This window comes from Eubacterium sp. 14-2 (genome assembly GCF_000403845.2).
In the GTDB taxonomy this organism is placed as follows: domain Bacteria; phylum Bacillota; class Clostridia; order Lachnospirales; family Lachnospiraceae; genus Petralouisia.
This window is the reverse complement of record NZ_KE159567.1, coordinates 166,423-222,606: the sequence shown is the minus strand read 5'-3', so window position 1 is coordinate 222,606 and position 56,184 is coordinate 166,423. Positions and strand designations below refer to the sequence as shown.

Here is a 56,184-nt window from a genome sequence, read left to right as displayed (position 1 = left end):
GACTGCTGCGCCTGGCAGAGAAGAAAGCATAATTCTTCTCAGAGAATTGCCAAGTGTAGTACCATAGCCTCTTTCCAGTGGTTCTACGACAAATCGGCCGTACTTCTTGTCTTCTGAAATTTGAGCAATTTCAATTTTCGGTTTTTCAAAATCGAACACTACAAAGTCCCTCCTTTTCGGGTATCGTTGCTTGTTAATGATTATTTAGAATACAACTCGACGATAAGCATTTCGTTTACCGGAACGTCAATTGCCTCTCTGTTCGGTAATTCTTTCACGGTACCCTTCAGGTTTTCCTGGTCGGCCTCTAACCACTCCGGTACCAGTCTTCCGGATGTTACTTCCAGAATATCCTTGTACCTCTGAGAACCTTTGCATTTTTCTTTGATTTCGATTGTGTCACCTGCTTTTATCAGATAAGAAGGAATGTTTACCTGTTTTCCATTTACCAGAATGTGTTTGTGGTCCACAATCTGTCTCGCTTCTTTTCTGGTTCTTGCCAGACCGAGACGGAATACCACGTTGTCCAGTCTGCTTTCCAGCATAATCATCAGGTTTTCACCTGTCATGCCTTTCATCTTATCTGCTTTCAGATAATAGTTATGGAACGGTTTTTCCAATACTCCGTAAATGAATTTTGCTTTCTGTTTTTCTCTTAACTGAAGTCCGTACTCAGATATTTTCTTATTTGCTCTTTTCAGCTGTCTGTTGGACTTCTTATCTATTCCTAAATAAATCGGATCTAATCCAAGGGATCTGCATCTTTTCAGAACCGGAACTCTGTTTATTGCCATCTTAACTTATACCTCCTAATCAGACTCTTCTACGTTTGGGCGGACGACATCCGTTATGAGGTACAGGAGTAACATCTTTGATGCTTGTTACTTCAAGACCACATGCCTGAAGCGCACGGATTGCTGCTTCTCTTCCGGAACCAGGTCCTTTTACCATAACGTCTACTGTTTTCAAACCATGTATAAGAGCTGCTTTTGTTGCTGTTTCTGCTGCCATCTGTGCAGCATACGGAGTAGATTTCCTTGAACCTCTAAAACCAAGACCGCCTGCACTTGCCCATGATAAAGCATTTCCTTCAGCATCTGTAATCGTTACAATTGTATTGTTAAAAGATGACTGAATGTGCGCCTGTCCACGTTCAACGTTTTTCTTTACGCGCTTTTTTGTCACTTTTTTTGCAGTGTTTTTCGCCATATCTAAACTAACCTACTTTCTCTCTGTTTTATTATCATGTTATAAAGGCAGTTACCCTGTACTGCCCTGGATGTTCTGTCTGCCTTCGCCATCTCCGGAAACGGTTTTCCCACTAAATTCAGGCTGCGTTCACACCCTGCTTTTATTCAGTGTTCAATGCCTATTTTTTCTTGTTGGCAACAGTACGCTTCGGACCCTTTCTGGTTCTTGCATTGGTCTTTGTTTTCTGACCGCGAACCGGAAGGCCTTTCCTGTGACGGATACCGCGATAACATCCGATTTCCTGTAATCTCTTGATGTTCAGGGCGATTTCTCTTCTCAAATCACCTTCTACCATCTGAGTCCGGTCAATCACTTCACTGATTCTCTTTACTTCCTCGTCAGTTAAATCTCTGACGCGGGTATCCGGATTCACTTTTGCTTCTGCAAGAATACGGTTGGAACTTACTCTCCCGATTCCGTAAATATAAGTCAATCCGATTTCAACACGTTTTTCTCTTGGTAAATCTACACCTGCGATACGAGCCATGTATGTCGTACACCTCCATAATTTTCTTTTCTTACTGGCACCTGCCAGCATACTCTTCCGGCTGACTGCCGGCTGACTGCCGCTGCTTTCTGTATCACAAACTGGCTGTCCGTAACGATTGCAGGCATATCTGCAACAAAATATGCCTTATACACGAAAAACAAACATATACAGCTACGGTTGCTCGTCCTGAAATGAGTGTATATCTTTGTTCTCTGCGGAATATTCAGTTCTGCACATCCTCCGGACTCCCTCGGTATCAAAAAATCCGGAAACAGCCGTACACGCTGCTTATTATGAACAGTGAGAACAACTTATCCTGGTGTCTCACTGCAGCCGCACATAAATAAGATAGTTATCTGTCATCCCTGTCTCTGTTTGTGTTTCGGATTCTCACAGATAATCCGGATACTTCCTTTTCTTCTGATGACTTTGCACTTTTCGCAAATAGGTTTTACGGATGATCTTACCTTCACAGCAATTCCTCCTTTCTTCTGCCCATACAGGCAATTCCTGCATTTTTCTCTTAAGAAAAATAACTCGCTCCAAAAGCGTCCGTCTGATATTATATCATCTGAACGTGGAAAAATCAAGGGGTTTGGCATCTTTTCTTTCGGAACAAAGCGGACAGATCCGCAGGGGCTCCCTGAATCCCTCATTCATGAGGGACCTGAAGGGTTTGCTGCGCCGCGTGCGGTCGCTTTATCGACATCTTCTATTCGCACCAGCGCGCATAATTGTTTTCCACCGCAGTGCGATAATTATTTTATCTTATAGGAAATCCAACGGAATTTCCTATAAGATAAAAACAAAGACACGGGCACCCTTTTACGGGTACCCGCGCCTTTCATCTGCCAGACCTTACTTTCAGACTATTTTACTGTAATTTTACAGGTGGCTTTCTTTCCGCTGGATGTCTTCACAGTAATCGTTGCTTTTCCTTTCTTTACTGCTGTTACCGTTCCGAATTTGTCTACTTTTGCCACCTTTTTGTTGGAACTGGTCCATTTCAGGGTATCGGTAGAGCTGGAAGGCTTCAGGGTTGTTTTTAAAGAAAGGGTTTTTTTCACTTTTAATGTGGCTTTCTTCTTATTTAAAGTCACTTTTGTGGCTTTTTTGGCTTTGGATACCACATTCACCTTAACCGTTGCCTTTTTGCTTCCGGCTTTTACGGTAACAGTGGCTTTACCGGTTTTCTTTGCGCTGATTTTTCCATTCTTTACAGTTGCAACTTTTTTGTTGGAAGTAGACCAGGATGTCCTGTCTGTGGTATCGGAAGGAGTTACCGTTGCTTTTACATTAACGCTCTTTCCCTTTACCATATAAATCTGTTTTGTGTTTAATGTTACTTTTGAAGCCGGAACTTTCACAGTCACCGTACAGGTTGCTGTTTTATCTCCTGCTTTTGCTGTAACAGTTGCTGTTCCCTTTGAAACTGCTGTTACAGTCCCATCAGATACGGTTGCTACTTTTTCATTGGATGAACTCCAGATAACTGTTTTATCTGCTGCATTTTCCGGTGCTACGGTTGCTGTTAAAACCGCAGTTTTTCCTTTGTTCAGAGAAATCTCTGTCTGGCTTAAGGTGATACCGCTGACTGCTGCCGGTGTGTTTGTGCCGGTGTCTCCGCCGGGCTGTTCCGGTTTAGGCTGTTCCGGCGCTGGCTGCTCGGGAGCTGGCTGTTCCGGCGTTGGCTGCTCAGGACCAGGCTGTTCCGGTGTGGGATCCTCTGTCTGACCTTCTGTTACTTTTACAGTAAAAGTCTGCTGTTTCCAGCTTTCTGTCTGAGCCTCATCTGACTGAACTTCTTCTGCTTCTTCTTTTACTGCTACCGTAACGTTGATCTCACCCACTGCGACTGCAGTAACCGTTGCTTTTGTTGTATTATTTTCTTCCACAGTTACCGTTGCAACATCTTCCGCCTTCGGTGCTTCCGGTTCCCCTTCTTCATCCGGTTTTTCCGGATCTTCTTTTGCAGGAAGTGATGAACTCCATTCCAGTTCTGTTCCCTCTGCAATGCCGCTTACCATAATTTCTGCAGTTTTGTTCTCTTTTAGATCCAGATTTACGTTTCCTTCTTCCACACCCTCTAATTTGAAATTAACGGTAATCTCACAGGTGAGCGGTGTACTTTCTCCCTCCTGCTCCTGTGCTGCTTCCGCTTCTGCTTTTTCTTTTACCGTTGCGGTGATTGTTGCTTTTCCTGCAACACCTGCTTTTACTTTTACAGTTGTTTCTGTTGCTTCCGCTTCTACTGTTGTTTCAGCAGTGGCTTCTTCGGCCTCTTCCTGTTTTTCTTCGGCACCTTCTGTTACAAAATCAATAACGCCCTTGTTGTCGCTTGTCCAGGTAACTGTACTTCCTGCTTCCAGCCCTGTTATTTTCAGCGCTCCTTCGTCCCCGCTGGTCATTATTGTTGGATTATCCTCTGCGAATGCAGGTGTTGCAGTTTCTTCACTCTCCTCCTGGGCATGCACCATGGACAGGCCTTCATACTCTGCCGGCACAAAGGAAAGGCTTCCTGCTGCCAATGCCGCTGAAAGCAGAACTGCCATGTGCTTCTTTGACAAAAACTTTTTCTTCATTTCGTTTCCTCCTTGTTTTTCATGGATTAATGTAACGTTTTATTGACAAAGGTTACATTTTGCCCCAATGATTTGATCAGACCTGTTCTCTGTCTCACCTGCTGATCCATGAAATTGGAACAATGCAAAAGGAACCGATTCACAGCCTGTACAAGGAGGAAAACTTATGAGTAAAACCCAGCCCATCCGCCAGACCAGTCAGCTGGCAGAAGTAAAAAAATACTATCTTACGGAGCACCCGAATCCGCGCAATTATGCCCTGATTATTCTTGGCCTGAACACTGCCCTGCGCATTGGCGATATTTTGAAAATCACCTGGGACATGGTATACGATTTCAACACGAATCGGTATCGTTCTCATTTACATCTGACAGAACAGAAAACAAAAAAAGAAACCATGATTGCCCTGAACCGCACCGCTGTCACTGCCCTGGAAATGCTGCGGCAGAATCAGTACCCCATATGCCAGAACACCTGTCTGTTTGCAGGCCAGAAAGACAAATCTTCTCACATCAGCCGCCAGCAGGCTTACCGTATTATAAAAAAAGCAGCTGATTATGCCAATCTCCCGGAGCATATCAGCTGCCACTCTCTGCGGAAAACCTTCGGTTACCATGCCTGGAAAAACGGAACCCCGCCGGCGCTTCTGATGGCTATCTTCAATCATTCTTCCTATCAGATTACAAAACGTTATCTGTGTATTGAACAGGAAGATAAGGATGATGTGTTTTGTCGTCTTAACCTCTGACGGATAAAATAAAAAACAAATTTTTCCGAATAGCTATAAAGTATATGTAATCTGTACCGATATATAAGATACAGACTAAAAATGTAACCTTTGTCAATAAAAGGTTACATTTTTGTTTTATTCTAACCATATTCTTACTGTTTATACAGAACCGGATTCAGCCTGTACCGGCATCCTCTGTCACCCCGTCTGCTGCTCTTTTTCCAGTTCTGCAATACGTTTTTTCAGTTTCACAATCTCATCTGCATATCTGAGGATTTCATCTGCATATTTTGCATTTTCGTCCGCATATCTCGCGTTTTCATCTGCATATTTTGCATTTTCATCTGCGTATCTGAGGATTTCTTTTTCCAGCTCATCAATCCGGAACCGGTATTTGTCATTGGGCAGCTCAAGGGCTCCTGGCAGTAAAGGTTTCAGCTCTTCGTCTCCCTTCTTTTTTCTGTTAAATTCAGCACATATATGTTCATGCAGGCGGCCGGTCAGTTCAGGGAGCTGCCGGGCGTCATCTGCAGTGATGTTGCAAAGGTGAAGGTTCCTGCTTATGCTTTCTATTATATCATTCCGGATTTTTTCCTGCAACCGGCCTTCTGCACACCTTGAACCTTGCAGGAGCAGGGTGTATAATAGAAAGAACAGATACAAAGGAGGATTATTATGAATCTATCATTCAGACACAGGAGAGGCACCTGCTTTCTGCTGACCTTGCTGCTGGCGCTGTCCGTGGCTCTGGCACCCCTGCAGACAGAAGCTGCCTCACAGACAGAACAGGAAGAACTGCTGCCGGAGAAATCCGGTCACCAGACAGAATCGGATAACAATATGGGCGAAGAGTTTTCCGAAAAATCTCCGGAATTTCCGGACTTCACAGAGGAATTATCCATAAACCCGGAATCCATTATGGAAGCCCCCCAGGAAGAAACCATAGTTCCTCAGGCAGAGGAGGGAACGGTTCCCGCTGACGGACTGGTACAGCAGGAAAATTACTATGTCCTCTATGTGGGCGGCCAGCAGGTGACTGCTGCCGGATGGCAGGAACTTCCCATTGGAAAATTTCAGATTGACAGCAATGGCTACGTCACGGCCCGCATGGAAGAGGCCGGCGGCTCCTGGCAGTTTTATCATTACAATTCTGCCGGGGTTTCCTGGGAACTTCAAAGCAATATCTGGGAAAGCGTAAACGGGAAAGACTATTATTTTGACTCCGCAGGAATCTGTACGGAAATTTATGATTCTGCTTCCGCACAGCTTTTGGTATTTGTCAACGGCCAGATGATTCCGGCAGACAATTACATATATCCTCTGAAAGACGGACGAATTTACTATTTTGATGCTGCCGGAATCTGCAGCACCTCTTCCGAATGGAAAAAAGTTTCATCCGCAGAGTGGTACTACGTCAGTGGAGAAGGTTATATATCAGAAAAACTGACAAACAGTAAAAATCTTAGGAAATATTATCTTTACAATTACGGCACCGGCCAGTGGGAGAAACAGAAAAACCTCTGGAAAACCATAGAAAGCAAAGAATATTATTTCAATGGTTCCGGCAAATGTACGAAAATCTATAATCCGGATACGGAAAAATGCCAGAGATATAAAAACGGCAAAATGGTGAAAATCAGAAAAGACATTACCCGACTGAAAAATGGAAAATATTATTATTTCAATGGCAGAGGCATCCGGGTAACCAAAAAAGGCTGGCAGAAACCCTCCGGCAGACAATACATTGAGACCGGAAAAAAAGGCTATGTGACCAGTAAAATGACAAAATCCGGAAATACCTGGAAATTTTATCAGTACAATTACAAAAAGAAAAAGTGGGAGAAACAGAAAAAAGTCTGGAAAACCGTAGACAAAAAGATATATTATTTCAATGGTTCCGGCAAGTGTACCCTGTTATACAACACAAAAACCGGAAAATGCTATGATTACAAAAAGGGCAGCATGGTTTCTGTCAAAAATGATGTCCGAAAGATTCAGGGAACCCTGTACTATTTCGCTTCCAGCGGTATAAAAAACAGTTCCCCAGGTCTGTATCTTACGTCTTCCGGCCGTTTGATTTATGCAGAGGCCAATGGAACCGTAAGCAAGGAGCTTTCCGGAGAAATTCTGGAGTATACCACAGCAGACGGAAAAATATCCGGCTGCAGGATCCGTGACTCCCATTTTATGTGTTATTATAACGGACAGGGAGATCTGTCCCGGCAGATTGATCTGAACCAGCCCATGGTAGCGCTGACATACGATGACGGTCCCTCCCAGTATACCTCTGAAATTCTGGATATCCTGGGACAATACGGGGGCGTGGCAACCTTTTTTGTAGTGGGCTCTAATGTGCCTCGCTGGTCTGATGTGTTAAAGCGCACTTTTGATATGGGATGTGAGATAGGCAATCACACCTATAATCACACAATCCTGACTAAAACTGATGTTTCCACCATCCGAAGCCAGATAGATGGAACCAACGCAGCTGTACAGAGTATTACCGGTGTTTCTCCGGTTGTCATGCGCCCGCCCGGAGGAAATTATAACAGTACGGTTTCCGCTTCAGTGGGAATGCCCATCATCTTATGGTCCATAGATACACTGGACTGGAAAACCAGAAACCCTCTGCTGACTCAGGCTTCTGTTCTGAATCATGTGCAAAACGGAGACATTATTCTTATGCATGACCTTTACAGTCAGACTGCCGCTGCTTCCAGAGTCATTATTCCGGAGCTGCGAAACCGTGGTTATCAGCTGGTAACTGTCAGTGAACTTTCTGACTGCCGGGGTGACATGTCAGACGGAAACGTATACCGCTCCTTCCGGTAACGTAAAAACCCCCGCTCCAGAGCCGGAAGAAGGCAGGACGGGGGTTCTCCCCGGTGAAGGGAGAGTATTGGTAAGAAAAATATTATGCGGCTGAAGGGAGCGCAGCAAAACAGCCAGGGCCCTCAGGTCTGAGGATCTCCTGGCTGCTTTGTTCTATTTATCTCTCCATATGATTCTTCCCTTTGTCAGGTCATAGGGGGACATTTCAATTGTGACTTTATCTCCCGGAAGAATACGGATAAAATTCATTCTCAGTTTTCCGCTGATATGGGCCAGAATCTGGTGACCGTTTTCCAGTTCCACCTGAAACATGGCATTCGGCAGTTTTTCAACTACCGTTCCTTCTACTTCGATTACGTCTGCTTTTGACATATTGTTTCCTCCTGATATTCCATGCTTTTCTGATAAAGCTGAATGGCTTTTTTTATTTCTTCATTCCGAAAACTCTCCTGCGTAAAGACTTCTGTAATTTCTTTCGGAAGCTGTTTCATTATCTGAATATGTTTTCTGTTCTTTTTTTTCGGTTTTTCCAGGGGTTTTAATTTACCATCCGCCAGATACACCATATTGGCTTCTTCTTTTACAATTACATAAATGCTGTCTTTGTCGTGACCGGATCTGGAAACTGCTAATTTAATATCCATGGTTTTCTCCATCTTCCTGTGGACAGATGTCTGTCACATCTGCTTTCAGCCTGATTATGCCAGGTTGCCTTCCATACCTGAAAGACTCAGGATTTCCGGCTCCCCGGATGTCACCAAAATTGTATTTTCGTAATGGGCAGACAACGAGCCGTCCTGTGTTACAACCGTCCAGTTGTCATCCTGCCATGCCACATCAAAACGCCCTGCATTGATCATGGGTTCAATTGCCAGTGTCATACCTGCTTTCAGCCTTACGCCTCTGCTTTTTTGGGTAAAGTTGGGAATCTGAGGATCTTCATGAAGCCGGGTTCCTATCCCGTGCCCTACCAGATCCCGGACTACTCCGTACCCAAAGCTCTCTGCGTAAGCAGCAATTGCATTAGAAATCTCATGTAGATGATTGCCTTCTTTTGCGTACTTAATGCCTTCAAAAAAACTCTGCCTGGTCCTTTCAATCAACAGGGACGCTTCTTCTGAAATCTCCCCGATTCCGTGAGTTCTGGCTGCATCGGAATGATATCCCTTATAAATAACTCCGATATCCAGACTTACAATATCACCTTCTCTGAGCTTTCGTTTCCTGGTGGGAATCCCATGGACTACCTCATCATTTACCGATACGCACACCGAAGCCGGATATCCATTATAATTTTTAAAGGATGGAATGCACCCGTAACTCCGGATAATTTCTTCTCCCAGACGGTCAATGTCCAGAGTAGACATGCCTTCCTTCAATTCCTTTTCCAGATTTTCATGCACCTTTTCCAGGATTTTTCCTGCTGCCCGCATTAACTCAATTTCTCTGGCAGATTTAATTGATACTGACATTTTTTACGCTCCTAAAATTTCCACAATGGCGCCAAACACATCTTCCATTGGCCGGGTTCCGTCTACAGTCTTTAAAATATTCTGTTTTTTGTAATAGTCAATCAATGGCTGTGTCTGCTCATGGTATACATTCAGACGTTTCTTTACCGTTTCCGGCTGGTCGTCATCTCTTAATACCACCTGATTGCCGCAGCGGTCGCAGATACCTTCCACTTTTGTGGGAATGGAAACGATATGATAGGTTGCGCCACAGTTCAGGCATGCGCGTCTTCCGGACATTCTGTTGACAATATTCTCGTCAGGAACATCCACATCAATGGCATAGTCCATTTTTTCATTAATTTTTGCCAGGGCAGCATCCAGTGCTTCCGCCTGGGGGATGGTTCGCGGAAATCCATCCAGAACAAAACCGTTTTTACAGTCTTCCTGTCCAATGCGGTCCATAACCAGATCGCAGGTCAGTTCATCAGGAACCAGAAGCCCCTGATCCATGTACTCTTTCGCTTTCTTTCCAAGCTCGGTTCCTGCTTTCAGGTTGGCCCGGAAAATGTCCCCGGTAGAAATATGAGGAATGGAATATTTATCTGCAATCTGTTTTGCCTGTGTTCCTTTTCCTGCTCCCGGTGCTCCTAACATAATAATCTTCATACCTGTCTCCTCCTTTTTTACTCTGAATGCCTGGCCGTCTCAGGACAGGCCAGGCATAAATAATCATTTATCAGTCATTCAAAAAACCTTTATAATAGCGTACCAGCATCTGGGACTCAATCTGCTTGAGCGTTTCAATGACCACACCTACAATAATAATGATAGATGTACCGCCGAAAGACACATTGGCGCTGAATACTCCGTTAAAGAAAATCGGAATAACCGCAACAATCATAAGCCCTACTGCTCCGATAAACACAATATAATTCAGAATTTTTGTCAGATACTCACTGGTCGGCTTTCCAGGCCTGATACCTGGGATAAATCCGCCCTGACGTTTCATGTTGTTTGCCACTTCCAGCGGATTGAAGGTGATGGAGGTATAGAAATATGCAAAGGCAATTACCAGCACAATATACACCAGCAAACCAATACTGTAAATGGGGTTCTCCGGATCGCACCAGTATGACTGAGATAATCCATGGAGAATTTTACTTCCGATCCCGGTTCCCTGGCCTTTTCCCATAATAGTTGCAATAATAACCGGGAACTGCATAATGGACTGGGCAAAAATAATGGGAATTACGCCTGCAGTATTTACCTTCAGAGGAATGTGGCTGGACTGGCCGCCCACCTGTCTCCGGCCCTGAATTTTTTTACTGTACTGTACCGGAATCCTGCGCTCGCCATCCTGCAGAATAATAACGAATACCACAGTAACCAGAATCACCGCAAGAATTACCGCTGCCGCGATAATTGCATTTCCCACGTTGGGAGCATTTGCAATAAACTGGGTATAAAGGGTCATCAGGTCTTCCGGAATACGGGAAATAATATTGATTACCAGCACGATGGAAATACCATTTCCCACACCGTTCTCTGTAATCCTCTCACCGATCCACATCAGAACTGCAGAACCTGCTGTCAGGCCTGTTACCATCATGATTACATGGGGTGCATCAAATTTGTCCAGATATCCGCCCCGTCCAAATCCGACAGCCATGGCGATGGACTGAATCAAAGCAAGAACAACGGTTACATAACGTGTAATCTCTGCAATCTTTTTTCTTCCATCTTCTCCGTCTTTCTGCATTTCTTCCAGCTTTGGAATTGCTATGGTAAGAAGCTGCATAATAATGGAAGATGTGATATAAGGCGTGATATTCAGTGCAAATACTGACATCTGTTCAAAGGAACCGCCTGTAATGGCATCAAAGAAGTTCAGTGCGTCGGTTCCCTGAGCTGCAAACCAGTTTGCAATGACATCGCCTTTTACACCAGGAAGGGGAAGCTGGGACCCGATACGGATAAGCACCAGCATTGCCATCGTATAAAAAATACGATTCCTGATATCTTTAATTTTAAATGCATTGCGGAGTGTCTCCAGCATTAGATCACCTCTGCTTTTCCACCAAGAGCTTCAATCTTTTCTTTTGCGCCCTCACTGAAGGCATTTACCTGTACAGTCAGCTTCTTGGTAAGCTCTCCTCTTCCAAGGATTTTTACACCATCTCTCGGTTTCTTAATGATACCCTGCTCTAATAATGCTTCTATCGTCACAACTGCGTTGTCTTCGAATTTGTTTTCCAGCACTTCCAGATTGACTGTAACGATATCTTTTGAATTCCTGTTGGTAAATCCACGTTTTGGAATTCTTCTGTATAATGGCATCTGACCGCCTTCAAATCCTGGTCTCGGTGCTCCGGAACGAGCCTTCTGACCTTTGTGTCCCTTACCTGCTGTCTTACCATTTCCTGAACCGTGTCCGCGGCCTCTTCTGAAATTATTGCTGTGCTTTGAACCTGCTGCCGGCTTTAAATTTGATAAGTCCATGTTGACACCTCCTTACTGTTCTCTTAGATTTCTTCTACTTTCACTAAATGATTTACCTGTCTGATCATCCCTCTGACTGCTGCGTTGTCAGGCATTTCCACACTGTGGTTTAATTTTCTGAGTCCCAGTGCTTCCACTGTCTTACGGTTTTTCGGTACAGCGCCGATTGGGGATTTTACAAGGGTAATTTTTAATTTCTCTGCCATTTTTCATATCCTCCTTAACCGAGTATCTCTTCTACAGATTTACCGCGGAGTTTTGCTACCTCTTCCGGAGATTTCAACTGACTTAAAGCATTGATCGTAGCAAGAACTACGTTCTGCTTGTTGTTGGAGCCCAGAGATTTTGTACGGATGTTTTTGATTCCGGCCAGCTCGCATACGCTACGTGCCGGACCGCCGGCAATTACACCGGTACCTTCCGGAGCTCTCTTCAGCAGTACGGATGCACCGGTGTGTTTGCCGGTAATATCATGGGTAATACTGCTGTTATCATCTAATTTTACAGAAATCAGTTTCTTGATTGCGTCTTCTTTCCCTTTGCGGATTGCTTCAGGGATTTCTGTTGCTTTTCCTAAACCTGCACCTACATGACCATTGCTGTCGCCAACAACAACCAAAGCTGTAAAACGCATGTTACGTCCGCCCTTTACAACCTTTGTTACACGTTTGATTGATACTACTTTTTCTGTTAATTCCAATTGACCAGCATCAATAATTGTACGTTTCATGTATTTGTCTCCTCCTATTAAAAGTCTAATCCGGCTTCTCTTGCCGCATCAGCCAAAGCCTTAATCTTGCCCTGATAGATATAACCACCTCTGTCGAAGACAACGGTTGTAATGCCTTTTTCCAGTGCCCGTTTTGCGATCACAGTTCCAAGGTGTGCCGCTGCATCCACATTGTTGGTTTTTTCCAGTTCAGCTTTTACATCTTTCTGAAGAGTAGACGCGGAAACGATTGTATTTCCAACTGTATCGTCAATCACCTGTGCATACATATGGTTATTGCTTCGAAACACAGCTAAGCGTGGTCTTTCGGCTGTACCGGAGAAACGATTACGCATTCTTCTGTGTTTTTTCATACGGACTTCTGCCCTTGATTTTTTATTAACCATTTTTTTGTTCCTCCTTTAATTATTTTTTACCGGTCTTACCAACTTTACGCCTGATAACTTCATCCACATATTTGATACCCTTGCCCTTATAAGGTTCAGGTCTTCTCTTATCTCTGATTTCCGCTGCGTACTGGCCGACTTTCTCTTTATCAATACCGGAAACAGTAATTTTGTTTCCTTCCACTTTGGACTCCAGGCCTTCCGGATCCGTCATAACAACCGGATGGGAATATCCCAGATTCAAAGTTAAATCTTTGCCGGATTTGGATGCCCTGTAACCAACACCGTTTACTTCCAGCTCTTTGGTGTAACCATTGGTTACGCCCACTACCATATTGTTAATCAGGGTTCTGGTCAGACCGTGCAAAGATTTCATTCTCTTTAAATCATTGGGTCTGGTTACAGTAATTTCAGAACCTTCTAATTTGATTTCCATTTCTGCTGGAAGGGTTCTCTCAAGAGTTCCCTTCGGACCTTTTACAGTCACATGATTATTTTCTGCAATATCCACAGTTACGCCTGCAGGTACTGCGATTGGCATTCTTCCGATTCGTGACATGCCCGTACCCTCCTACCATACATAGGCCAGCACTTCGCCGCCTACTGCTAATTTTCTTGCTTCTTTATCTGTTACAACACCCTGGTTGGTGGAAAGAATTGCGATTCCAAGACCGCCGAGAACCTTCGGAATTTCATTTTTGCCGGCATATACGCGAAGTCCCGGTTTGGAAATTCTTTTCAGTCCTGTAATGATTTTTTCATTTTTGTCTTTACCGTATTTTAAGGTAATACGAATGGTTTTGAAGCTGCCGTCTTCCACAATATCGTATTTCACAATATAGCCCTCGTCCACAAGAATGTCGGCAATTGCAACTTTCATCTTGGAAGCCGGAACATCAACTGTATCATGTTTCGCAGTATTTGCATTACGGATTCTTGTAAGCATATCTGCAATTGGATCATTTATAGTCATGATATATTTTCCTCCTTTACTACCAGGATGCCTTTTTCACTCCTGGGATCTGTCCTTTATATGCTAATTCACGGAAACAGATTCTGCAGATTCCGTACTTTCTCAGATATGCATGTGGACGTCCACAAATTCTGCAACGACTGTATTCTCTGGTAGAGAATTTCTGTTTACGCTGCTGTTTGATTTTCATTGCTGTTTTTGCCATTGAAATTCCCTCCTTACTGTTTTGCAAATGGCATATTGAACTGTGTCAGTAATTCGCGGGCTTCCTCATCTGTTTTTGCTGTTGTTACAAACACAACGTCCATACCGCGGATTTTATCAATCTTATCGTATTCGATTTCCGGGAAAATCAGCTGCTCTCTGATGCCCAGCGCATAATTTCCTCTTCCGTCAAATGCATTTGGATTCACGCCGCGGAAGTCACGTACACGGGGCAGCGCCAGATTGATCAGACGGTCAACAAATTCATACATTTTGTCGCCCCGTAAGGTCACTTTACATCCGATAGGCATTCCCTCTCTGATTTTGAAGTTCGCGATGGAATTCTTTGCTTTGGTGACAACAGCCTTCTGACCGGTGATGATTTCCAGGTCTTTTACTGCCGCATCAAGGAGTTTTACATTTTCTTTTGCTTCACCAACACCCATGTTGATGACTACTTTTTCAATTTTCGGTACTTCCAGAATATTTTTATATCCGAATTTTTTCATCAGAGCGTCAACAATTTCGTTCTGATAAATTTCTTTTAATCTACTACTCAACTGAATGGACCTCCTCTCCTGAATTAATCAATCACTTCGCCGGTGGATTTGGCAAAACGTACTTTTTTGTCCCCGTCCATTTTAAAGCCCACACGGGTAGCTTTTCCTTTGTGAACGTACATTACATTGGAAATATCAAGGGGTCCTTCCTGATGAACGATACCGCCCTGCTGATTTGCCATACTTGGTTTGGTGTGTTTGGTAATCATGTTGATACCTTCCACCAGTACCGTATGATTTTTCCGGTTTACTGCAATTACCTTGCCTTCTTTGTCTTTATCTTTTCCGGCGATTACTTTCACAAGGTCGCCTTTTTTAATCTTTAATGTTGCCATAGACCCACACCTCCTATAATACTTCCGGAGCTAAGGAAACAATTTTCATAAACTGTTTTTCACGAAGCTCTCTGGCAACTGGTCCAAAGATACGGGTTCCTCTTGGGGTCTTGTCATCTTTGATGATAACAGCCGCATTTTCGTCAAATTTGATATAAGAACCGTCTTTACGACGAGCACCTTTTTTGGTCCGAACTACTACAGCCTTTACCACGTCGCCCTTTTTAACAACGCCGCCTGGTGTTGCATCTTTAACCGTAGCAGTAATGATATCTCCGATATTTGCATATCTTCTTGTAGAACCGCCCATAACACGGATGCAGAGGATCTCTTTTGCTCCTGTATTATCGGCTACTTTCAGTCTGCTTTCCTGTTGAATCATGCCGGTAGCCTCCTTTATTTCGCTCTTTCAATGATTTCCACAAGTCTCCATCTCTTGTCTTTGGATAAAGGTCTTGTTTCCATTACTTTTACAGTATCTCCGATTTTGCATTCGTTGTTTTCGTCATGAGCTTTTAATTTATATGTCTTTTTTACGATTTTGTTGTAAAGAGGATGTCTCACATTGTCTCTTACCGCAACCACGATGGTTTTGTTCATCTTGTCGCTTACAACAACACCGGTACGTGTTTTTCTAAGATTTCTTTCTTCCACGATATGGGTTCTCCTTTCACGCTTCTTTTGCCTTCTCTGTGATTATCGTCTGAATCCTGGCAATATTTTTACGAACCTCTTTGATCCTTCCCGTATTATCTAACTGATTCGTTGCATTCTGGAATCTTAAATTAAAAAGTTCTTTCTTTGCAGCTACTAACTGCTCCTGCAGGGTCTCTGTGGACGCTTCTCTCAATTCATTTACATAATTACTGGTTTTCATTTGACTCACCGCCTTCTAAGTCTGCTCGTGAAACTACTTTACATTTACAGGGCAATTTATGTGTGGCAAGACGCAGTGCTTCACGCGCTGTTTCTTCCGGCACACCGGAGATTTCAAATAAAACACGTCCTGGCTTCACAACTGCTACCCAATATTCCAATGTTCCTTTTCCGGAACCCATACGGGTTTCTGCCGGTTTTGCGGTTACCGGTTTGTCCGGGAAAATTTTAATCCAGACTTTACCGCCACGCTTGATATAACGTGTCATTGCGATACGGGCTGCTTCAATCTGATTGGATTTAATCCAGCAGGGTTCCAGAGATACGATACCGTATTCTCCATTAGTGATTTTATTACCTCTTAACGCCTTGCCTGCCATGGATCCACGGAACTGTTTACGGCGTTTTACTCTTTTTGGCATTAACATTATTTATCGCTCCCTTCCTTTGTGTCTTTTGTTGGAAGGATCTCGCCTTTGTAAATCCATACCTTTACTCCGACTTTTCCGTAAGTGGTATCTGCTTCGGCGAATCCATAGTCGATGTCTGCTCTTAATGTCTGAAGGGGAATGGTTCCCTCACTGTAAAACTCGGTACGTGCCATGTCGGCGCCGCCCAGACGTCCGGATACGGAACTTTTGATTCCCAGAGCTCCGGCTTTCATACTTCTGCCCATGCAGGATTTCATGGCTCTCCGGAAGGAAACACGGTTTTCCAGCTGAAGGGCAATGTTTTCTGCTACTAACTGAGCGTCTTTGTCCGGCCGTTTTACTTCTTTGATATCTACTACCAGTTTTTTATCTGTAAATTTCTGAAGTTCTGCTTTTACTTTTTCAATTTCCGCTCCGCCTTTTCCGATTACCACACCTGGTTTTGCAGTGTAAAGAATTACCTTTACCCGGTCGGAAGCTCTCTCTATCTCAATTTTGGAAACTCCTGATGCATATAATTTCTTTTTCAGAAATGTTCTGATATTATAATCTTCTACCAGAAAATCCGCAAAATCACCTTCTGCATACCACTTAGAGTCCCAGTCTTTGATAATTCCAACTCTTAAACCATGAGGATTTACTTTCTGTCCCATGTTCGCCCTCCTATCTTTCATCAAGCACAATTGTAATATGGCTCATTCTCTTTTCGATTCTGTAAGCTCTTCCCTGTGCTCTCGGTCTGACTCTCTTCATTGTTGGTCCTTTGTTTGCATAGCATTCTGCAATGTAAAGATTCTCTGTGTTCATGCCATTGTTATTTTCCGCATTGGCAATTGCAGATTTCAGCAGTTTCTCTATTACGCCGGATGCGTATCTTGGATTATACGCCAGAATTGCCAGTGCAGTCTGTACGTCTTTTCCGCGGATTGCGTCAAGTACGAAGCAGGCTTTCTGAACAGATACCCTTGCATAAGATAATTTTGCTGACGGTCTGGTATCTTTCTGTGCGTTTCTTTCTCTCTTAATTTGACTTCTGTGTCCTTTCGCCATGGGTTTGGAACCTCCTTCCTGAATCCTTAATTAACGGACTTTCGATTTCTTTTCATCTTTTCCGTGTCCACGGTAAGTTCTTGTTGCAACGAACTCGCCCAGTTTATGTCCAACCATGTCTTCTGTTACATATACAGGCACATGCTTTCTTCCGTCATGTACTGCAAATGTATGGCCTACGAACTGTGGAAAAATCGTAGAACGGCGGGACCATGTCTTGATCACGCTTTTTTCGCCTGCTGCGTTCATGGCATCTACTTTTTTCAATAAACTTGCATCAGCAAATGGTCCTTTTTTCAGTGAACGACCCATAAATTCAACCTCCTGAATATTAATCCCGCTCTGCCGGGTATTTCCCTTTATTAAACATTTCAGTTATTTTATTATTTTAATGCTCTTCCGTCTCTTCTTCTTACGATGAGCTTATTGCTTGCCTTGTTTTTCTTTCTGGTCTTAAGACCCAGTGCAGGTTTGCCCCAGGGAGTAGACGGGCCCGGACGTCCGATTCCGGTCTTACCTTCTCCACCTCCATGTGGATGGTCGTTGGGGTTCATAACAGATCCGCGTACGGTGGGGCGGATACCCATGTGACGCTTCCGTCCTGCTTTACCGATTTTTACAAGGTTGTGGTCTGTGTTTCCTACCACGCCGATGGTTGCTCTGCAGTTGATAGGCACCATTCTCATTTCACCGGAGGGCAGTCTTAAGGTTGCATATTTGCCTTCCTTTGCCATAAGCTGCGCGCTGTTTCCTGCGGAACGTACAAGCTGTCCGCCTTTGCCGGGATGCAGCTCAATGTTGTGTACCTGGGTACCAACGGGAATGTTTTCCAGAGGCAGGCAGTTTCCTGTTTTAATCTCGGCTTCCGGTCCGTTCATGAGCTTCATGCCGTCTGTCAGGCCTTCCGGAGCAATGATATATGCTTTTTCACCGTCTGCATAGCAGATAAGTGCAATGTTTGCTGTCCGGTTGGGGTCGTATTCAATTCCGATTACAGTTGCCGGAATTCCGTCTTTTTTATTTCTCTTAAAATCAATGATTCTGTATTTTCTTCTGGAGCCGCCGCCGCGGTGCCTTACCGTAATTTTACCCTGGTTGTTACGGCCAGAACGCTTCTGTAAAGAAACCAGCAGGGATTTCTCCGGTGTTTTCTTCGTGATTTCAGCGAAATCAGAACTGGTCATATTTCTTCTGGAAGGTGTATATGGGTTATAGGTCTTAATTCCCATGATTTTTCTCCTTTCATCTTTTCACTTAATGTTCCATGATTACAGGCCTGCAAAAATCTCGATATCCTTGCTGTCTTCTGTCAACTGAACGATTGCTTTCTTTGTTTTGGCAGTTTTTCCCACTACCATGCCTCTCCGTTTCTTTTTGCCGCCGATGTTCAGAGTGTTTACTTTCTTCACTTTTGTACCCTCGAACATCTTTTCCACAGCTTCTTTGATCATGGATTTATTTGCTTCCGGATGTACCAGAAACGTATATTTCTTCTCGCCCATGGCGTTCATGCTTTTCTCTGTGATCACCGGCCTGAGGATTACGTCATAATATTTTACGTTCGCCATTATGCATACACCTCCTCGATGGTTGCTACCGCATCTTTGGTTACTACTACGGTGTCATATTTCAAAATATCATACACATTGATGGTGTTGGTCAGTGCAGTTTTTACTGCAGGAAGATTTCTTGCTGACATTACCACATTCTGATCATTTTCGTTCAAAACCACAAGGGCCTTATTCACTTTCAGGTTGGTCAGAATCTCTTTGAACTTTCTGGTTTTAATTTCATCCAGTTTCAGATCCTCTACCACGATCAGCTTGTTATCATTTACTCTGGAGGTCAGCGCAGATTTCAGAGCTGCTCTCTTTTCTTTTTTATTTAATTTAAAGGAATAATCTCTTGGAACCGGGGCAAATACCACGCCGCCGCCTTTCCACTGGGGAGCACGGATGGAACCCTGTCTTGCATGTCCTGTTCCTTTCTGTCTCCATGGTTTTCTTCCGCCGCCGCGGACTTCGGAACGTGTCTTTGCTTTCTGTGTTCCCTGACGTTTGTTTGCAAGCTGCTGTACCACTGCCATGTGTACCAGATGCTCGTTGACTTCCACGCCAAACACTGCATCGCTCAGCTCAAGGCTTCCAACTTCATTGCCTTCCATATTATAAATAGCTACGTTAGCCATTGTTAAGTCCTCCTTTCATGGTACTATTTTTTCACTGCTTTTACAGTCTCTTTGATTGTTACTAAAGATTTCTTTGGTCCCGGAACAGCACCTTTTACCAGAAGCAGATTGTTCTCAGCGTCTACTCTGACAACTTCCAGATTCTGGATCGTTACTTTTACAGCACCCATGTGGCCTGGCATTCCTTTGCCCTTAAATACCTTGCTCGGACTGGAACATGCACCGTTGGAACCCTGATGACGATGGAATTTGGAACCGTGAGCCATAGGTCCTCTGTGCTGGCCATGTCTTTTAATAGCACCCTGGAATCCTTTTCCCTTGGAGATTGCAGTTGCGTCAATCTTGTCGCCTTCTGCAAAAATATCAGCTTTGATTTCATCTGCCAGATTATAATCGGCAGCGTTTTCAAATTTAAATTCTCTTACAAATCTTTTACTGGACACGCCTGCTTTTTCAAAATGGCCTCTTTCTGCCTTTGTAACACCGTGTCTGTTTCTGATTTCTTTCTTTCCATTGGCGTCTCTGTTGACGATTCTGTCCTTCTTGTCAACAAAACCAACCTGTACTGCGCTGTATCCGTCGTTTTCCACGGTTTTCACCTGTGTTACCACACACGGGCCAGCCTGTAATACAGTAACCGGTACCAGAACACCGTCTGTATTGAAGATTTGAGTCATTCCGACTTTGGTAGCTAAGATTGCTTTCTTCATTTCTTTCCCTCCTGTTTACTCTACAGCGGAACGTTTCATACCCATGGGCAGCGGAACCGTTCATTCCAGAACAAAGTTAATGCTTTATATTAACCCTTCAGGACTGCTCTATTTGTTTTTCATTTTAATATCAATGTACACACCTGCCGGCATTTCCAGTCTGGACAGTGCATCCACGGTCTTCTGGGTGGGTGTGATGATATCAATAAGTCTTTTATGAGTTCTCTGCTCAAACTGTTCTCTGGAATCTTTGTATTTGTGAACCGCTCTCAAAATGGTTACTACTTCCCGTTTGGTGGGAAGGGGCACCGGGCCGCTCACCTGTGATCCGTTTTTCTTTACAGTTTCGATGATTTTCTTCGCAGATGCATCCACTAACTGATGGTCATATGCCTTCAGTGTGATTCTCATTACCTGACTTGCCATAAAAAAAGTCGCCTCCTTTTCGCACTTTACCTCAGTACGACAAGCGGTGACTGTACACTTCTCCGTGTGTGTCATAACTTCTACACACGTCTTCTGCGTTCCTGCAGATTTTTTATTGTGATACAGTGACTTGTCGCCAGTTTCCTAACTTGACATTCGCTCCACGGAAAACCTGCCTTTCTTCGGGCAGCAACCTCACGCTTCATCGCTATCATGCCACAGCACGTATTATTATAAAACAAATTTATCCATATTGCAAGTATTTTTTTCCTGTATTTTGTAAAGGGGTGATAAGGGTGATTCGCAATTCGAGGCAGAGCCGCTTCTGTGGCTTTCCCTTTTCTGTTTATGATATAGCATATCCGAAAGTTTAGTACAGGAGGAAAAATTCGGGTGCATTCGTATTGTATATAAAACTTACTCGTGATTTTTGTAAAACACTTCCTCCCGTTGCCGGGTGCAGGTCAGACAACACAGCCATTATGGCATATCACTGACCTGAAATCACCCTGTCTGAACCGTATCAGTCTTTTTCATATCCATTTCTTCGATAAAGTATTAAAAATACAAGAATGCTGATGATCAATTCTCCCACAAGCACTGCGATATCCAGCGGTTTTAACGTGTATGGCATTCCCTCTGCAAACCCATTTGCAATCTCTGTCAGCACCCCGGTAAACAAAAATCCTGAGATATGGTGCAATTTTTCGGAAAGATTTCCAAACATTGGAATCATCATAAACACGATCATCAATGGATAGGAAATCAGATTTGCATTCATCTGATTTTTGGCGCAGAGACCGACAATCATTCCCATTACGCAGCTGATCAGGGAGGCTGCTGCACTGACCAGTAAGAAAACCGCAACCGATACCTGGCTCATGGAAATACCACTAATCACCAATACCACAATATTGATTATGTTCATCAACACAAACGGAAACAGAATACTTCCGATAAAATACTGCATTCCCGTGACCGATGACGTCATTAAAACCCGTAACGTATGTTTCTCTTTCTCTTCTGCTATGGCAGTTCCTACCATCAGGAATCCGTCCATACACAAATTAAGGGAAATTCCCAGACTCAGGATCAAAGACACCAGAACCGGTGATAACTCACCTCCTGAATTGATGCCATATAAAATTTTGAACATCCATACCATGGCCACAGTCAGAAGGGGCCCAATCATAATCGCCGTATTGCGGCTGATACAAATCCATTTAATCTGTGCAACTGCTGCTAATTTATTGATATTATTCATCTTAAAACTCCTCTCACATACTGGCTAATCCAAGGGATGCCCCTGTTACCTGTAAAAATACACGTTCCAGTGTTGGCTCACAGGAATGAATACACTGTATTTCATCTCTCTGCATCCATTCTGAAATTTTTGCAATATTTTGAGGACTCTGCTCTAAGATGACTTCTTCCTGATTATTCAAAAGCAGATGATATTTTTTATTTTGATTATATTTCAGGCAAAGTTCTTTGGGCGAGCCGCACTCGACAATTTTCCCCTGATATAAAAGTGCAACTCTGTCACAAAGTTTTGTGGCTTCTTCCATATTATGTGTGGTCAGAAAAATTGACATACCTTCTTTTTTCAGTCCCAGCAACATTTTATGAACAGCTACCGCAGTCGATGGATCTAATCCGCTTGTGGGCTCATCCAGAAATAAAATTCTTGGCTTATGAAGCACTGCCCTGGCCAGAACAAGTCTCTGCGTCTGCCCTCTGGAAAGTTTACCTGCCAGCTTTTTCCGATGTTCATACAATTCCACCTGATGTAAGACTTCCTCCACTCTTCCCCTGGGAACACGCCATATTTTTGCAAACATACTTAAATTCTGCCATACTGTCATTTTCTCATAAATTCCGCTCTGATCAGAAACCACGCCGATTTTTTCATAAATTGATTCATCAATATTAACCGTATCCGTATCAAGAATTTTCGCCTCTCCGGACGTCTGTCTTAACTGTCCTGTGATTATTTTAATCGTGGTAGTTTTTCCGGCGCCCGACGGCCCTAAAAATCCCAGAATTTCACCTTTATGAAGGGTAATATTGATATCCTTAAGCGCCAGTTCCGTCTTATAGCGTTTGGAAATATGTGATAAATCCAGTAATACATTTTGTTCCATAACATAACCCTCTTTCTGAATATTTTCTTTATAATTGCCCTGTTTTCTGTTCCAGAGTAATTATGATGGAAGTATCGTATCATGTTTTATCACCTTTTTGCCGAGTTCTGCCTGAATGATATGCCATACTGCCTGAAACGGCCTGTCAAACGCTGTCAGCTAAATTCTGCTCAGCAACTCCCCTTTCATACTTTTGGAAAACAGACATTTTTCTCCGTTCTCCATAAGAATTTCCCGATGTTTTAAATCTAACTCCTGAATCTTATTTACATTCACCAGATATGACCTGTGAACCCTTAAAAAATACTCCCCGAACTGCTCCTGCAGCTCCTGTATACTGCCAATAAAATCAATACATTCATTCTTCCCATGAAGTTCTATTCTGTGTGTACGGACACTCGTTTCAAAGAACATAATTTCATCCACCGGAATATGCCTGACAATATCCAGCACCTTTACCGTAAAGTATTCCTTTTGCTCTCCCTGCTCCTTACACATCCGCTCCGTAATAATCGCAAGGTTTTTGTGCATTCCAGCCAGCATTTTTTCAGTATTGCCCTTTACTATATAGTCCAGCGCTTCCAGGTGATAACGAAATGTCTCAAATGCCAGATCCGGAAAGGAAGTCACATAGATCAGAAAGCCTCTGGTATCAAACTTTCGAATCTGTTGTCCCAGCATAAATCCATCCATCGACTCATCCTTAAGCTCCACATCCAGAAAATAAATCCCTCTCTTTGGATGCGCTGCCACCGCTTCAATAATTTCCTGGGGATGCCTGCTGCACAGAGCAATCTGCATATCATAACCTTCGATCATAATCTGTTTTTCCAAAAACTCTCTCTGTGCAGCGAGTATCATCCCATCATCTTCACAAATATAAACCGGAAGCATATTTTTCCTCCACAACTTTTCACACTTCTTATTCCTGTATCTTTAACTCCTGAATAAAATAGCCATCCCTTACTGTTGTCAGAGAGAAGACATTTTCATAATGTTGTAAAATATTTTTATAACTTGCAAGGCCAATTCCTCTGTCCGCCCCTCTGGTAGAATAACCCTGCTGCCAGATTTTGTGAAAATCAACGTTTGAATACAATGGATTTCTTACCTGAAATGTTGTGCATTCTTCCTGTCTGCTAATCATAATATGTACCTGCGGTTTTGGCTTCTTTCCTTTTTTCCCCTGTACTTCATCAATAGCATTGTCAATCAGTATCCCCAGGCATCTGCACAGGTCAGTGGTTCTCAGCCGTGTTCTTTCAAATGGACGCAATACTTCCAGTTCACAGGAAATCTGCTCCTGGCGCATTTTTTCCATTTTCCCTAACAGCAGCCCTTTTACCTCAGGCATATGGATATTTCCAAGCTGTGTCAATCTTCGTATCTGTTCCCCCACCTGATAATCAAAATCACTTGTCATATCCTGGATAAAATTCTGCACTGCTTCCATATTTCCCTCTTTTGCCTGAAGGTACATGCCAGACATCATATTTTTATAATCATGACGGAATCTTCGCATTTCATTCTGCAGTTTTTCCAGACTCTCAATATAAGCATTTTGCTGCTGCATACTAATCTGCTGAGTCTGAATTTGCTTCTTTTGCATTTCCTGACGCCCTGCATAACCAAAAATAATAAAAACAATCAGCAGATATAACAGAGAAACCACTGCATTATCGTTACCAACCCGTTCTCCCATTTGCACCATAAAATAAAGTATTTCAGACAAAATCGGGTATAAGCTGATAAAAATAATACTTAGCTTTTTCGATTCTTTCCGTTCCATCCACAGCCGGAACATTTTCCCAACTCCGGTTTTATAAAGAAGCAACACCCAGATAACCTCTATGAGCGGTGTTAATACATACAGAAAAAAATAATATATTAACCGTTCTCCCAAAATATCCAGATGAAAAACCATATCAGGTGAAAATAAAACTCCTATGTGTACCGCAAAAGATTCCAACATTTCTAAAAAAACAGCCGAAATCCAACAGGCCAGCAGATTTTCCCGATAGAGAAAATATAAATAAAACATTGCTCCTGTCATTCCCATATAGGTAAACAGGATTTGTCCTGCATTATACCTCCATCTAAAGATACCCGCTTCATAAAAAACGGTCCCTGCCAATGCCCATACACAGATAAATAACAGAGTAAAAGCAATTATTTTCACTTTGCGCTCTTTTATCTGATATGGTTTTCGCTCCAAAAGCAACATGGAGATCCAGAACATAAACAGCACGCTTATTGTCAAACCAAAGGCATTACCGCAGAAAAGTCCCCAAAAACTCATAATCCTTTTTTACCTCCTGCAACTTCTCACAATCCCGGCAATCCAGGATTTCCATTTGTCCATCTTTTCGGAAGTTCATCCATTATGACAGTTTTCTCAATTTCACCTGAACCTTTGAAAGGCCGGAACCGCCTGTTGGTATTACCCTTTGCAGTCCATCACAGAAACCCGTTCTTCCGGATAAAACTGCTGCAGAACCTCTTCCTGTCTGTCCTCTGCTGACTCCGGCAGCTTCTTCTCCGGATGAAAATTATTATCCGCTTCCATGGGCTGCCCGGGATTTTCCTTAGCCTGCTCCACTTCCGGCTTATTCATAAACCGGGGATCTTCTTTTGCATCCTTAATGGCCGCTTTCACAGCTTCTCCCAGCAGCTCTCCAAACTGGGGATTTTTCTTCGTCACTTCTGCAACCTGCTGATATGCCTGCTGCACAATAGTCTGCTGTTCTTCTTTGGAGGAAGCCTGCTGAAGGGCATGTTTTATCCTCTCCCCTTCTTTCCGGGCAAGTTCCGCCATCTGTGCAAGCTGTGGATTCACCCGCCGCAGCAGTTCCCGCTCCTGCGGCGTTACGGACTCTCCTCTGGCAATCTTTTTTGCAATCTGCAGGGCCTTTCTGGTGTCACGTTCCCCTTCTTCCACTTCCTCAGGCTCCAGCAGCTTCTGCAGGAGTGATTTTTTAGTATCATCTGTTTCCACTCCGGTCAGATTGCGTATTACCTGATTGATATCTACCAGTAAATCACCGTTTTTTCTTTTTGCTGCTCCTGAATCCGAATTCGTCCTGTTTATATTAATGTTCATGCTCATTCCTCCCGTCTGACTGACACAACATGGTTCTTACAGTTATATCGGCAGGCGGAAAGAATCAGGCCACTGTTTTCCATGTGTCCTTTTTTCTGTAATAAATCAGTCCCACTGCATCCGCCAGAAACCATCCAATGGGAACGGACCACCAGATTCCCGTCACCCCAAAGGCCGGTACTGCTGAGAGCACATAGGCCAGTACCACCCGTGTACCAAGGGAAATTACCGTGAGCACTACAGACATGCCAGGCCTGCCCAATGCCCGGTACAGACCATACAGCAGAAACAGGCAGCCGATTCCGCAGTAGAAAGCGCCTTCAATCCGCAGGTACCGCACCCCTTCCATTATCACTTCTGTTTCCGACGAGTCCACAAACAGCGTCATCAGCGGCCGGGCGAATACCCAGACAAGGGCTGAAACCACAATGCAAAAGGCCATGGATGTAAGCAGCGCTCCTTTCAGTCCTTTCCGGATGCGTTCTTCCTTCCTGGCCCCATAATTCTGAGCAAGAAATGTGGAACATGCATTGCCGAAATCCTGTACCGGCATATAGGCAAAGGCGTCAATTTTCACTGCCGCCGCAAAGGCTGCCATAATGGCAGGACCAAAACTGTTCACCAGCCCCTGTACCATGAGAATCCCAAGATTCATCACGGACTGCTGCACACAGGTCAGTATGGAGAATCCCGCAATTTCCCTGACGCATTCCGGAGGAATCTGCCAGAATCTCCGGACAGCCCGAAGCTGAGGACAGCGCCCCATCCCGTATATCACAATTCCCACACCGGAAATATACTGGGAAATCACCGTGGCTCTGGCTGCACCTGCCACTCCCTGTCCAAGCTCCAGCACAAACCACAAATCAAGCAGGATATTCAGCACAGAAGAAGCAGCCAGAAATACCAGCGGTACCACAGAATTTCCCACTGCGCGCAGAAAAGAGGCAATATAATTATAGAGAAATGTGGCTGTAATTCCCCAGAAAATAACAGCCAGATATTCCCGCATATAACCCCACACCTCTTCTGGCACCTGAAGAAAGACACGGATTCCATCCAGGCAGGCAAAAGCGGCCAGATTCAGCAGAACTGTCAGTGTTCCTATTAATACAAAAGACCCGCGGATACTCTCCGCAAGTCCCTGTTCATCCCGCCGGCCAAAACGGATGGAAAACACTGCGCCGCTTCCCATGCAGAGTCCCAGGAGTACGGACGTCAGAAAGGTCATCAGCGTAAAGGCAGATCCCACAGCCGCCAGAGCATTGCTTCCCAGAAATTTTCCCACAATCAGCGTATCGGCCACATTATAGCATTGCTGCAGCAGATTCCCAAGAATCATGGGAACCGCAAATTTCAGCATGGAGGCCATAATGGGCCCTCTGGTTAAATCCCGGTCCATTCCTCTTCATCCTTTCCGGAATGTTTTCCCGTCCACAGAAACATTCCAATTCCCAAAATCAGAATGAAAACAGAAATCAGCTGGGACGTAGACAGAAATCCAAAGGTTCCCCGGTAATCATTTCGCAGCATTTCTATGATAAATCTTCCGATACTGTAAAGAATACAGTAAACAGCCGACACCTTTCCTTTTTGGGGGTTCCTTTTCGCATATGCCATCAGAAGAAACGCCATGGCAAAATCACCAATACTGGAATAAATCTGGGTGGGAATCAGTTTCACACCATTTGGCGCATAATCTGACTGCCAGTATTGAATACTGAATGCCGAATCTGTCTCCCTTCCGTAACAGCACCCGGCAAAAAAGCAGCCAATTCGCCCGCAGCCCTGTGCAAAAGCCACCGCCGGCAGCACCAGATCCAGATAAGACAGAAAATCTGCTTTTTTATAGCGGCAATAGCCCCAGCCGGCTGCCACCCCGCCGATTATTCCTCCATACACCACCCATCCATTCTGAAAATTCCACAGAATAGAAGGGTCCTTCAAAATATCCTGAAAACTCACGGTATAATATAGAAGTTTACTGCCCGCTGCTCCCCCCAGCACTGCACACCAGAAAATTCCAAACAGAATATCCGGGTTCAGTCCCTGCTTTTTAGCACGTCTTTCGCTGATGAGCAGTGCGCTCATGTAACCGATTGCCACCATAACGCCATACAGATGTATGGTCAGGGGGCCAATGTGAATATCATTAATCATAATTTCCTCCAGTTTTCCATTTGTTGTACAATCCTCAGTCTATTGTAACAAACTTCTCCGTTTCTGTGAACCATTTTTATTGTACCAGACCTGCCAGTTTCTGTTTATACATAGTTTGCAAACACATCTTCCTGGTTCCCGATTTTCATTGTAACAGTTTAAAAATACGGATTCAGATAAACTGCAAAATCACTAAACATTTCCAAATTAATGTGCTATAATATGCAAGGTGCTTTTAACACCTGAATTCTGTACTTATCAGAACATAGTTTCATTTTGCATACAAAACTAAGAAAGGACCTGTGATATGTGGATTGCCAATCAATGGAAAGAATATGAAGTTATTGACTGTTCCAGAGGAGAAAAATTAGAACGCTGGGGCAAATACCTTCTGGTAAGGCCGGACCCCCAGGTAATATGGGATACTCCTGAAAATCATCAGGGCTGGAAACACCCCAACGCCCATTATCACCGCAGTAAAAAAGGCGGCGGTGAATGGGAATTTTTTGACCTGCCTCAGCAGTGGGATCTCCATTATGGTTCCCTTACTTTCCACCTGAAACCATTCAGTTTTAAACATACCGGCCTGTTCCCGGAGCAGGCTGTAAACTGGGACTGGTTTGGAGAGAAAATCAGAAATGCACAGCGCCCTGTGAAAGTTCTGAATCTTTTTGCCTATACCGGAGGGGCCACATTATCGGCCGCCGCTGCGGGAGCCAGCGTTACCCATGTGGATGCTTCCAAAGGCATGGTCACCTGGGCAAAAGAAAATGCTGCCGCCTCCGGACTTTCTGAAGCTCCCATCCGCTGGATTGTAGACGACTGCGTGAAATTTGTGGAACGTGAAATCCGCAGAGGCAACCACTATGACGCTGTCATTATGGATCCCCCCTCTTATGGCAGAGGCCCCAAAGGAGAAATCTGGAAAATAGAAGATAATATTCATGCCCTGATAAAACTCTGCAGTCAGCTTTTATCAAATCAGCCTTTATTTTTCCTGATTAACTCTTATACTACCGGGCTGCAGCCTGCAGTACTTGCATACATGCTTGGAACAGAATTAAGAAATTTTCACGGAATCACAGAAGCTCAGGAAATCGGCCTCCCGGTTTCTTCCAACGGGCTGGTACTTCCCTGCGGAGCCAGCGGAAGGTGGGAAGCCAGTTAATACGGTACAGGTTCCCCGCCGCTGCAATACCGTTTTGCCTCTCTTACCGTATTGGACAGATAGCGGATAACTTCCAGCGGATATGGGCCCACTGCCGTTTCTCCTGTTACCATTACTCCTGCGGCCCCTTCTGCCACCGCCCGGAAAATATCAGACACTTCCGCTCTGGTGGGAATTTCCCGCTCCTCCATGGAGGCAAGCATCTGGGTAACCACCAGGAAAGGTTTTCCGGCTCTGCGGCACGCTTCGGCAATCCGGGCCTGAACCGGGGGAAGCTCCCACAGAGGCATGCTGTTCCCCAGATCTCCCCTGGCAATTACAATCACATCCGCCCAGGGCAGAAGATTTTCCAGATTCCGCACCCCTTCCATATTCTCTATTTTTGCAAATATTTCTATATCAGGCGCATTCGCTTTTATTAATTCCTGTTTTAACTCTTTTAAATCCTCTGCATTCCGCACAAAAGGCAGCATGACGCCGGTAACGCCATGGGAAACGGCTGCTGCAAGATTCCGCCTGTCGCTTTCCGTCAGGGTCGAAAGGTGCAGGGCTGCTCCCGGCAGGGCAATACTTTTTCTGGGCTGCAGAACACCGCCCCGCAAAACCTTACAGCGGACACCGGTTTTCGTAACTTCTTCCAGTTCAAGCTGAATTTTACCGTCATCCAACAGAATTTCCTGCCCCTGTTTCCAGAAATCAGCAGATTCTCCCTCGGTACCTCCGGGGAAAGCAGACTCTTTTTTCGCTGTGTCCGGGAGGGACGAAAGTAAAATCTCCGGCAGAGGAATATCTCCTTCTCCGGCCCCAAGTTCCGCCCATGCTCCCTGGGTCAGGGTAAATGGCTCCTTAAACGTTCCGATTCGAAGCTCCGGCCCCTGGAGATCTATCAGCAGTCCGGGCTTTTTTCCGGCGGCATAAGCAGCCTTTTTTATCATCTCCGTCCATTCTCCGGACGCCTCCAGCTCCCCGTGGGACAGGTTCAGGCGAATCCCATCCATTCCCAGCCGGAACATTTCCGTAAGTATTTCCTGATTTCCACAGGAAGGCCCTATGGTTCCATAAATATCAGTCCTGCTCATATCCGCTCCCTTTTCTGCTGTATTATTCCTGATTTTCCTCTTCTTCCGGTTCCACATAGGAAAATGCATTGGAAATTTTTGCATTTTCTGCGGAAAGCTCCACCGGCTCCCGGTAATAGGCAATCACCGGCGTTCCCACTTTCACTTTCTCATAGAGAATGGTGGCAATCTCCAGAGGGGCGTTGATACATCCGTGAGAACCGCTGGATTTGTAAATATCACCGCCGAAATTTCCATTTCTCCAGGAGGCGTCGTGTATACCCACATTATAGGCAAAAGGCATGAAGTATGTTACGTCTGATTCATAGTCCTCCCCCTTCAGAACTGCGGGGCTTTCTTTGTAGACAATCTTAAACACTCCGTCCGGCGAACCGTTGTCCTGGCTTACATTTCCCGTTACCACGTCTGTTTCCGTCACCAGTGTTCCATTCTCATAGTACCAGAGATGCTGCCCGGTATAATCAATCTCGATGTAAGTATTTCCGATATCGTTTTTTCCCTCTGCGAAAGGCCTCTGGGAATACATGGGTTCACGGCTTACCGGTTCCCCGGCTTCCAGATCTGTTTTTATCTGCTCTGCCTCTCCAGGTTTATTTACAATCCACCCGTAATCACCGCCGCCGATTTCTATGGTATCGCCGGAAGAAGTCTGAAAAGCACGCACGTCTGCATATGTATTATAAGTACTGGCAAGATACTGGGCATATTTTTCTATTTCGCCCGTTTTCAAAGAGACGTCATACAAATCTCCCACCTGTATAAAGCTCCTGATTTTCTCTCTGTCCAGTTTTTCCTCATAATCCTTTATTTCATAGGTAATTTCCGCATTTTCATATCTTTGAATCCGGTTCATGGCCTCCAGTACCACTTCGCTTTCCCTGGTATACTCCGGATTGATATAATCTTCCTCTCCCAGCGTTACCTGCGTATCACCTGCTGAAACAGCCTGCTTTACCTTTTCCAGCACCTGTTCCGGAATCATGCGGGTTCCCTTTTCTTCCGGCTCCACATAGTAACCGTCTTCTCCCAGCCTGATTTCCGCATTTTCCGGCTCTTTAATATTCTCTTCCTGGAAGCAGTCCATTCCGGCAACTGCACCGGAAATTAATTCTTCCTTATATTTCATGGTCACCGGAACTTCCCACTGCTTTGGCTGAAATACCGCCACAATCCATCGGAAAGGATTCTGCTGTTTCAGCAGTTTTTCCACGGAACCATCCGGCACATATTCACAGTCAATGTCCTGTCCGTAAATATGATGCTTCCCTCCGTCCCGGTCAAATACCGTCAGAAGATAATCCTCCACACCATCTCCCACTTTGTTCTCAGCTTTTTCCAGATTCATGCCCCCTGTTTTCCATCCGTTGATTCTGGTGCGAAAGAAAAAATGGCTGGTAAAATAAAAAGCCATGCCGAAATAAACGGCTGCCAAAAGCAAAACAACACCTGCCGCACCGGCTGCAATTTTGATTCTCTTTCTTCTCCTACGCTCCTGTTCCCACATCTGCATTCCTCATTTCTGTCTCAGTCTGTCTTTCGATTGTCACATATACCATGAATTCCTCCGTTTTCTCTCCCTGTCCCGTCCTGGGATAAATCCTCGCGCTTACTGCTCTCTGTACACCGTCAATGATTCTCATATAAGAATACTCTATGACAGACTTTCCTTTCTCAAATTCCTTTAAAACAGATTCTGCGGAAAATCTGGACCGGAACTCTTGCTGATGTTCTCTCTGTACCACTTCCGCCCCAAGAAGCTGAATCATTTTTTCGTATTTCGTGGAATTATAGTCGTTCTGCAGAATTTCAGCCAGGCGTTTTTCCTCCTCCGGCCCCTTGATAATACAGTAATCCCCCGTATGAACTTTTATCAGCACCACTTTAAAATACGTTTTTTCTTCCCCATTGTATCTCATAATTCTCCCTTATATTACTCCTCTTTCAGACATACCCTGCCCTCCTTCAGACTTTTCGGCACATCTATGATCCTCTGATTCTCTGAGCCGCGAAACCTCAGAGAAATATTTCTCTGTTCCTGTATAAATTCTCCATCTACCAGTACGTCCGTCAGCGAAAGGATTTCGTCTGTAACCTCGCATCTGGCTCTGCTCTCCTTTAACAGCTCCCGGTCAAAAAGATATCCCGTATAGCACCAGATATTTTTTCCCGGATACCGCTCTTTTACCTGACGAAGAAGGGGAAGCAGCGCTCTCTGATTTTCCGGTTCAAAAGGCTCCCCGCCCAAAATGGATAATCCGGAAATATAATCAGCATTTAACAATCTGACTATTTCCTGCTGTGTCTCTTCTGTAAACGGCTTCCCGTATGAAAAATCCCAGGTTTCGCGGTTAAAACACCCCTGGCAGTGATGGGTGCAGCCGGAGACAAACAGGGAAACCCTTACGCCTTCTCCGTTGCCAATGTCCGTCTTTTTAATTTCCCCGTAATTCATATGCGTTCTCCTGCTCCTGTCCTGTTCTCATTCCACGGGTGCTTTCCTGTTCTGATTTCGGTTCATCATTCCTTTTTACAGGTGCAGTACCCGTTCCTGGATTTCCTGGGTTCTGCCCTGGTTCCAGAACTGGGTTCCAATATAACCGCAGGTTCTGCGGGCCACATTCATCCTGTCTTCCTCCCGGTTCCGGCAGTTAGGGCATTCCCATACCAGCTTGCCGTCCGTATCAGATACAATCTTAATTTCCCCTTCGTAGCCGCATACCTGGCAGTAATCGCTTTTGGTATTCAGTTCCCCGTACATGATATTATCATAAATATGCTGCATAACCGTCAGCACCGCCTCAATATTGCCCTGCATATTGGGCACCTCCACATAGCTTACCGCGCCTCCCGGAGACAGTTTCTGAAACTGGGACTCAAAGGTCAGCTTGCTGAAAGCATCTATTTCTTCTGTCACATGAATATGATAACTGTTGGTGATATAATTCCGGTCTGTCACCCCTTCAATCACGCCAAACCGCCGCTGCAGACATTTTGCAAATTTATAGGTGGTGGACTCCAGAGGCGTTCCATACAGGCTGAATGCAATATCCGTCTCATCCTGCCACCGCCTGCAGGCCTGATTCAGACGCTGCATCACGTCCAGTGCAAAAGCGGTTCCTTCCGGAGCTGTATGGGATTTTCCCGTCATGTATCTGGTACACTCGCAAAGTCCTGCATACCCCAGAGATATGGTGGAATATCCGCCGTAAAGCAGCTTATCTATTACCTCGCCCTTTTTCAGCCGGGCCAGGGCGCCGTACTGCCACAGAATAGGCGCCACATCAGAAAGGGTTCCCTTCAGCCGGTTATGGCGCAGCATCAGCGCCTCCCGGCACAGCTCCATCCGCTCTTCCAGGATTTCCAGGAAACGTTCCCTGTCCCCGCCGGAAGAGCAGGCCACGTCCACCAGGTTCAGAGTTACCACCCCCTGATTGAACCTTCCGTAAAATTTTGGATTTCCCGCCTGGTCGTGATACACCGTCAGGAAAGAGCGGCAGCCCATACAGGGATAACAGTTGCCTTCTTTATTTTCCTTCATAACCTTTTCCGAAATGTAATCCGGCACCATCCGTCTGGCGGTACACTTTGCCGCAAGTCTGGTAAGCTCCCAGTAGGGGCTTCCTTCCCGGATATTATTTTCTTCCAGCACATAAATCAACTTGGGAAAAGCGGGGGTAATGTATACGCCCTTCTCATTTTTCACTCCCTGCATACGCTGGAGCAGCATTTCCCGGATAACCAGCGCCAGGTCATCCCTGAGACGTCCCTCCTCCACTTCATTCAGATACATGAATACCGTCACAAAGGGAGCCTGCCCGTTGGTGGTCATCAGGGTGATCACCTGATACTGTATCATCTGAACGCCCCGTCGGATTTCTTCTTTTACCCGCAGTTCCGCTACTTCATTGATTTTATCTTCTTCCAGTACAAGGCCTGCAGCGGCAAACTCCCGCTCCACAATTTTTCTAAGTTTCTGCCGGCTCACCTCCACAAAAGGAGCCAGATGGGACAGGGTAATGCTCTGTCCGCCATACTGGGAACTGGCAATCTGGGCAATGGCCTGGGTTGCCACATTGCAGGCGGTGGAAAAGCTCTTTGGCTTCTCAATCATGGTTTCACTGATTACTGTACCGTTCTGAAGCATGTCTTCGAGATTTACCAGACAGCAGTTATGCATATGCTGCGCAAAATAATCTGCGTCATGAAAATGAAGGATTCCTTCCTCATGCGCACGTACTATTTTTTCCGGCAGCAGAAACCGCTTTGTAATGTCCTTGCTGACTTCTCCGGCCATATAATCCCGCTGAACACTGTTTACAATGGGATTTTTATTGGAATTTTCCTGTTTGATTTCTTCATTGCTGCATTCAATCAGACTTAAAATCTGCTGATCCGTGGAATTGGATTTTCGTACCAGTGCCCGTTTATAACGGTAGGTAATATATTTTCTGGCAACTTCATAGGCCTTATACCCCATAATTTCATTTTCCACCATATCCTGAATTTCTTCCACATTATAGGTGCGATCCATATGTTCGCAGATATCAGAAATCCGCTCTGCAATTCCTTCCATCTGTTCCTGAGAAAGCCTGTCCTTCTCCGCCACTTCTCTGTTTGCTTTTGTAACTGCATCGGTGATTTTTCCTGCGTCAAAGGCTGTTTCTTTTCCGCTTCTCTTAATAATTTTCATTCTGCTTCCTCCAAAACACTAAATATGGTACTATACCCATATCCCAACACTATATATGCCTGTTTATTATAGTATTATCTGTATAAAAAATCAAGATGAAAAAAGCAGGATTTTGTCGCTATGTTTCTTCATGTTCTGCAGGTTCCACCTCTCCCCGGTACACTTCCAGTTCTTCCTCTTCCGGAAAATCCTCCGGTTCCGGGGGATTTTTGGGCTTTCCGGACTCCGGCTGCTCTCTGGTTTTTTTCCATTCCGGATGTTCTCCCAGGTCATCTGTTTTCTTTCCTGCGCTCCGCTCCTGATAAGCTCTGGTGCGGAAATTAAGATAAAGAATATTGACAATCTCCACCATTCCGTCTGCCAGAAGAATAACAGCCGTATAGTTCTGGTAAAATATCATGTCTTCAAAAGGATTCAGAATGACGGAAACGCTGAATCCCAGCAGCACAATGGTCACTGCAAAAAATCCTGCCCAGGCCCGGTCTTCCATACATTTTAAATCCAGTGCGTACTGCAGTTTGATTACACCGGACAGCAGCAGCAGAAGCCCCAGGGCTGTCAGAAAGGACACTGCAATGCGCTCTGCGCTGACCAGGCCGCAGATTCCCAGCAGCACAAACAGCACCCCTTCTGAAAATCCATACTCATTGAGTCTCTCATAACCGCCCGTCATAAAATACCGCACGATCATATAAATTCCCAGCACCACCACAAATCCGCAGATAAAATAGCAGATATCTATTACCTCAATCCGGGGGACAAAGAGGATCAGCGCTGCCACCACAATGGATATGGCGGCAATCAGGGATACCACTACGGTGCTGAACAGGCTTTTCTTTTTTTCATTCATATTTCACGCTCCTTTTTCTTTTGAAAAGACAGTTCCATGCACTTATATTAGAACAGTTTTGCAAGAAAATCAAGGCTTTCCCTGGGTATGTCCAGCCTCCGGGCCATCCCCCAATACTGTTAAAAATTCTAATCACCGGGCCATTGTTGTCTTTCTTCCTTCTGGCTATACTGGTAACTGTCCATATAAGTCCTGAAAAGAGGAGAATGAGTATGAAAAAGAAATTACCTTTTATTTTTGCAATATCCTGTTCCGCTGTATTCTTATGCATCTGCGGATTCCTGGCCTTTCAGTACCGGAATCTGGACAGACGCTTTCAGAAGCTGGAGGCGGAAGCCTTTCATCTGCAGGAGGATAAAGCGGAACTGAATGAGGAACTGGAAGACAGCGCCGCCCGGTTAGAGGATCGTGAAAAATACATTGCGGGACAGAAAGATTATATTTCTGAATTATCGGAGCAGATTCAGGATTTTGATGAGGATGAGACGGAAGACTCTGAACATACTGACAGAACTGGAAAAGACGGCATTTATGCCGGCAGCAATACCGGAAACGACCCTTATCCGGACCTGTATGCAGATAAGGATAACCTTCCTGTCCAGACCGGGCAGAAATACGTCTATCTCACCTTCGACGACGGCCCTTCCTCACTGACTCCGAAAGTGCTGGATTTGCTGGATGAATATGACGCCCATGCGACTTTTTTTGTAGTGGGCAAAAATAATGAAGAATATGCAGAATATTTATCGGAAATTGTGGAACGGGGACATACCCTGGCCCTTCATTCCTACAGCCACAACTACAATCAGATTTACCGCTCCGTGGATGCTTTTCTGGCTGATTATGAAAAAGTATATGACTGGGTATATGAGGAAACCGGCTATTCTCCCTGTCTCTTCCGTTTTCCTGGCGGCAGCACCAATGGCTCCTCCTATGTTGTCAGAAATATTATCCGGGAAATGGAGCGCCGGGGATTTACCTTTTATGACTGGAACGTCAGTTCCGGTGACGGAAGTAATCTGACCACATCTCAGAATATCATTGACAATATCTGTTCCACAGTGGGATATGTAGATAATCCCGTGGTACTGATGCATGACGGCCGGGGAAAAGACGCCACTCTGGCAGCCCTTCCCACCGTCCTGAAAACCCTCTCTGAAAAAGGCTATGATTTCCGTTCTCTGGATCAGAATTCAGAGCCTGTACAATATCGAAAATCTGAACCGTAACTGTTCCGGAAAACAGAGAAAGCTACTGCTCCATCTGTTTTCCAAGAAATCCGGCCGCCACTCTGGCCAGCTTGCTTTCCGTTTCACCCATGCCGGTTTCTTCCTTATTATACATGACCACGGAGCCGATAGCATCTCCTTCTGAAATAATGGTGGACACTACCTGGGACTGAAATTCTCCTGAGTCGTCCAGGGTGATTTTGACAAATCCCTTTTCGTCTTTCTGGGCATAAAAGGTTTCCCGGTCTGTGATTACGTTTTCCAGCTGTTTGCTGATGGGCTTACCGTCAAATTCCTTTTTCCCGGCTCCTGCCGCCGCAATCACATGGTCTTTATCAGTAATGCACACCAGGCATCCGCTGGTCTGGGCAAGGCTTTCCGCATACAGTCCTGCAAACTGGCCCAGTTCCCCAATGGGAGAATATTTTTTCAGAATAATCTCCCCTTCCCGGTCTGTAAAAATTTCCAGGGGATCTCCTTCCCGGATTCTCAGGGTACGGCGAATTTCCTTTGGCACTACCACTCTTCCCAGATCATCTATTCTTCGAACAATTCCTGTTGCTTTCATAATAAAATCCTCCATTTACAAATCTCTTATCTTTTTTCGATACTAGTATCTGTAAACGGAGGCATTTTATACCTGATTTTTTATTTTTCCGCGGCAGTTTTCTGTCTTTAAAGAACTTTCTCAATCTCCTCGATTACGATCCGAAGCGCCTTAATTCTGGCATATTTTTTATCATTGGATTCCAGTACATGCCAGGGTGCGTAAGTGGTACTGGTTTTCTTCATCATTTCGTTTACTGCTGTCTCATACAAATCCCATTTTTCCCGGTTCCGCCAGTCTTCTTCCGTAATTTTCCACTGTTTTTCCGGCGTGTTCTGACGGTCGGTGAAACGCTGCAACTGAACGTCCTTATCAATCTGTACCCAGAATTTGATAATCACCGCGCCCCAGTCAGCCAGTTCCTTTTCAAATTCATTGATTTCGTTATAGGCCCGCTGCCAGTCATTTTCGCTGCAGAACCCTTCCAGACGTTCTACCATAACCCTTCCGTACCAGGTCCGGTCAAAAATGGCCACATGGCCCGTTTTGGGCAGACGGTTCCAGAACCGCCACAGATAATGCCTTGCCTTCTCATGGGGCTCCGGGCTTGCAACAGGATGAACCTCATAGCCTCTTGGGTCAAGGGCTCCGGTAATCCGCTTGATATTTCCGCCCTTTCCGGCTGCATCCCAGCCTTCATAGGCAATAACCACAGGAATCTTTTTCCGATAAATCTCATTGTGCAGCACACGCAGCCTGTTCTGCAGTACATCAAGCTCCCGTTTGTATTCCTCGTCTGTCAGAACCTTGTCCAGTGTAATTTCCGACAGTTTCGGTACTTTTTCCACAGGAAATACATTCTGCAGAAGGGGTACTGCCATGGCGCTGTTCTTCAGCGCCGTCTCAATTCCGCTTACCAGTGTTTCCAGCACCTGTAACTGGGCCCATTTTTTGCTTTTTGCGTCTACAATATACCAGGGTGAAGTGGAAGCGTTAGTATCGTTTAAGTATCTGTCATAAACTTTCAGGCATTTATCGTAATGCCTGTTCTGCCAGGCGTCATTTTCGCTGACGCGCCAGCTTGTATTTGCGTCCTTCTCCAGCCCTTTCAGACGCTTTTTCTGTTCTTTCTGACTGATGTGGAAGAAAAACTTCATAACAAGATAGCCGTTGTCTGTCAGCTGGCGCTCAAACCGCTTTACACTGTCAATCCGCTCTTTGTACCTCTTTTCTTTCGTTTCCCCGTGCAGGCATCCGCGGGTTACTTCATCCATCCATCCGGAATCCAGAAAACAGAACTTACCTGCTTCCGGAATTTTCACAAAATACCGATACAGAAATGGTTTCCGCTTTTCTTCCTCTGTGGGGATGTCCATGGTTGCCACCTTGAAAAATCTGGGGTCAATGTCCCGGATAATCTTCCCCAGGATACTGCCTTTTCCCGCTGTACCCCAGCCTTCAAATAACACAAACACCGGCAGTTTATGCTCTTTAATCAGCATCTGCTGGGCCCCCAGTTTTGCCCTGGCCGCTCTGAGGCGCTCCTCCAGTTCCTCTTCCTCCGGTTTCTCCGGCCTGTTCCAGTTTTTTAACATAACTTCTCCTCCTTTTCTGATACCCCGCCGCTCAGACAGGGTATGATTCCTGTCAGTGTCTTACGGAAAAACTCCGTTCCCCCGACTCTGTCTCTATGCGATTTCTGGTAATCCAGTCTATGCGTATATAGGAATCCTGCTGCAGAGACTGAATGATTTTGTCCAGTTCTTCTTCCCGGCCCTGCATCTGGGCCTCCACAGACCCGTCGTAATTATTTCGTATCCAGCCGGTTACTCCGTAATGTCTGGCCAGGTGCTGTGCTTTAAAACGAAACCCCACACCCTGTACCCTTCCGGTAAATATCAGATGTTCCCGTATGATTTCCATCATCCCAGTAATTTCTCCCATTCTTCCGGTTTAAATCCTGTGGTGACGCCCCGCTCTGTCACCAGTATGGGCCTTTTCACCAGCATTCCGTCGGTGGCAAGGAGCTCATATTTTTCCTCCAGTGTCATCTGAGGCAGACGATCCTTTAATTTCAGTTCCTTATACACCATTCCGCTGGTATTGAAAAAACGTTTGATATCCAGGCCGCTTCTTTCATGCCATTCCTTTAATTCCTCCGAGGTGGGGTTCTGCTCTCTGATATGGCGGTCTGCAAAAACAGTCTGCCGCTCTTCCAGCCATTTTTTCGCTTTCTGGCAGGTGGTACATTTGGGATATTCCACAAACAGACATTCCATGCTGTGTTCCTCCTTATCTTCCCCTGATTTCCGGAATCCAGGGGGCTCTGTACAGCTATCATTGCTTCTGTTATTATATCAAATCTTATCCCGAAATTCAATTTAATTGTCAGACAGAAATCAGCCAAAACCCTTCATAATTGAAAAGTCATGGCTGATTTCATTTTTTATGTCTTTTTCTGTGTTTCCTTCTGCTGACCCCGCCCCTTTCCTGCAAAATAAAAGGTTCCGCTTATAACAACAGACACTTCTGCCAGCAGTCCCAGCACGGCTGTCCGGGAAAAATCCTTCATCCACTGAATATCCGGCTCTGATTTCGGCATCTGCACCAGCAGTTTTATCCCTTCTGTTTTTTCCTTCCATAAATTGCTCCAGAAAGAAAATTCAGACCACCGCGAGGGAAGGTAGGCATCGGGTATATGCACCTGATTTTTCAGAAAAAACACAAGCAGTATTCCCAGCAGCAGGCAGCATCCGGCCGCCGCCGCTTTTTCGGGAAGAGAATTCTCTGCTCTGTACTGCCGCCAGAGATACCGTGCAAAAAAAATACTGACTGTAACAGGCGCCAGCAGCAGGCAGGCCCCGCCGATTCCCCGCAAAAGCTCCAGATCCAGAATTTCCGGGGAAATCCCCAGCTGGCTCATGCAGATGGATGGAAGGTCGCCGGCTGACACATGTTCCGGCAGGCTGACCTCCATCCGGTCCAGCAGTTCTTCCTGCCCTCTTTTCCCCTCTGTACTTCCTGCCGGAACATCCGTTTTTGAATCCTGAAAACTCTTTTTTTGTCCTTTTTCGGAAAGGTGGTTTACCTGGAAGGCGATAAAAGGTTCCTGGCCTGCTATCACCTTTCGGATGGTATAGGTTTTTTCCTGACAGGTAATCTCCTTTCCCACCACATCCAGACTGCCGAACAGTTCCCAGGCTGTCTTTTCATCTGTCAGACAGCCTTCCGTATCCTCCGGCGCCGGAAGGCGGGAATCTCCAAACACCAGTTCCGGATTGCCGCACAGTAAAATAGCGTCTGCCTGTGCCTGTCCGGACAGATTCCCGTTCGTCAGCAGCACATCTTCTTTCCTGCCCCAGATACAGAAATCCAGAGGCTGTCCTGTTTCTGTTTTTCCCTGCTGAAATGCTTCCTTTATCTGCTGATTCTGCTCTGCCGCCTCCAGAGCCTCCGAAACAGTGACAGGCTGTTTCAGACAGAATTTCACCGTGTCTTCTGCCGAAATCAGTCTGCCCCAGGCGGCAGCTGACAGACCGGACAGCGCCGCCGTAATTCCGAAAACTGCTGCCATAAGCAGATATTTCCCGATTCTGTTTATCATAACTCTTTCCTTCTGACCCTGCTTCCGTCTTCCAGCGGCCGGCTGGAGCTGCTGACCACCTCCTGGTCTCCGGTCAGCATTCCGTCCTCAAGGGCCGCTTTGCTATCGTTTTTGTCCCTGACTTTCACTTCCAGACGTCTCACCACAAGTTCTGTTCCCATAACGCCCTGTTCTTCCTGCAGCACCAGCACATAATAGCCTCTTTCTGCTTCCCGCAATGCCTGAATGGGAATCACGGTACTGTAATTTTCTGATTTCTGAGTGATTTCCACTTCCGCACTGGCACCTGCATCCAGCACGCCCTCCGGTAAATCCACCGTCACGTCCAGAAGACTGTCATCTTCTTCATTTTCAGTCACCCCGGCAACGGTATAACCGCTGATTTTCTCTTTGTTGCCGGAGGGGGTAATAATAACCGGACTTCCACTGCTGACATATTCCTCATAAAATTTATCCACAGTCACCGTGAGTCTTCCGCCCTTTGAGGTGTCTGCCAGCCGCATGGCCGTTCCCTCTGTGGTAAAATCCCCTGTGACAATGGAAATGTTGGTTATCATTCCCCGGACGGAAGCTGTGATTTTCCCTTCCGCCTCCTGCAGAGCCAGCAGTTTATTCAATGCCAGCTCCTGCTGCTGCCTGGTAATTTCGTTCTGCTTTGAGGTACTGTCCGCGGCTTTCTGCTGGGAAGCGTCCTCTAACTCTCTGGCGGCATTCTTTACATTTTCTGCCCGTGAGGATAGGGCCGCTTCATAGGCTGCCTGCGCCTCTGATACCGCCTGTTCCAGACGGGCTTTTTCCGTCTCCTGGGCGGAAGCATCTGGTGCTGATTCTGGTTCCTGGCTCTCTTCGTCTTTCTTTGGCTGTACCTGGTCTTCTGCTTCCTGTCCATCCCCTTCTGCCCCATCCGGATGATATGCCTCCTGTGCCCCATTGTCATTTCCGTCTTTTTCAGCTTCCGGCACAGGATGGCTCAAAAATTCCTCCAGCGCCTGCTGCGCCTCATCCAGGGCTGCCTTTGCTGCGGCCACCTGCGCGTCTCCCTGAGAAACTGCCTGGCTGTAATCTTCCTGCGCCCGGTTCTGTCTCAGTTCCCGGTTCTTTCGTTCCACACTGCTGGCGCTCTGGGCGTCCTGATTCTGCAGTCTGGCTTTTTCCATCTCCTGTCTGGCTTCCAGAATCTGTTCTTCCAGTTCTTCCATATCTATGGTAAACAGCAGTTCTCCTTCTTCCACGGTCTGTCCCTCCCGGACAAAAATTTCCTTCACCCGCTGCCCGCTTTCCGTATAAACTGCCACTTCCTTTCCTGCTTCCACTCTGCCGCTTCCTGTGACGGTATGGTCAATGGTTCCTGTGGAAATCTTCACTGTTTCCACCCTGGCCATGGATGCCCCGCTCACCCCTCTGGATAATATGGTAAAACCAAGCATCACCGCCAGGAATCCGCCGAATATTCCAAATATTTTCTTTCTGTCCATGGTCTGTTCCTTTCGAAATACTCTGTCCGGCCCTTATAAAAGGCCGAAATTCTCACTAATCATTCTTTTACCGCACCTGCCATAATCCCTTTTTCCAGATAGTCCTGCCCTCCCAGGAATACCAGCAATGCCGGAAGAAACGTGACCACCGACGCTGCAAATGCCATGCCGGACTGGCGGACTGAGGTAATGTCCGGCAGAAACACCGACAGGGGAAACAGTTTCTTTTCTTTCAGAAAAGTCAGGGGCTGTTCTATCAGGCTCCAGTATTCCAGAAATCCCAGAACCATGGCGGCAATCACGCCGGAGGAGCCCACAGGCAGGCCGATATGGTAAAACAGCTGCCACTCTCCGGCTCCGTCCAGCCTGGCAGATTCCAGCAGACTGTCGGGAATTTCCGTAAAAAAACGGTAAATAATAAACACCGGAAAGGTGGAAAAAACTCCAGGAAGAATAATTCCCCAGAGGTTATCCGTCAGCTTCAGTCTGTCCAGCACCAGATAGTCTGACAGCATCAGCACCTGAAAGGGCATCAGCATGAGTATCATGTAAATCAGAAAAAATCCCTTTTTCCATGGAAATTCATATTTTGCAAATCCCCAGGCGGCCATGGTTCCCACCACAAGCTGTCCGGCCAGTACCCCAAAGGTAATCCGGACGGAATTCCAGAACATGACAAAAAATTCCGGAGAATCCAGAAAAATCTCCACATAATGCCGCAGGGTGGGGTAATGGGGCAGCAGGGGAAAATCCGCATATCCCTCGTTTCCCCCAATGACTGCTCCCAGATAAATGCCCAGCTCATCTCTGCCCATAAAAGAACCTGCCAACAGAAAAATCACCGGGTACAATGTGATAAGGGCAAGTACCCCCAAAAGGGCCCACAGCAATTTCTGCCCTCCATGGAATCTTTTTTTCTGTCTTCTTTTCCTGTCTGAAATTCTTTGCATTAACATCCCATCCTCCATAATATCAGTATTTTTCCTCACTGTCCCAGGATTTCTGTAAAAGCAGAATCAACCCCAGAAGCACAATGCTCTCAAGCACTGCCGCTGCCGCCATTTTGTCGAAGGAAAAGGTTCGAAACCAGTTATTAAACAGGTGCTGCATCATATAAATGCTTTCATGGGGATAGTCTCCGGCCACCAGATACGCCTCCCGGAATACCTTAAAGGAATTCAGAAAGGACAATACCGTTATGGTATACAGGGATGATTTCAGATTTGGCAGAGTAATGCTTCTAAAACACTGCCATTCCCCGGCTCCGTCCACTCTGGCCGCCTCATATATATTTTCTGAAATTCCGGCAAGTCCGGCCATCCACAGTACAATGTCATAGCCAAGGTTTTTCCAGATATAGCTAAGAACCAGTATCCAAAACGCCTGCTCTGTATTCATCCAGTCCTTTCCCCCGCAGCCCAGGTGACAGAGCCACTGATTTACCAGACCCTGTTCGTGAAACAGAAGACGCCACACCAGAGCCACAGACACTGCTGGCAGAGCCATGGGCATCAGAAATGCACTTTTCATGATTCCCCCGTATTTGCTTCGGTACAACACCACTGCGCAGACCAGAGCTGTAAGGATAAGAGCCGGGATACAAATCAGGGTGAACTTAAGGGTATTTTTCACTGCCAGCTGAAATGCCCCGTTCTCTAACACCGTCCGGTAATTGGCGGCGCCCACAAAGCGGTTGTCTACCGCTCCCAGAAAGGAGCGGCGTACCACGTCTCCAAAGGGCAGAAGATAGAATATCAGCACTCCCGAAAACCCTGGCAGAATCCACATGAGGCCCCGCCACTTTTTACCGTATGATCCCGCCTTATTTTCATTTCTCTGATTTTTTCTGTTTCTGCGTGTCATTTCTGCCCCCATATGTTCTATTCCGCCAGATACAGATTTACTTTCTGCATAATGGCGCCGGCGGCTTCTTCGGGACTCAGTTCTCCCTTCAGCACTTTTTCTCCCTGTTCCACCACTGCGTCACGGATTACTTCATCCTGCAGGGAAGGAGTGGTAAGGGACTCTGCCAGCTCTGTAAATTTCTTCATTTCTTCTTCCGTTCTGGGCTTCAGTTCATAATCCAGGATTCTGTCCATACCTGCTCCGCCTACACCCACCAGGCCTTCTTTTCCTTCATACTCGTGTCCGTCATTGGTAGTGCGGAATGCGTCTTTTTCCACAGCAAATCCGCCTCCCTGAAAAAATTTCTGGGCCTGAGTCGTAAACAGGAATTTTACAAATTCCTCTGCTGCTTCCGGCTGAGTGCTCTTGCTGCTGATTCCCATAATCATGGCCGGTACAAATACATTTTCCGCCTGTCCGGGCATATGTCCGTAGTCTCCGTCCCCCAGCTTTTTGTTGGCTGCCAGTATATAATCCATATCATAACCGCCCAGCAGTCCCACATTTACTTTGATGTCGCCAAATGCCACATCAAAAACTCCCTGACTGATACTGTCGCGGTTCGCCATACTCACTTCTTTTCCTTCTTCTGCGAATCCCACGTCCGTACTTACATTCTCCACACTGCTGTCGTATTCTCCGTAAGCATTTTTCAGCTTCGTTAAAAATTCAGTGATTTTTCCTTCATCCAGCGTGTTGTCATCTTTCTTCCAGGCCGTTCCGCAGGTATACCAGAATTTCCGGATAATTTCATCCGGATGCTGGCCCGCCAGACATCCTGCCTTCTGTGTCAGTTCGTCAAAATCTTCTGTAAAATACTGTCCGGACGCCTGAATCACCGGAATTTTAAACCGGGCCGGAATGGCACAGAGCTGTCCCTGTTCATCCTCCCAGGCTTTCAGAATGCTTTCAAAATAATTTCCCTCCGTAACCACAGAAGAAATGTCTTTCAGGATTCCCTTTTCCATATAGGTTTCCACGGGCATCCCATCCAGTACCAGTACATCCGGGCCTTTGCCCGCCATAATCTCTGTGGTCAGTGTTTTCAGTGCGTCAGAGACGGTCATTCCGCTTTCCTCTGACATTGCCACTTCATAATTGATATAAATATCCGCATGTTCTTTCTGAAAACTGCTGATGGCCTGCCGCAGTTCTTTATTATTATAAAGAGAATATACTTTCAGCTCTTTATCCGGCTTTGCAGGGGTATCCGGAGAATAAGTATATTTCAGCAGTACCATGCCTCCCGGTTTACCGGAATTGTCGTCATTGGCTACCACCAGCAGATTCTGCTCATCCAACATGGTCAGGGCATTTGCATAAAAAGATGGCCCACCCAGGGAATTCATGGTCCCGTCAATCAGCTGTTCTAACACGCTGCCGCCGAATTTATAGTGATAAAGGCCGCCTCTGGACAGACCGTAAATACTTTCTCCATTGTCTGTGGTGTCAGTCACAGTAAAGGCTCCGTTTTCGGAAACTGCCTTCCGCAATGCTTCCTCTGCCTGCTTCTGCTCTCCTGTTTCCGTATCATACAGAAGGGTTTCCGTACTGGTCTGAATGACCATGGTTTTCCCGGCCACAAAGCACTGATGAGATTCCACGCTTCCGTCAAACTCATAGGTCTGTTTTATGCTTCCGTCTGCAATGCTGACCTGATAAATGTTATCCCTGATATCTTTAATCAGAAGCTGGTCGCTGCCCAGAAATTTTAAATCCAGCACCATGTTTCTGATACCGGTTCCTTCACCGGAAGGATTCTCTTCATTTTCTGATTCATCTTCTGTTCCCGGTTCTTCAGTATCTGCTCCATCGTCCACTCTTTCCGGATGTTCGCTGTCATCGCTGAATACAAACTGAGGACCTGACGTTTCCCCTTTCACTTCTGGTATATCAAAGGGAAGCCTGTCTGCCTTTCCTTCCCGGTCCAGGATATATATTGCCGGATTTATCCCGCTTCCGCTCACAATTTCATTAAAAACGCATGCGCTCTGCCCATCGGAAGAAATGGCAGCATAGTCTATATACCCTGCATTCTCATCCTGAAATTCTTCCGGTAAATCAAAGGCTTTCTCCCAGGTTGTACCGGAGTCTTTGGAATCCCATATACTTTTTACGCCATTTCCATCATTTCCCATAAAACGGATGGTTCCGTCCTCCAGCTTCTTCATATCGTAAATATCATAAAAATCTGTGGGAAGCGCTATTTCTTCTTCCAGGAAACGCCCCATGGCAGTTCCTCCCCCGCCGTTTCCTGTCCCGCTTTCTTCCATGGCTTCCTGTCCGCTTCCGGCTTCTTCTTTTTTACTGCAGCCGGAAAGGCTTCCCAGAATCAGCGCAGCTGTTAATAAAATTCCTGTCGTTCGTTTTAATCTTTGATACTTCTTCATGCATTTTCCTCCTTTATGTCAGTCTGTTTTGGAATCTGGACACAAGAATAGCACATCTGTCTCTAATCTTTCTCTAAAGTATTTAAAATTTTTTAGAGATAAATTAGAGACAGATGTGTTAAACTGATTATAAAGATCAGGGTGTCAAAAGCATCTTTGGTGGGGCGCACCCTTTTGACACCCTAATCCTATAAATAATAAAAAGGATGGAAAATTCCTGTTTTCCTGAAAATTGTTCTGACTGCAGACAACCAACGGAGGCGATTCCTATGCGAATACTGATTATAGAAGACGATAAATCCCTGGCAGAAACCCTTCGCTTTCAGCTGGAGCACAGCCATTTTGAAACTGACGTATGCCATGACGGGGAAGAAGGGCTGCATTTTATCGAACAGCAGTCCCATGACCTGATTCTTTTGGACCGGATGCTCCCTGTTCTGGACGGGATTTCCGTGTTGAAAATTACCCGTGAAAAAAATATTTCCACGCCCATTATTTTCGTTACCGCTCTGGGGGCCCTGAATGAAAAAATTACGGGGCTTGACTGCGGTGCGGACGATTATCTGGTAAAACCTTTTGAGTTTGAAGAACTTCTGGCGCGTATCCGCTGTATTTTACGACGTCCTCCCAGATGGGAGGGCAGCAAACCTCTGAATTTTGAAGATATATCTTATGACGTGGAGCAGAAAAAACTCTGCTGCGGCAGCCTTTCCTGTTCGCTTTCTGCCAGAGAAGGGGATTTACTGGAGTTTTTCCTGCGCAATCCGGGACAGACCATTCCAAGAGGCTCTCTCCTGGCCAAAGTCTGGGGCCCGGATGCGGAAGTGGAAGACGGAAATCTGGATAACTATATTTATTTCCTGCGCCGCAGGCTGAAAAGCGTAAAAAGTTCCGTGAACCTGAAAACAGTCCGGGGGATCGGCTACCAGCTGGAGGTTTCCCATGTATAAAAAACTACATCTTCGCCTCACCCTGTTCTGTACCTTTATCTGCGGCCTGATACTGGTTGTCCTGTCCCTGTTCTGCCTCTCTTTTTCCGAGGCAGAATCTGAAAAAAGCCACTTTGCAGATTTCCAGATCAATATCAGTATGTTAAAAAACCATCTGGAAAACCAGACCGTACTGTCCCATAACTGGCTGGCTCAGATTACTGCAGATACCCGTTTTGAAATGGACATCAGAGACAATGGCTCCAGGCTGGTATTTGAAAACCTGAATCCTCTTTCCATCCACGAGGATTTATTTGAAGCGGCAAGACAGACTGCCAGAGAACAGTATATGGTTCTGGAAGAAGCTGTTTCCCCCAATTCCCTTCTTCCCATCCATGCAGAATTTAAGCTGTCCCAGGAGGGGCAGAACTATTTTGCCGCTGTGCTGATCATACCCAAAAACAGCGGTACCCTGAATGTTGCGGTGCTCTGCCCCCTTACTGACTTATATCAGACCCTCCGGTTCCGCCGGATTCTCTTTCTGAGCGCAGACCTGGCCGGGATTCTGCTGCTGGCTCTGTTTTTCTGGTTCTTTACCTGGTACATGATTCAGCCATTGATTATCAATAACCAAAAGCAGGCGGAATTTATCGCCTCTGCCTCCCATGAACTGCGTTCCCCCCTGGCTGTGATTATTTCCTCTCTGTCCGCCATGACCCATGCCTCTGTGAAAGACAGAGAACGTTTTTCCGAAACCATCCGGCTGGAGGGAAAACGCATGAGCCGTCTGATTGACGATATGCTGACTCTTTCCGGCACTGGCAGCTCCCTCTTTTCCGTCCACAAAACACCGGTGGAAATGGACACGCTGCTGTTGTCCGTTTATGAAAAATTTGAACCTCTGGCCCTGAAAAAGTCCATTTCTCTCACCATTGCCCTGCCGGATGAACTGGTTGCTCCCTGTCTCTGTGACCGGGAACGCATGGAACAGGTCCTTTCCATTCTGCTGGATAACGCTCTCAGCTACACACCGTCTCAGGGAAAAATCGCTCTTTCTCTGCAGACAGTTTCAGACAAACTGATTTTCCGGGTGGCAGATAACGGCCCCGGCATTCCGGATTCGGAAAAAGAAGCGGTGTTTGACCGTTTTTACCGCTGTGACAAATCTCATAAGGACAAAGCCCATTTCGGCCTGGGCCTCTGTATTGCACGGGAAATTATTCACATGCACAAAGGCAGCATCCGGGTGGAAGATACGCCGGGCGGAGGAGCTGCTTTTGTGGTAACCCTGCGCTGCCGCAATGAATAAAGACGTGAACTCTGATTTCATTCTCCTGTCAGATTCAGGCTGCGCCGGAAAAACGCCTGGACTCCCTCTGCTGACGCAGCCAGTTCATCCTGCGCATAATCCGGCAAATCGTAATAATACTTTCCGCTGGAAATCTGAACGGAAAGCCGGTCTATGGGAAATCCTTCCTGGGTTTTGAGGTGAGGTATCCGGGTAATAAGAAACGGCAGGCCCCACAAACTGCTGTCCTGACTCTCATATCTTTCCTGTCCGCTCCGGTAAAAACAGACTGCGCTCCGATACCGGCCCTTCAGGCCGCCGAACTGCCGGGCCAGGCTGCTGAAGTAATCCGTCAGCTCCTGGTCCGTACAGGATCGTCCCTGGATCCTTCTTACATATATCCCCGGCTGCAGTTCCTCCGGAAGCCCCTCAAAAAAAAGGCCGGTATCGCAGGAAAACACCGGAACCTGAAATGCTTCATAATATGCTCTGGCTTTGATGCGGGCATTTTCCAGTAATGTCTTCCCTGTCTCCTCCGGCTCCGGAACCGTTTCTTTCATATCCTTCAATCCTTTTAACGTAAGATTCAAAGGCTTAAGCATCCGTCTCATAAGCAGCAGCTTTCCCTCATTGGATGTTCCATATAATAATTCCATGCATTTTCTCCTGTCGGTATTCCGGCAGCCTTCTCCTGTTACCGTACACCAGCCCTTAAGACACAGGCTGTCTGTCAGTCCCCGCCTTCCAGCAGCCTTATCATTTCTTCTCTGGTAAATTTCACGCCCTCAAATCCTTCTTTTCCCAGAAGCTGTTCTGCCAGCTCACTCTTTTTTTCCTGCAGCCTTAAAATATTTTCTTCAATGGTTCCCTGTGCAATCAGCTTGTACACCGTAACGGGATTTTTCTGTCCAATCCGATGGGCCCGGTCTGTGGCCTGATTCTGAACCGCCACATTCCACCAGGGGTCGTAATGAATGACAAGATCTGCCGCTGTCAGATTCAGCCCTGTTCCTCCGGCTTTCAGAGAAATACAGAACACCGGTATGTTTCCCTCCTGAAACTGGTTCACCATCTCCACCCGGCGTTCTTTGCTGACCGCTCCGGTCAGACTCAGATAAGAAATTCCTTCTTTCTGCAGCTGTTCCTGTATTCTGGCCAGCATGGATGTAAACTGGGAAAAAACCAGAATGCGATGGCCTCCGTCCATGGCATTTTGTATCAGATCCATACACATCAGCAGTTTGGCAGATTCTCCCTTATAATTTTCATAAATCAGAGACGGATCGCAGCAGAGCTGGCGCAGCCTTGTGAGTTCTGCCAGAATCTGGATTTTCTGTGCGGCAAATTCCGCCTCTGTCTGGTCGTCCAGCATCCGTTTCATACGCTGTACGTGGGCGGCGTACAGTTTGTTCTGCTCTCCTTCCATCCGGGCAAATACCGCCTCCTCCATTTTGTCCGGCAAATCCTTTAACACGTCCTTTTTCAGACGCCGCAGTACAAAGGGGCGAATCATATTCCGCAGGCGGCCGGCTGCCTCTTCCTCCTGATTTATGACCACAGGAATCTCTGTTTCCTCCCGGAACCGGCTGTAGCTGTGCAGGAAACCCGGCATCAGGTAATCAAAAATACTCCACAGTTCGCTGAGTCTGTTTTCCACAGGTGTTCCGGTCAGCGCCGCTTTAAAGCCCGCCCGGACAGCCTTTGCACCTCTGGCCGCTTTGGTGTTGTGGTTCTTGATATACTGGGCTTCGTCCAGAATTTCATAGTGAAACCAGTGGTTTTCATACAGTTCCACATCTCGACGGAGCAAATCGTAAGAGGTAATCAGAATGTCCTTTTCCTTGGCTGTCTCCAGAATCCGGGCCCGTTCTTTTGCAGTTCCGGTCAGAACCACCCCATGAAGTGCGGGAGCAAACCGCCGGATCTCGCTTTCCCAGTTATAGACCAGGGAAGCCGGGCAGACGATCAGGGCAAAATTTGTATGAATGCTTTCCGGCAGACTGCCTTTCTGCCCCTGTTCTTCCTCCTGCTGTTTTTGTATCCGGATCCTTTCCTCCTGTTCTGACAGGAGAAATGCTATCACCTGCAGGGTTTTTCCCAGACCCATATCGTCTGCCAGAATCCCGCCGAATCCATTGGCATTCAGGGTTTTCAGCCACAGAAACCCCTGTTTCTGATACTCCCGCAGAACCTTTTCCAGAGAGGAGGGAACCTCAAAATCATTGTCTTCCACGGTTTTCATATTCCGTACAAGAGCCTTAAAGCTCCTGTTTTTTACCGCATGAAATCCATTTCTTTCTTTCAGCTCTCCGTCCAGATACAAAGCCCTGTATTTCGGCAGAAAAATGCTTCCCTGTTCCCAGGCTCCGGCAGAAACAGACAGGCTTTTCTGAATACCGGACAGAACCGTCAGCCCGTTATCCTCCATACTCAGAAAGTCTCCGCTTTTCAGCCGGACAAATCTTCGTTTTTCCTGACAGGAAGCAAGAATATCCAACAGTTCCTCAAGGGGCATTTCTTCACTGTTCAGTGTCAGCTCCAGCAGCTCTCCTTTCAGAGACACCCCCACAGAAACAGCCGGGGCAGGATTTACCTGAATGGATTTCAGCCTGTCGCTGACATAAACTGTGCCAGTCTGTGACAGTTCTTCCATACCTTCTGTCAGAAGTTCATACAGCTTTTCATCATCTCCCGACAGAATCATCTGTTTTTTATGGACATCTGTATTCTGAAACCAGAGGCGCACATGTTCTTTCTGTTTCAGTTCTGCCAGCTCGTCCCGGTTCTCAATCATACGGGGTTTGTCAAAAATATTGTACTTTAATTCATCATACCGCACATACATCTCACATACCACGGTCTGCCTGTCCGGCGCATCCAGATAAATTTCATATTCCGGTTCCGGCGGGAGATACAGTTTCTCCAGAAAGCTCTGCTTTTTTACCTGGCAGTGCTTTTCCAGCACCGGCAGAAGATTCCGGCAGAAAGCCGGCAGTTCCCCTTTGGATACAAAAAAACTTTCATATTTGTAGCTGCTCATATAGTCCCAGAAAGGCCGGATATCCCGGACATGTTCTATGGAATCACGGTAAATCACCCCGTCTTTCCACAGATAGGCCCAGTCGCTTCCATAGGTATAGAATACTTCCTCTGCTTCCAGCAGCGCTCCGTCGGACTGCCCCTGTATGGTAATCCGGGGCAGATATTTTTCGTCTGAAAGGCGCCAGTTCCCCCTGTGGCTGTAATTCATTTCCACCTCAAAGGTTTCCTTTCCCAGGGCTGCAAAAAAGCGGTCCATATTACCGCTGTGAACCGGAACATAACGATTTGCATTTTTGTCATGAAAGTTACGGATCTGCTTTCCCCGGTTCTGGTTTTCCACCTCCAGCATAAGGAATTCCGCCAGAGCTCTGCCTGTCCTGGTAAAAGCCTCCGGCGTATGATAAAATTCCAGCTCTTTTCCATAGGAAACCCATTCTCTCCGGCGCAGGGCGTCTGTAAAGGATGTAATATTTTTCAGCACATATTTTCTTTTGTTCCCGATTTTAAATTCCACATGAATCTGTCCGTAGGCCACAGACAGCCGCGGTTCCAGTCCTATGGTTCCGTTCATTTCCATCTGGCTGTATACCAGACGCTCTTTTTCTTTATACTGGTTCAGCAGCCGGGACAGTCCGTAGCTGCTGCTGCGGCCCGGCATAACTCCCCTGCCGGCAGAGGAGTCTGCCAGTACGTTCCTGCTGTCCCTGTTCTGAATATACTGCAGCAAAACTGCCGCACAGTGCTTGCAGATTCCTTCATAATTGTAAAAGGCCGGACAGGTACAGGAAACATGGATAATTTCAGACTGTTCTTCATCCACACTGGCCATCACCTGATACTGGCTGATACCGCTGCCCTGAACTCTGGCCTGAATTCCCACCATTTCCCGGCCCTGGCTGTTTTTCCCTTCACAGCGGATGGATTTCACATAGCCGGACCGTAAAAGTTCCTGTCCTCTGGAATAAAATTCATTTTTTCTGCACAGTTCTTTTACCAGTTTTTTCTCAATCATATCATGCCTGCCTTTACTGCTTTCTGTTCCTGCCGGTTCTGTAATCTTAATCTTACATTGGCTCATTTATGTATTTCTGTGTTATTATCTGACTAATTATACCTCTGTTACTGCCTCTCGTAAAGGACTTCCGGAAATACAGTCTGCCATACACAGCCGTTTAAAAGAACCCTGCTGAACTTCCATCTCACTCCGGAACTCAGCAGGGTTCAATCATTTGTTATCTGATATTAAACCACCTGTTTTTTGGCCACAAAAATCGGGAACGTATCGGTACCCTTCAGCTCTTTGCCGCCGGAAACTCTTACTTTTTTATCTGTGATAATATATTCTGCATGAACGCCTTCCTCAATCACAGTATCCTGCATCAGCACTGCATTTTTAACTTTGGCGCCTTTGCCGATTTTCACACCACGGAACAGCACGCAGTTTTCAACTTCTCCCTCAATGACACAACCGTCAGCCACCATAACATTTCGTGCGGAAGCACCGTTTACATAGCGGGTAGGGTTATCGTCACGAATCTTGGTATAAATGGAATTCTTTCCAAACAGGGCCTCCAGGTTTGCATTGTCCAGAAGTTTCATATTTGCATCAAAATAGCCTTTCAGACTGTCAATCCGCGCTGCATATTCCGTATACTCATATCCCATAACCTTCATTTCATCCAGATGCGGAACTAAAATATCCCGCTCCAGATAGGTGCTGCCTCTCTTGAAGGCTTCACTGATAAGGTTAATCAGATACTCACGCTCAAATACATATACATTCATGGAGAAATTCTTTTCTCCGGTTTCCTGAGAATTGATATGTATTCTCTTTACCCGGTCTCCTTCCAGATCAAGGGTATAGTACATGCCTTTGGTCAGTTCATCTGCTTTGAGAATACTCTCCGGCAGATTTTCCTTTGTATATGCGATGGTAACGTCCGCCTCACTGGCAATGTGAGCGTCCAGCAGTGCTTTAAAATCAAAATTAAATGCAATGTTGGTATCTGACATAATTACATATTTTTCTTTCTGGGATTTCAAAAATCCCACAATGCTGGCAATCATGCCCACCCGTCCTGTGTAAACACCCATATTTTTCTGAGCAAAAGGCGGGAAAATATTCAGTCCGCCATTCTTCCGGGACAGATCCCATTCACGTCCGGAACCCAGGTGGTCCAGCAATGAGAAATAATTTTCACGCACCAGCACGGTAATATTATCAACTCCGCAGTTCACCATACTGGACAGCACAAAATCTATCATGCGGTAACGTCCTGCGAAAGGGATGGAAGCCATCAGACGTTCGCTGGTCAGTTCTGGTACAAGCTCATCATAGGCATTGGGAAAAATAATGCCCAGTGCATTTGTGTTGTTGGAATTCATCATTGTTTATCACCATCCTTTACATTATCACTGACCATGGAATCAGGTCCGATTACAGCATTGTCACCCACATAAACTCCAGGCCCAACGGTTGCCACGCCTGTCACATCGCCTTCCGGCATCTGTCCCACCTGGGCATTCTGCCCGATAATTACATTTTCTGCAATAATACAGTGTTTTACCTGGGCTCCTGCCTTGATAATGGTATTACCCATTACCACCGCGTCTTCCACATGAGCGCCTTCTTCCACTTTCACACCTGCAAAAAGAATGGAATGCTTCACATTTCCGGAAATATTACAACCGTCAGTAATCATGGAATTTTCCACCTGGGCCCCTGTATTGATTTTATGCCCGGTCATACCGCTGTTTCGGCTGTAAATTTTCCATTTTTCATCAAAAAGGTTAATCCCGCTGTGCTCCGGGTCAAGAACTTCCATATTTGCTTCCCAGAGGGAAGAAATGGTTCCCACGTCTTTCCAGTATCCCTTAAAATGATATGCATACATTTTCCGTCCGTCTTTTAACAGATTCGGGATAATGTTGTTTCCAAAATCGTTTTCTGAAGTGGGATCTTCCTCATCCTCAATCAGATATTTTCTGAGAATGTCCCAGTTGAAAATATAAATTCCCATGGAAGCCAGATTGGATTTGGGCTCCTTGGGCTTTTCCTGGAACTCTGTAATCTTATCATCCTCGTCTGCAACCATAAGGCCGAACCTGGACGCCTCCTCCCAGGGTACTTCCATAACAGCCACTGAAAACTCTGCTCCCTTTTCCTTATGGAACCGGAGGAAATCGCTGTAATCCTGCTTGCAGATCTGGTCACCGGAAAGAATAATGACATATTCCGGGTCATAACGGTCAATAAAAGAAATATTCTGATATATTGCGTTTGCAGTTCCTTTATACCAGTCAGAACCGGAAGCCTGCTGATAAGGCGGAAGCACATGTACTCCTCCATACAGACGGTCCAGGTCCCAGGGCTGGCCATTTCCAATATACTCATTCAAAATCAGCGGCTGATACTGTGTCAGAATACCTACCGTATCAATTCCGGAGTTCACACAGTTTGACAGTGGAAAATCTATAATACGATATTTCCCGCCAAAGGGAACCGCAGGTTTTGCCAGCTTCTGGGTCAGCGCGTAAAGGCGGGAACCCTGTCCACCGGCAAGAAGCATTGCAATCATTTCTTTACCCATTTTTTCTCTCCTTTTCCTGTTAATTATTATCTCAACATGCACATATTCGTCTCTACCTGTCCAGATTCAGGATGGTTTGTACAAATATGCCATAGCTGATATCCATAAAACCTGACATTACTCAACATTTTTCCTTTTCTGGCAAATGACAGAATAACCTATTGTTATTATTGTACAGGATTATCCATTTTTTGTAAATAAATTATTGCGATTTTAATAAATAGTTATTACATTTCAGCCATAATCTGATTCTTAATAATCTGCCTGTGATTTTTTCACCGGATTGT

65 protein-coding genes (1 of these 65 only partly in view) are annotated in these 56,184 nt (G+C 45.8%); 6 read left to right on the top strand and 59 right to left on the bottom strand.

Annotated elements, in window-relative coordinates:
• From C805_RS08320 to C805_RS24975, 6 genes are all read right to left on the bottom strand, one after another.
• Positions 1-159 carry the start of a DNA-directed RNA polymerase subunit alpha gene (locus C805_RS08320; RefSeq protein ID WP_016213360.1) on the bottom strand. The gene continues 801 nt to the left of window position 1, outside the view, so 159 of the gene's 960 nt are visible here — the first part of the coding sequence; the start codon lies at positions 157-159; its stop codon lies beyond the left edge, outside the window.
• Positions 160-200: 41 nt separating this feature from the next.
• Positions 201-794 (bottom strand): 30S ribosomal protein S4, encoded by a 594-nt coding sequence (rpsD, locus tag C805_RS08315; RefSeq protein WP_016213359.1) that lies wholly within the window; start codon positions 792-794, stop codon positions 201-203.
• 19 nt (positions 795-813) lie between these two features.
• Positions 814-1,209, bottom strand: coding sequence for a 30S ribosomal protein S11 (rpsK, locus tag C805_RS08310; RefSeq protein ID WP_016213358.1), 396 nt, complete (start codon positions 1,207-1,209; stop codon positions 814-816).
• Between the two features lie 160 nt (positions 1,210-1,369).
• Entirely contained in the window at positions 1,370-1,738 is a 369-nt protein-coding gene (gene rpsM, locus C805_RS08305; protein ID WP_016213357.1) for a 30S ribosomal protein S13, read from the bottom strand.
• 362 nt (positions 1,739-2,100) lie between these two features.
• Complete coding sequence (gene rpmJ / locus C805_RS0104110) at positions 2,101-2,214, bottom strand: 50S ribosomal protein L36 (protein WP_031200784.1); 114 nt, start codon at positions 2,212-2,214, stop codon at positions 2,101-2,103.
• A gap of 396 nt (positions 2,215-2,610) precedes the next feature.
• Positions 2,611-4,323, bottom strand: a complete 1,713-nt coding sequence (locus C805_RS24975) for an Ig-like domain-containing protein (protein WP_016213356.1) — start codon at positions 4,321-4,323, stop codon at positions 2,611-2,613.
• Positions 4,324-4,489: 166 nt separating this feature from the next.
• On the opposite strand from C805_RS24975, the gene C805_RS08300 reads away from it, so the two are divergent.
• The gene (locus tag C805_RS08300; protein WP_016213355.1) at positions 4,490-5,071 is read left to right on the top strand and encodes a tyrosine-type recombinase/integrase; all 582 of its coding nucleotides are present in this window, start codon (positions 4,490-4,492) and stop codon (positions 5,069-5,071) included.
• A 180-nt stretch (positions 5,072-5,251) separates the two neighbouring features.
• On the opposite strand, the gene C805_RS08295 is transcribed toward C805_RS08300, so the two are convergent.
• Positions 5,252-5,653: a hypothetical protein gene (locus C805_RS08295; RefSeq protein ID WP_016213354.1), complete on the bottom strand. Its 402-nt coding sequence runs from the start codon at positions 5,651-5,653 to the stop codon at positions 5,252-5,254.
• Between the two features lie 75 nt (positions 5,654-5,728).
• Here C805_RS08295 and C805_RS24970 point away from each other — a divergent pair, with 75 nt between their 5' ends.
• Complete coding sequence (locus C805_RS24970; protein ID WP_016213353.1) at positions 5,729-7,885, top strand: polysaccharide deacetylase family protein; 2,157 nt, start codon at positions 5,729-5,731, stop codon at positions 7,883-7,885.
• 153 nt (positions 7,886-8,038) lie between these two features.
• Here C805_RS24970 and infA read toward each other — a convergent pair whose 3' ends face one another.
• The 33 genes from infA to lgt form a co-directional block, all read right to left on the bottom strand.
• The gene (gene infA / locus C805_RS08290; protein WP_016213352.1) at positions 8,039-8,257 is read right to left on the bottom strand and encodes a translation initiation factor IF-1; all 219 of its coding nucleotides are present in this window, start codon (positions 8,255-8,257) and stop codon (positions 8,039-8,041) included.
• The gene (locus tag C805_RS0104090; RefSeq protein WP_016213351.1) at positions 8,239-8,529 is read right to left on the bottom strand and encodes a KOW domain-containing RNA-binding protein; all 291 of its coding nucleotides are present in this window, start codon (positions 8,527-8,529) and stop codon (positions 8,239-8,241) included. The genes infA and C805_RS0104090 overlap by 19 nt, the downstream gene beginning before the upstream one ends.
• A gap of 54 nt (positions 8,530-8,583) precedes the next feature.
• Positions 8,584-9,357 carry a type I methionyl aminopeptidase gene (map, locus tag C805_RS08285; protein WP_016213350.1) on the bottom strand — a complete coding sequence of 258 codons (774 nt, stop codon included), beginning with the start codon at positions 9,355-9,357 and terminating at the stop codon, positions 8,584-8,586.
• Between the two features lie 3 nt (positions 9,358-9,360).
• Positions 9,361-10,005, bottom strand: coding sequence for an adenylate kinase (locus tag C805_RS08280; protein ID WP_016213349.1), 645 nt, complete (start codon positions 10,003-10,005; stop codon positions 9,361-9,363).
• Between the two features lie 70 nt (positions 10,006-10,075).
• Complete coding sequence (gene secY / locus C805_RS08275; RefSeq protein WP_016213348.1) at positions 10,076-11,395, bottom strand: preprotein translocase subunit SecY; 1,320 nt, start codon at positions 11,393-11,395, stop codon at positions 10,076-10,078.
• Entirely contained in the window at positions 11,395-11,838 is a 444-nt protein-coding gene (gene rplO, locus C805_RS08270) for a 50S ribosomal protein L15 (RefSeq protein WP_016213347.1), read from the bottom strand. Before rplO ends, secY begins: the two co-directional genes overlap by 1 nt.
• Positions 11,839-11,861: 23 nt before the next feature.
• Positions 11,862-12,044, bottom strand: coding sequence for a 50S ribosomal protein L30 (gene rpmD / locus C805_RS08265; protein WP_016213346.1), 183 nt, complete (start codon positions 12,042-12,044; stop codon positions 11,862-11,864).
• Between the two features lie 14 nt (positions 12,045-12,058).
• Positions 12,059-12,568, bottom strand: a complete 510-nt coding sequence (rpsE, locus tag C805_RS08260; protein WP_016213345.1) for a 30S ribosomal protein S5 — start codon at positions 12,566-12,568, stop codon at positions 12,059-12,061.
• A 17-nt stretch (positions 12,569-12,585) separates the two neighbouring features.
• Positions 12,586-12,954: a 50S ribosomal protein L18 gene (gene rplR / locus C805_RS08255; RefSeq protein WP_016213344.1), complete on the bottom strand. Its 369-nt coding sequence runs from the start codon at positions 12,952-12,954 to the stop codon at positions 12,586-12,588.
• A 19-nt stretch (positions 12,955-12,973) separates the two neighbouring features.
• Entirely contained in the window at positions 12,974-13,513 is a 540-nt protein-coding gene (gene rplF / locus C805_RS08250) for a 50S ribosomal protein L6 (protein ID WP_016213343.1), read from the bottom strand.
• A 12-nt stretch (positions 13,514-13,525) separates the two neighbouring features.
• Positions 13,526-13,927: a 30S ribosomal protein S8 gene (rpsH, locus tag C805_RS08245; protein ID WP_016213342.1), complete on the bottom strand. Its 402-nt coding sequence runs from the start codon at positions 13,925-13,927 to the stop codon at positions 13,526-13,528.
• 19 nt (positions 13,928-13,946) lie between these two features.
• Positions 13,947-14,132 (bottom strand): type Z 30S ribosomal protein S14, encoded by a 186-nt coding sequence (locus tag C805_RS08240; RefSeq protein ID WP_005424988.1) that lies wholly within the window; start codon positions 14,130-14,132, stop codon positions 13,947-13,949.
• 13 nt (positions 14,133-14,145) lie between these two features.
• Positions 14,146-14,691 carry a 50S ribosomal protein L5 gene (gene rplE / locus C805_RS08235; RefSeq protein ID WP_016213341.1) on the bottom strand — a complete coding sequence of 182 codons (546 nt, stop codon included), beginning with the start codon at positions 14,689-14,691 and terminating at the stop codon, positions 14,146-14,148.
• A 23-nt stretch (positions 14,692-14,714) separates the two neighbouring features.
• A complete protein-coding gene (rplX, locus tag C805_RS08230) occupies positions 14,715-15,026 on the bottom strand; it encodes a 50S ribosomal protein L24 (protein WP_016213340.1) in 312 nt (103 codons plus the stop codon).
• A 13-nt stretch (positions 15,027-15,039) separates the two neighbouring features.
• Positions 15,040-15,408 (bottom strand): 50S ribosomal protein L14, encoded by a 369-nt coding sequence (rplN, locus tag C805_RS08225; RefSeq protein WP_016213339.1) that lies wholly within the window; start codon positions 15,406-15,408, stop codon positions 15,040-15,042.
• A gap of 14 nt (positions 15,409-15,422) precedes the next feature.
• Complete coding sequence (rpsQ, locus tag C805_RS08220) at positions 15,423-15,680, bottom strand: 30S ribosomal protein S17 (protein ID WP_016213338.1); 258 nt, start codon at positions 15,678-15,680, stop codon at positions 15,423-15,425.
• Between the two features lie 16 nt (positions 15,681-15,696).
• On the bottom strand, positions 15,697-15,903 hold the full coding sequence (rpmC, locus tag C805_RS08215; RefSeq protein WP_016213337.1) for a 50S ribosomal protein L29: 207 nt from the start codon (positions 15,901-15,903) through the stop codon (positions 15,697-15,699).
• Positions 15,890-16,330, bottom strand: coding sequence for a 50S ribosomal protein L16 (rplP, locus tag C805_RS08210; RefSeq protein ID WP_016213336.1), 441 nt, complete (start codon positions 16,328-16,330; stop codon positions 15,890-15,892). The genes rpmC and rplP overlap by 14 nt, the downstream gene beginning before the upstream one ends.
• Positions 16,330-16,986, bottom strand: coding sequence for a 30S ribosomal protein S3 (rpsC, locus tag C805_RS08205; protein WP_016213335.1), 657 nt, complete (start codon positions 16,984-16,986; stop codon positions 16,330-16,332). Before rpsC ends, rplP begins: the two co-directional genes overlap by 1 nt.
• A gap of 10 nt (positions 16,987-16,996) precedes the next feature.
• Positions 16,997-17,383: a 50S ribosomal protein L22 gene (rplV, locus tag C805_RS08200; protein WP_016213334.1), complete on the bottom strand. Its 387-nt coding sequence runs from the start codon at positions 17,381-17,383 to the stop codon at positions 16,997-16,999.
• 30 nt (positions 17,384-17,413) lie between these two features.
• Positions 17,414-17,695, bottom strand: coding sequence for a 30S ribosomal protein S19 (gene rpsS, locus C805_RS08195; RefSeq protein ID WP_016213333.1), 282 nt, complete (start codon positions 17,693-17,695; stop codon positions 17,414-17,416).
• 71 nt (positions 17,696-17,766) lie between these two features.
• The gene (gene rplB, locus C805_RS08190) at positions 17,767-18,612 is read right to left on the bottom strand and encodes a 50S ribosomal protein L2 (RefSeq protein ID WP_016213332.1); all 846 of its coding nucleotides are present in this window, start codon (positions 18,610-18,612) and stop codon (positions 17,767-17,769) included.
• 39 nt (positions 18,613-18,651) lie between these two features.
• On the bottom strand, positions 18,652-18,951 hold the full coding sequence (gene rplW / locus C805_RS08185; protein ID WP_016213331.1) for a 50S ribosomal protein L23: 300 nt from the start codon (positions 18,949-18,951) through the stop codon (positions 18,652-18,654).
• On the bottom strand, positions 18,951-19,571 hold the full coding sequence (rplD, locus tag C805_RS08180) for a 50S ribosomal protein L4 (RefSeq protein ID WP_016213330.1): 621 nt from the start codon (positions 19,569-19,571) through the stop codon (positions 18,951-18,953). Before rplD ends, rplW begins: the two co-directional genes overlap by 1 nt.
• Before the next feature lie 23 nt (positions 19,572-19,594).
• Positions 19,595-20,281, bottom strand: a complete 687-nt coding sequence (gene rplC / locus C805_RS08175) for a 50S ribosomal protein L3 (RefSeq protein ID WP_016213329.1) — start codon at positions 20,279-20,281, stop codon at positions 19,595-19,597.
• Between the two features lie 108 nt (positions 20,282-20,389).
• Positions 20,390-20,707 carry a 30S ribosomal protein S10 gene (gene rpsJ / locus C805_RS08170; protein ID WP_016213328.1) on the bottom strand — a complete coding sequence of 106 codons (318 nt, stop codon included), beginning with the start codon at positions 20,705-20,707 and terminating at the stop codon, positions 20,390-20,392.
• A gap of 523 nt (positions 20,708-21,230) precedes the next feature.
• On the bottom strand, positions 21,231-21,971 hold the full coding sequence (locus C805_RS08165) for an ABC transporter permease (RefSeq protein ID WP_016213327.1): 741 nt from the start codon (positions 21,969-21,971) through the stop codon (positions 21,231-21,233).
• 13 nt (positions 21,972-21,984) lie between these two features.
• A complete protein-coding gene (locus tag C805_RS08160; protein WP_016213326.1) occupies positions 21,985-22,851 on the bottom strand; it encodes an ABC transporter ATP-binding protein in 867 nt (288 codons plus the stop codon).
• Between the two features lie 159 nt (positions 22,852-23,010).
• Positions 23,011-23,745, bottom strand: a complete 735-nt coding sequence (locus tag C805_RS08155) for a LytR/AlgR family response regulator transcription factor (RefSeq protein ID WP_016213325.1) — start codon at positions 23,743-23,745, stop codon at positions 23,011-23,013.
• 28 nt (positions 23,746-23,773) lie between these two features.
• Positions 23,774-25,150, bottom strand: coding sequence for a sensor histidine kinase (locus C805_RS08150; protein WP_016213324.1), 1,377 nt, complete (start codon positions 25,148-25,150; stop codon positions 23,774-23,776).
• Positions 25,151-25,291: 141 nt separating this feature from the next.
• Entirely contained in the window at positions 25,292-25,951 is a 660-nt protein-coding gene (locus tag C805_RS08145) for a hypothetical protein (protein ID WP_016213323.1), read from the bottom strand.
• 64 nt (positions 25,952-26,015) lie between these two features.
• Entirely contained in the window at positions 26,016-27,353 is a 1,338-nt protein-coding gene (locus C805_RS08140) for an MATE family efflux transporter (RefSeq protein WP_016213322.1), read from the bottom strand.
• The gene (lgt, locus tag C805_RS08135) at positions 27,338-28,111 is read right to left on the bottom strand and encodes a prolipoprotein diacylglyceryl transferase (protein ID WP_016213321.1); all 774 of its coding nucleotides are present in this window, start codon (positions 28,109-28,111) and stop codon (positions 27,338-27,340) included. Before lgt ends, C805_RS08140 begins: the two co-directional genes overlap by 16 nt.
• Before the next feature lie 307 nt (positions 28,112-28,418).
• On the opposite strand from lgt, the gene C805_RS08130 reads away from it, so the two are divergent.
• Positions 28,419-29,279 carry a class I SAM-dependent methyltransferase gene (locus C805_RS08130; RefSeq protein WP_016213320.1) on the top strand — a complete coding sequence of 287 codons (861 nt, stop codon included), beginning with the start codon at positions 28,419-28,421 and terminating at the stop codon, positions 29,277-29,279.
• On the opposite strand, the gene pyk is transcribed toward C805_RS08130, so the two are convergent.
• The 6 genes from pyk to C805_RS08100 all read right to left on the bottom strand — a co-directional run bounded on the left by pyk (position 29,276) and on the right by C805_RS08100 (position 35,898).
• The gene (gene pyk / locus C805_RS08125; protein ID WP_016213319.1) at positions 29,276-30,358 is read right to left on the bottom strand and encodes a pyruvate kinase; all 1,083 of its coding nucleotides are present in this window, start codon (positions 30,356-30,358) and stop codon (positions 29,276-29,278) included. The two genes, C805_RS08130 and pyk, sit on opposite strands and share 4 nt — an antisense overlap.
• Positions 30,359-30,380: 22 nt before the next feature.
• A complete protein-coding gene (locus tag C805_RS08120; RefSeq protein WP_016213318.1) occupies positions 30,381-31,862 on the bottom strand; it encodes a L,D-transpeptidase in 1,482 nt (493 codons plus the stop codon).
• Positions 31,843-32,274 (bottom strand): hypothetical protein, encoded by a 432-nt coding sequence (locus C805_RS08115; protein ID WP_016213317.1) that lies wholly within the window; start codon positions 32,272-32,274, stop codon positions 31,843-31,845. The genes C805_RS08120 and C805_RS08115 overlap by 20 nt, the downstream gene beginning before the upstream one ends.
• A gap of 14 nt (positions 32,275-32,288) precedes the next feature.
• Positions 32,289-32,810, bottom strand: a complete 522-nt coding sequence (gene nrdG / locus C805_RS08110; protein WP_016213316.1) for an anaerobic ribonucleoside-triphosphate reductase activating protein — start codon at positions 32,808-32,810, stop codon at positions 32,289-32,291.
• A 75-nt stretch (positions 32,811-32,885) separates the two neighbouring features.
• The gene (gene nrdD, locus C805_RS08105; RefSeq protein ID WP_016213315.1) at positions 32,886-35,048 is read right to left on the bottom strand and encodes an anaerobic ribonucleoside-triphosphate reductase; all 2,163 of its coding nucleotides are present in this window, start codon (positions 35,046-35,048) and stop codon (positions 32,886-32,888) included.
• A gap of 118 nt (positions 35,049-35,166) precedes the next feature.
• A complete protein-coding gene (locus C805_RS08100) occupies positions 35,167-35,898 on the bottom strand; it encodes a DUF308 domain-containing protein (RefSeq protein ID WP_016213314.1) in 732 nt (243 codons plus the stop codon).
• Positions 35,899-36,110: 212 nt separating this feature from the next.
• On the opposite strand from C805_RS08100, the gene C805_RS0104085 reads away from it, so the two are divergent.
• Positions 36,111-37,127: a polysaccharide deacetylase family protein gene (locus C805_RS0104085; RefSeq protein WP_016213313.1), complete on the top strand. Its 1,017-nt coding sequence runs from the start codon at positions 36,111-36,113 to the stop codon at positions 37,125-37,127.
• Positions 37,128-37,149: 22 nt separating this feature from the next.
• Here C805_RS0104085 and spoVT read toward each other — a convergent pair whose 3' ends face one another.
• The 9 genes from spoVT to C805_RS08055 all read right to left on the bottom strand — a co-directional run bounded on the left by spoVT (position 37,150) and on the right by C805_RS08055 (position 47,048).
• Entirely contained in the window at positions 37,150-37,695 is a 546-nt protein-coding gene (gene spoVT / locus C805_RS08095; RefSeq protein ID WP_016213312.1) for a stage V sporulation protein T, read from the bottom strand.
• Positions 37,696-37,802: 107 nt separating this feature from the next.
• Positions 37,803-39,269, bottom strand: coding sequence for a polyphosphate:AMP phosphotransferase (pap, locus tag C805_RS08090; RefSeq protein ID WP_016213311.1), 1,467 nt, complete (start codon positions 39,267-39,269; stop codon positions 37,803-37,805).
• Positions 39,270-39,321: 52 nt separating this feature from the next.
• On the bottom strand, positions 39,322-39,600 hold the full coding sequence (locus C805_RS08085; RefSeq protein WP_022750858.1) for an acylphosphatase: 279 nt from the start codon (positions 39,598-39,600) through the stop codon (positions 39,322-39,324).
• Positions 39,597-39,953, bottom strand: a complete 357-nt coding sequence (locus tag C805_RS08080; RefSeq protein WP_016213309.1) for an arsenate reductase family protein — start codon at positions 39,951-39,953, stop codon at positions 39,597-39,599. The genes C805_RS08085 and C805_RS08080 overlap by 4 nt, the downstream gene beginning before the upstream one ends.
• Positions 39,954-40,120: 167 nt before the next feature.
• Positions 40,121-41,278: a hypothetical protein gene (locus tag C805_RS08075; RefSeq protein ID WP_016213308.1), complete on the bottom strand. Its 1,158-nt coding sequence runs from the start codon at positions 41,276-41,278 to the stop codon at positions 40,121-40,123.
• On the bottom strand, positions 41,275-42,753 hold the full coding sequence (locus C805_RS08070; protein ID WP_016213307.1) for an efflux RND transporter periplasmic adaptor subunit: 1,479 nt from the start codon (positions 42,751-42,753) through the stop codon (positions 41,275-41,277). The genes C805_RS08075 and C805_RS08070 overlap by 4 nt, the downstream gene beginning before the upstream one ends.
• Before the next feature lie 59 nt (positions 42,754-42,812).
• Entirely contained in the window at positions 42,813-43,709 is an 897-nt protein-coding gene (locus C805_RS08065; protein ID WP_016213306.1) for a carbohydrate ABC transporter permease, read from the bottom strand.
• Positions 43,710-43,725: 16 nt separating this feature from the next.
• Positions 43,726-44,616: a carbohydrate ABC transporter permease gene (locus C805_RS08060; protein ID WP_051135822.1), complete on the bottom strand. Its 891-nt coding sequence runs from the start codon at positions 44,614-44,616 to the stop codon at positions 43,726-43,728.
• Between the two features lie 17 nt (positions 44,617-44,633).
• A complete protein-coding gene (locus tag C805_RS08055; RefSeq protein WP_016213304.1) occupies positions 44,634-47,048 on the bottom strand; it encodes an ABC transporter substrate-binding protein in 2,415 nt (804 codons plus the stop codon).
• A gap of 269 nt (positions 47,049-47,317) precedes the next feature.
• On the opposite strand from C805_RS08055, the gene C805_RS08050 reads away from it, so the two are divergent.
• Positions 47,318-47,998: a response regulator transcription factor gene (locus tag C805_RS08050; RefSeq protein ID WP_016213303.1), complete on the top strand. Its 681-nt coding sequence runs from the start codon at positions 47,318-47,320 to the stop codon at positions 47,996-47,998.
• Entirely contained in the window at positions 47,991-49,286 is a 1,296-nt protein-coding gene (locus C805_RS08045) for a sensor histidine kinase (protein WP_016213302.1), read from the top strand. Before C805_RS08050 ends, C805_RS08045 begins: the two co-directional genes overlap by 8 nt.
• A gap of 17 nt (positions 49,287-49,303) precedes the next feature.
• Here C805_RS08045 and C805_RS08040 read toward each other — a convergent pair whose 3' ends face one another.
• The 4 genes from C805_RS08040 to C805_RS08025 all read right to left on the bottom strand — a co-directional run bounded on the left by C805_RS08040 (position 49,304) and on the right by C805_RS08025 (position 55,897).
• On the bottom strand, positions 49,304-49,921 hold the full coding sequence (locus C805_RS08040; RefSeq protein ID WP_016213301.1) for a non-canonical purine NTP pyrophosphatase: 618 nt from the start codon (positions 49,919-49,921) through the stop codon (positions 49,304-49,306).
• A gap of 74 nt (positions 49,922-49,995) precedes the next feature.
• Positions 49,996-53,319, bottom strand: a complete 3,324-nt coding sequence (locus C805_RS08035) for a DEAD/DEAH box helicase (protein ID WP_016213300.1) — start codon at positions 53,317-53,319, stop codon at positions 49,996-49,998.
• 230 nt (positions 53,320-53,549) lie between these two features.
• Positions 53,550-54,695, bottom strand: coding sequence for a glucose-1-phosphate adenylyltransferase subunit GlgD (glgD, locus tag C805_RS08030; RefSeq protein WP_016213299.1), 1,146 nt, complete (start codon positions 54,693-54,695; stop codon positions 53,550-53,552).
• Positions 54,692-55,897 (bottom strand): glucose-1-phosphate adenylyltransferase, encoded by a 1,206-nt coding sequence (locus tag C805_RS08025; protein ID WP_016213298.1) that lies wholly within the window; start codon positions 55,895-55,897, stop codon positions 54,692-54,694. Before C805_RS08025 ends, glgD begins: the two co-directional genes overlap by 4 nt.
• Between the last annotated feature and the right edge of the window lie 287 nt (positions 55,898-56,184).

Excerpts from the sequence above, each read along its gene's own strand:
- rpsD (WP_016213359.1), bottom strand. The coding sequence starts at position 794 with ATGGCAATAAACAGAGTTCCGGTTCTGAAAAGATGCAGATCCCTTGGA.
- rpsK (WP_016213358.1), bottom strand. The coding sequence starts at position 1,209 with ATGGCGAAAAACACTGCAAAAAAAGTGACAAAAAAGCGCGTAAAGAAA.
- rpsM (WP_016213357.1), bottom strand. The coding sequence starts at position 1,738 with ATGGCTCGTATCGCAGGTGTAGATTTACCAAGAGAAAAACGTGTTGAA.
- C805_RS24975 (WP_016213356.1), bottom strand. The coding sequence starts at position 4,323 with ATGAAGAAAAAGTTTTTGTCAAAGAAGCACATGGCAGTTCTGCTTTCA.
- C805_RS08300 (WP_016213355.1), top strand. The coding sequence starts at position 4,490 with ATGAGTAAAACCCAGCCCATCCGCCAGACCAGTCAGCTGGCAGAAGTA.
- C805_RS24970 (WP_016213353.1), top strand. The coding sequence starts at position 5,729 with ATGAATCTATCATTCAGACACAGGAGAGGCACCTGCTTTCTGCTGACC.
- infA (WP_016213352.1), bottom strand. The coding sequence starts at position 8,257 with ATGTCAAAAGCAGACGTAATCGAAGTAGAAGGAACGGTAGTTGAAAAA.
- C805_RS0104090 (WP_016213351.1), bottom strand. The coding sequence starts at position 8,529 with ATGGATATTAAATTAGCAGTTTCCAGATCCGGTCACGACAAAGACAGC.
- map (WP_016213350.1), bottom strand. The coding sequence starts at position 9,357 with ATGTCAGTATCAATTAAATCTGCCAGAGAAATTGAGTTAATGCGGGCA.
- C805_RS08280 (WP_016213349.1), bottom strand. The coding sequence starts at position 10,005 with ATGAAGATTATTATGTTAGGAGCACCGGGAGCAGGAAAAGGAACACAG.
- secY (WP_016213348.1), bottom strand. The coding sequence starts at position 11,395 with ATGCTGGAGACACTCCGCAATGCATTTAAAATTAAAGATATCAGGAAT.
- rplO (WP_016213347.1), bottom strand. The coding sequence starts at position 11,838 with ATGGACTTATCAAATTTAAAGCCGGCAGCAGGTTCAAAGCACAGCAAT.
- rpmD (WP_016213346.1), bottom strand. The coding sequence starts at position 12,044 with ATGGCAGAGAAATTAAAAATTACCCTTGTAAAATCCCCAATCGGCGCT.
- rpsE (WP_016213345.1), bottom strand. The coding sequence starts at position 12,568 with ATGAAACGTACAATTATTGATGCTGGTCAATTGGAATTAACAGAAAAA.
- rplR (WP_016213344.1), bottom strand. The coding sequence starts at position 12,954 with ATGGTTAATAAAAAATCAAGGGCAGAAGTCCGTATGAAAAAACACAGA.
- rplF (WP_016213343.1), bottom strand. The coding sequence starts at position 13,513 with ATGTCACGAATCGGAAGAATGCCAATCGCAGTACCTGCAGGCGTAACT.
- rpsH (WP_016213342.1), bottom strand. The coding sequence starts at position 13,927 with ATGACTATAAATGATCCAATTGCAGATATGCTTACAAGAATCCGTAAT.
- C805_RS08240 (WP_005424988.1), bottom strand. The coding sequence starts at position 14,132 with ATGGCAAAAACAGCAATGAAAATCAAACAGCAGCGTAAACAGAAATTC.
- rplX (WP_016213340.1), bottom strand. The coding sequence starts at position 15,026 with ATGGCAACATTAAAGATTAAAAAAGGCGACCTTGTGAAAGTAATCGCC.
- rplN (WP_016213339.1), bottom strand. The coding sequence starts at position 15,408 with ATGATTCAACAGGAAAGCAGACTGAAAGTAGCCGATAATACAGGAGCA.
- rpmC (WP_016213337.1), bottom strand. The coding sequence starts at position 15,903 with ATGAAAACCAGTAATTATGTAAATGAATTGAGAGAAGCGTCCACAGAG.
- rplP (WP_016213336.1), bottom strand. The coding sequence starts at position 16,330 with ATGTTAATGCCAAAAAGAGTAAAACGCCGTAAACAGTTCCGTGGATCC.
- rpsC (WP_016213335.1), bottom strand. The coding sequence starts at position 16,986 with ATGGGACAGAAAGTAAATCCTCATGGTTTAAGAGTTGGAATTATCAAA.
- rplV (WP_016213334.1), bottom strand. The coding sequence starts at position 17,383 with ATGGCGAAAGGACACAGAAGTCAAATTAAGAGAGAAAGAAACGCACAG.
- rpsS (WP_016213333.1), bottom strand. The coding sequence starts at position 17,695 with ATGGGTCGTTCACTGAAAAAAGGACCATTTGCTGATGCAAGTTTATTG.
- rplB (WP_016213332.1), bottom strand. The coding sequence starts at position 18,612 with ATGGGAATTAAGACCTATAACCCATATACACCTTCCAGAAGAAATATG.
- rplW (WP_016213331.1), bottom strand. The coding sequence starts at position 18,951 with ATGGCGAACGTAAAATATTATGACGTAATCCTCAGGCCGGTGATCACA.
- rplD (WP_016213330.1), bottom strand. The coding sequence starts at position 19,571 with ATGGCTAACGTAGCTATTTATAATATGGAAGGCAATGAAGTTGGAAGC.
- rplC (WP_016213329.1), bottom strand. The coding sequence starts at position 20,281 with ATGAAGAAAGCAATCTTAGCTACCAAAGTCGGAATGACTCAAATCTTC.
- rpsJ (WP_016213328.1), bottom strand. The coding sequence starts at position 20,707 with ATGGCAAGTCAGGTAATGAGAATCACACTGAAGGCATATGACCATCAG.
- C805_RS08165 (WP_016213327.1), bottom strand. The coding sequence starts at position 21,971 with ATGAATAATATCAATAAATTAGCAGCAGTTGCACAGATTAAATGGATT.
- C805_RS08160 (WP_016213326.1), bottom strand. The coding sequence starts at position 22,851 with ATGGAACAAAATGTATTACTGGATTTATCACATATTTCCAAACGCTAT.
- C805_RS08155 (WP_016213325.1), bottom strand. The coding sequence starts at position 23,745 with ATGCTTCCGGTTTATATTTGTGAAGATGATGGGATGATACTCGCTGCA.
- C805_RS08150 (WP_016213324.1), bottom strand. The coding sequence starts at position 25,150 with ATGAGTTTTTGGGGACTTTTCTGCGGTAATGCCTTTGGTTTGACAATA.
- C805_RS08145 (WP_016213323.1), bottom strand. The coding sequence starts at position 25,951 with ATGAACATTAATATAAACAGGACGAATTCGGATTCAGGAGCAGCAAAA.
- C805_RS08140 (WP_016213322.1), bottom strand. The coding sequence starts at position 27,353 with ATGGACCGGGATTTAACCAGAGGGCCCATTATGGCCTCCATGCTGAAA.
- lgt (WP_016213321.1), bottom strand. The coding sequence starts at position 28,111 with ATGATTAATGATATTCACATTGGCCCCCTGACCATACATCTGTATGGC.
- C805_RS08130 (WP_016213320.1), top strand. The coding sequence starts at position 28,419 with ATGTGGATTGCCAATCAATGGAAAGAATATGAAGTTATTGACTGTTCC.
- pyk (WP_016213319.1), bottom strand. The coding sequence starts at position 30,358 with ATGAGCAGGACTGATATTTATGGAACCATAGGGCCTTCCTGTGGAAAT.
- C805_RS08120 (WP_016213318.1), bottom strand. The coding sequence starts at position 31,862 with ATGTGGGAACAGGAGCGTAGGAGAAGAAAGAGAATCAAAATTGCAGCC.
- C805_RS08115 (WP_016213317.1), bottom strand. The coding sequence starts at position 32,274 with ATGAGATACAATGGGGAAGAAAAAACGTATTTTAAAGTGGTGCTGATA.
- nrdG (WP_016213316.1), bottom strand. The coding sequence starts at position 32,810 with ATGAATTACGGGGAAATTAAAAAGACGGACATTGGCAACGGAGAAGGC.
- nrdD (WP_016213315.1), bottom strand. The coding sequence starts at position 35,048 with ATGAAAATTATTAAGAGAAGCGGAAAAGAAACAGCCTTTGACGCAGGA.
- C805_RS08100 (WP_016213314.1), bottom strand. The coding sequence starts at position 35,898 with ATGAATGAAAAAAAGAAAAGCCTGTTCAGCACCGTAGTGGTATCCCTG.
- C805_RS0104085 (WP_016213313.1), top strand. The coding sequence starts at position 36,111 with ATGAAAAAGAAATTACCTTTTATTTTTGCAATATCCTGTTCCGCTGTA.
- spoVT (WP_016213312.1), bottom strand. The coding sequence starts at position 37,695 with ATGAAAGCAACAGGAATTGTTCGAAGAATAGATGATCTGGGAAGAGTG.
- pap (WP_016213311.1), bottom strand. The coding sequence starts at position 39,269 with ATGTTAAAAAACTGGAACAGGCCGGAGAAACCGGAGGAAGAGGAACTG.
- C805_RS08085 (WP_022750858.1), bottom strand. The coding sequence starts at position 39,600 with ATGATGGAAATCATACGGGAACATCTGATATTTACCGGAAGGGTACAG.
- C805_RS08080 (WP_016213309.1), bottom strand. The coding sequence starts at position 39,953 with ATGGAATGTCTGTTTGTGGAATATCCCAAATGTACCACCTGCCAGAAA.
- C805_RS08075 (WP_016213308.1), bottom strand. The coding sequence starts at position 41,278 with ATGATAAACAGAATCGGGAAATATCTGCTTATGGCAGCAGTTTTCGGA.
- C805_RS08070 (WP_016213307.1), bottom strand. The coding sequence starts at position 42,753 with ATGGACAGAAAGAAAATATTTGGAATATTCGGCGGATTCCTGGCGGTG.
- C805_RS08065 (WP_016213306.1), bottom strand. The coding sequence starts at position 43,709 with ATGTTAATGCAAAGAATTTCAGACAGGAAAAGAAGACAGAAAAAAAGA.
- C805_RS08060 (WP_051135822.1), bottom strand. The coding sequence starts at position 44,616 with ATGACACGCAGAAACAGAAAAAATCAGAGAAATGAAAATAAGGCGGGA.
- C805_RS08055 (WP_016213304.1), bottom strand. The coding sequence starts at position 47,048 with ATGAAGAAGTATCAAAGATTAAAACGAACGACAGGAATTTTATTAACA.
- C805_RS08050 (WP_016213303.1), top strand. The coding sequence starts at position 47,318 with ATGCGAATACTGATTATAGAAGACGATAAATCCCTGGCAGAAACCCTT.
- C805_RS08045 (WP_016213302.1), top strand. The coding sequence starts at position 47,991 with ATGTATAAAAAACTACATCTTCGCCTCACCCTGTTCTGTACCTTTATC.
- C805_RS08040 (WP_016213301.1), bottom strand. The coding sequence starts at position 49,921 with ATGGAATTATTATATGGAACATCCAATGAGGGAAAGCTGCTGCTTATG.
- C805_RS08035 (WP_016213300.1), bottom strand. The coding sequence starts at position 53,319 with ATGATTGAGAAAAAACTGGTAAAAGAACTGTGCAGAAAAAATGAATTT.
- glgD (WP_016213299.1), bottom strand. The coding sequence starts at position 54,695 with ATGATGAATTCCAACAACACAAATGCACTGGGCATTATTTTTCCCAAT.
- C805_RS08025 (WP_016213298.1), bottom strand. The coding sequence starts at position 55,897 with ATGGGTAAAGAAATGATTGCAATGCTTCTTGCCGGTGGACAGGGTTCC.